Annotated in this window: 56 protein-coding genes, 1 other RNA gene, 1 pseudogene and 2 other annotated features (1 of these 60 only partly in view); of the genes and pseudogenes, 45 read left to right on the top strand and 13 right to left on the bottom strand. The window is 38.8% G+C overall.

Annotated features, from left to right (window positions below):
- The first annotated feature begins 386 nt into the window (after positions 1-386).
- The 10 genes and pseudogenes from secDF (at position 387) to UN64_RS00535 (ending at position 13,340) form a co-directional block, all read left to right on the top strand.
- Positions 387-2,601: pseudogene (gene secDF, locus UN64_RS00575) on the top strand (protein translocase subunit SecDF).
- 72 nt (positions 2,602-2,673) lie between these two features.
- Positions 2,674-5,025: a single-stranded-DNA-specific exonuclease RecJ gene (gene recJ, locus UN64_RS00570; protein ID WP_077359177.1), complete on the top strand. Its 2,352-nt coding sequence runs from the start codon at positions 2,674-2,676 to the stop codon at positions 5,023-5,025.
- Between the two features lie 20 nt (positions 5,026-5,045).
- Entirely contained in the window at positions 5,046-5,558 is a 513-nt protein-coding gene (locus UN64_RS00565) for an adenine phosphoribosyltransferase (protein ID WP_077359176.1), read from the top strand.
- Between the two features lie 153 nt (positions 5,559-5,711).
- Positions 5,712-7,895: a RelA/SpoT family protein gene (locus tag UN64_RS00560; RefSeq protein ID WP_077359175.1), complete on the top strand. Its 2,184-nt coding sequence runs from the start codon at positions 5,712-5,714 to the stop codon at positions 7,893-7,895.
- 20 nt (positions 7,896-7,915) lie between these two features.
- A complete protein-coding gene (dtd, locus tag UN64_RS00555; protein WP_077359174.1) occupies positions 7,916-8,359 on the top strand; it encodes a D-aminoacyl-tRNA deacylase in 444 nt (147 codons plus the stop codon).
- Positions 8,360-8,428: 69 nt separating this feature from the next.
- Positions 8,429-8,602, top strand: a complete 174-nt coding sequence (locus UN64_RS20715; RefSeq protein ID WP_171978763.1) for a hypothetical protein — start codon at positions 8,429-8,431, stop codon at positions 8,600-8,602.
- Between the two features lie 45 nt (positions 8,603-8,647).
- Positions 8,648-8,877, top strand: a binding site (T-box leader).
- Positions 8,878-9,120: 243 nt separating this feature from the next.
- A complete protein-coding gene (gene hisS / locus UN64_RS00550) occupies positions 9,121-10,389 on the top strand; it encodes a histidine--tRNA ligase (RefSeq protein ID WP_077359173.1) in 1,269 nt (422 codons plus the stop codon).
- 14 nt (positions 10,390-10,403) lie between these two features.
- Positions 10,404-12,182 carry an aspartate--tRNA ligase gene (gene aspS, locus UN64_RS00545; RefSeq protein ID WP_077359172.1) on the top strand — a complete coding sequence of 593 codons (1,779 nt, stop codon included), beginning with the start codon at positions 10,404-10,406 and terminating at the stop codon, positions 12,180-12,182.
- 90 nt (positions 12,183-12,272) lie between these two features.
- Positions 12,273-12,453: non-coding RNA, 6S RNA (gene ssrS, locus UN64_RS00540), on the top strand.
- Between the two features lie 119 nt (positions 12,454-12,572).
- Positions 12,573-13,340: a tRNA threonylcarbamoyladenosine dehydratase gene (locus UN64_RS00535; RefSeq protein WP_077359171.1), complete on the top strand. Its 768-nt coding sequence runs from the start codon at positions 12,573-12,575 to the stop codon at positions 13,338-13,340.
- Positions 13,341-13,604: 264 nt separating this feature from the next.
- On the opposite strand, the gene UN64_RS21340 is transcribed toward UN64_RS00535, so the two are convergent.
- Together UN64_RS21340 and UN64_RS00525 are read right to left on the bottom strand one after the other, a co-directional pair.
- Positions 13,605-14,411: an RsfA family transcriptional regulator gene (locus UN64_RS21340; protein WP_077359170.1), complete on the bottom strand. Its 807-nt coding sequence runs from the start codon at positions 14,409-14,411 to the stop codon at positions 13,605-13,607.
- A 128-nt stretch (positions 14,412-14,539) separates the two neighbouring features.
- On the bottom strand, positions 14,540-15,874 hold the full coding sequence (locus UN64_RS00525; RefSeq protein WP_077359169.1) for an AAA family ATPase: 1,335 nt from the start codon (positions 15,872-15,874) through the stop codon (positions 14,540-14,542).
- Positions 15,875-16,029: 155 nt separating this feature from the next.
- Between UN64_RS00525 and UN64_RS00520 the strand changes: the two genes are divergently transcribed.
- From UN64_RS00520 to UN64_RS00375, 29 genes are all read left to right on the top strand, one after another.
- Positions 16,030-16,740, top strand: coding sequence for a YczE/YyaS/YitT family protein (locus UN64_RS00520; RefSeq protein WP_077359168.1), 711 nt, complete (start codon positions 16,030-16,032; stop codon positions 16,738-16,740).
- Positions 16,673-17,092, top strand: a complete 420-nt coding sequence (cymR, locus tag UN64_RS00515) for a cysteine metabolism transcriptional regulator CymR (RefSeq protein WP_077359167.1) — start codon at positions 16,673-16,675, stop codon at positions 17,090-17,092. Before UN64_RS00520 ends, cymR begins: the two co-directional genes overlap by 68 nt.
- 14 nt (positions 17,093-17,106) lie before the next feature.
- Positions 17,107-18,246: a cysteine desulfurase family protein gene (locus UN64_RS00510; RefSeq protein ID WP_077361048.1), complete on the top strand. Its 1,140-nt coding sequence runs from the start codon at positions 17,107-17,109 to the stop codon at positions 18,244-18,246.
- A 39-nt stretch (positions 18,247-18,285) separates the two neighbouring features.
- Positions 18,286-19,413, top strand: a complete 1,128-nt coding sequence (gene mnmA / locus UN64_RS00505; protein ID WP_077359166.1) for a tRNA 2-thiouridine(34) synthase MnmA — start codon at positions 18,286-18,288, stop codon at positions 19,411-19,413.
- Positions 19,414-19,692: 279 nt separating this feature from the next.
- Positions 19,693-20,352, top strand: coding sequence for a tetratricopeptide repeat protein (locus UN64_RS00500; protein ID WP_077359165.1), 660 nt, complete (start codon positions 19,693-19,695; stop codon positions 20,350-20,352).
- Between the two features lie 13 nt (positions 20,353-20,365).
- Positions 20,366-22,696, top strand: a complete 2,331-nt coding sequence (gene recD2, locus UN64_RS00495) for an SF1B family DNA helicase RecD2 (RefSeq protein ID WP_077359164.1) — start codon at positions 20,366-20,368, stop codon at positions 22,694-22,696.
- Positions 22,697-22,798: 102 nt separating this feature from the next.
- Positions 22,799-23,044, top strand: a complete 246-nt coding sequence (locus UN64_RS00490; RefSeq protein WP_077359163.1) for a hypothetical protein — start codon at positions 22,799-22,801, stop codon at positions 23,042-23,044.
- Between the two features lie 34 nt (positions 23,045-23,078).
- Complete coding sequence (locus UN64_RS00485; RefSeq protein ID WP_066291262.1) at positions 23,079-23,258, top strand: YrzQ family protein; 180 nt, start codon at positions 23,079-23,081, stop codon at positions 23,256-23,258.
- Positions 23,259-23,310: 52 nt separating this feature from the next.
- Positions 23,311-24,393: an AI-2E family transporter gene (locus UN64_RS00480; RefSeq protein ID WP_077359162.1), complete on the top strand. Its 1,083-nt coding sequence runs from the start codon at positions 23,311-23,313 to the stop codon at positions 24,391-24,393.
- Between the two features lie 26 nt (positions 24,394-24,419).
- Positions 24,420-24,634: a binding site (T-box leader), on the top strand.
- Between the two features lie 286 nt (positions 24,635-24,920).
- Complete coding sequence (alaS, locus tag UN64_RS00470; RefSeq protein WP_077361046.1) at positions 24,921-27,557, top strand: alanine--tRNA ligase; 2,637 nt, start codon at positions 24,921-24,923, stop codon at positions 27,555-27,557.
- Positions 27,558-27,635: 78 nt separating this feature from the next.
- Positions 27,636-27,911, top strand: coding sequence for an IreB family regulatory phosphoprotein (locus UN64_RS00465; RefSeq protein ID WP_077359160.1), 276 nt, complete (start codon positions 27,636-27,638; stop codon positions 27,909-27,911).
- A complete protein-coding gene (gene ruvX, locus UN64_RS00460; RefSeq protein WP_077359159.1) occupies positions 27,911-28,339 on the top strand; it encodes a Holliday junction resolvase RuvX in 429 nt (142 codons plus the stop codon). The genes UN64_RS00465 and ruvX overlap by 1 nt, the downstream gene beginning before the upstream one ends.
- A 12-nt stretch (positions 28,340-28,351) precedes the next feature.
- Positions 28,352-28,654 carry a DUF1292 domain-containing protein gene (locus tag UN64_RS00455; RefSeq protein WP_077359158.1) on the top strand — a complete coding sequence of 101 codons (303 nt, stop codon included), beginning with the start codon at positions 28,352-28,354 and terminating at the stop codon, positions 28,652-28,654.
- 537 nt (positions 28,655-29,191) lie between these two features.
- Positions 29,192-30,319, top strand: coding sequence for an endolytic transglycosylase MltG (gene mltG, locus UN64_RS00450; RefSeq protein WP_171978762.1), 1,128 nt, complete (start codon positions 29,192-29,194; stop codon positions 30,317-30,319).
- Positions 30,320-30,473: 154 nt separating this feature from the next.
- On the top strand, positions 30,474-31,118 hold the full coding sequence (locus tag UN64_RS00445; protein ID WP_077359156.1) for an O-methyltransferase: 645 nt from the start codon (positions 30,474-30,476) through the stop codon (positions 31,116-31,118).
- Between the two features lie 29 nt (positions 31,119-31,147).
- Entirely contained in the window at positions 31,148-31,789 is a 642-nt protein-coding gene (udk, locus tag UN64_RS00440; protein ID WP_077359155.1) for a uridine kinase, read from the top strand.
- Positions 31,790-31,937: 148 nt separating this feature from the next.
- Positions 31,938-32,414 (top strand): transcription elongation factor GreA, encoded by a 477-nt coding sequence (greA, locus tag UN64_RS00435; RefSeq protein ID WP_066291237.1) that lies wholly within the window; start codon positions 31,938-31,940, stop codon positions 32,412-32,414.
- 382 nt (positions 32,415-32,796) lie between these two features.
- Positions 32,797-34,554, top strand: coding sequence for a peptidoglycan D,D-transpeptidase FtsI family protein (locus tag UN64_RS00430; protein WP_171978761.1), 1,758 nt, complete (start codon positions 32,797-32,799; stop codon positions 34,552-34,554).
- An 86-nt stretch (positions 34,555-34,640) separates the two neighbouring features.
- Positions 34,641-35,249: a YrrS family protein gene (locus tag UN64_RS00425; RefSeq protein WP_077359153.1), complete on the top strand. Its 609-nt coding sequence runs from the start codon at positions 34,641-34,643 to the stop codon at positions 35,247-35,249.
- Positions 35,250-35,347: 98 nt separating this feature from the next.
- Positions 35,348-36,100 (top strand): molybdate ABC transporter substrate-binding protein, encoded by a 753-nt coding sequence (modA, locus tag UN64_RS00420; RefSeq protein ID WP_077359152.1) that lies wholly within the window; start codon positions 35,348-35,350, stop codon positions 36,098-36,100.
- Complete coding sequence (gene modB / locus UN64_RS00415; RefSeq protein ID WP_077359151.1) at positions 36,097-36,729, top strand: molybdate ABC transporter permease subunit; 633 nt, start codon at positions 36,097-36,099, stop codon at positions 36,727-36,729. The genes modA and modB overlap by 4 nt, the downstream gene beginning before the upstream one ends.
- A 166-nt stretch (positions 36,730-36,895) precedes the next feature.
- Positions 36,896-37,534 (top strand): class I SAM-dependent DNA methyltransferase, encoded by a 639-nt coding sequence (locus tag UN64_RS00410; RefSeq protein WP_077359150.1) that lies wholly within the window; start codon positions 36,896-36,898, stop codon positions 37,532-37,534.
- Between the two features lie 16 nt (positions 37,535-37,550).
- Positions 37,551-38,252, top strand: coding sequence for a 5'-methylthioadenosine/S-adenosylhomocysteine nucleosidase (gene mtnN / locus UN64_RS00405; RefSeq protein WP_077359149.1), 702 nt, complete (start codon positions 37,551-37,553; stop codon positions 38,250-38,252).
- A complete protein-coding gene (locus UN64_RS00400; protein WP_077359148.1) occupies positions 38,252-38,719 on the top strand; it encodes an S-ribosylhomocysteine lyase in 468 nt (155 codons plus the stop codon). The genes mtnN and UN64_RS00400 overlap by 1 nt, the downstream gene beginning before the upstream one ends.
- Positions 38,720-38,731: 12 nt before the next feature.
- Positions 38,732-39,655, top strand: a complete 924-nt coding sequence (locus UN64_RS00395; protein ID WP_077359147.1) for a PLP-dependent cysteine synthase family protein — start codon at positions 38,732-38,734, stop codon at positions 39,653-39,655.
- 1 nt (position 39,656) lies between these two features.
- Entirely contained in the window at positions 39,657-40,793 is a 1,137-nt protein-coding gene (locus UN64_RS00390; RefSeq protein WP_077359146.1) for a bifunctional cystathionine gamma-lyase/homocysteine desulfhydrase, read from the top strand.
- Positions 40,794-41,205: 412 nt separating this feature from the next.
- Positions 41,206-41,445 (top strand): YrhC family protein, encoded by a 240-nt coding sequence (locus UN64_RS00385; RefSeq protein ID WP_077359145.1) that lies wholly within the window; start codon positions 41,206-41,208, stop codon positions 41,443-41,445.
- 147 nt (positions 41,446-41,592) lie between these two features.
- Complete coding sequence (locus UN64_RS00380) at positions 41,593-42,447, top strand: GRP family sugar transporter (protein ID WP_077359144.1); 855 nt, start codon at positions 41,593-41,595, stop codon at positions 42,445-42,447.
- Positions 42,448-42,464: 17 nt separating this feature from the next.
- Positions 42,465-43,256 carry a glucose 1-dehydrogenase gene (locus UN64_RS00375; protein ID WP_077359143.1) on the top strand — a complete coding sequence of 264 codons (792 nt, stop codon included), beginning with the start codon at positions 42,465-42,467 and terminating at the stop codon, positions 43,254-43,256.
- Positions 43,257-43,293: 37 nt separating this feature from the next.
- On the opposite strand, the gene menA is transcribed toward UN64_RS00375, so the two are convergent.
- Positions 43,294-44,184, bottom strand: a complete 891-nt coding sequence (menA, locus tag UN64_RS00370) for a 1,4-dihydroxy-2-naphthoate octaprenyltransferase (RefSeq protein WP_171978760.1) — start codon at positions 44,182-44,184, stop codon at positions 43,294-43,296.
- Between the two features lie 509 nt (positions 44,185-44,693).
- Here menA and UN64_RS20385 point away from each other — a divergent pair.
- Positions 44,694-44,846, top strand: coding sequence for a YrzI family small protein (locus UN64_RS20385; RefSeq protein ID WP_139342985.1), 153 nt, complete (start codon positions 44,694-44,696; stop codon positions 44,844-44,846).
- A 44-nt stretch (positions 44,847-44,890) separates the two neighbouring features.
- Here UN64_RS20385 and UN64_RS00365 read toward each other — a convergent pair whose 3' ends face one another.
- Positions 44,891-46,129: a glutathionylspermidine synthase family protein gene (locus UN64_RS00365; RefSeq protein ID WP_077359141.1), complete on the bottom strand. Its 1,239-nt coding sequence runs from the start codon at positions 46,127-46,129 to the stop codon at positions 44,891-44,893.
- 81 nt (positions 46,130-46,210) lie between these two features.
- Here UN64_RS00365 and UN64_RS00360 point away from each other — a divergent pair, with 81 nt between their 5' ends.
- On the top strand, positions 46,211-46,657 hold the full coding sequence (locus UN64_RS00360) for an RNA helicase (protein ID WP_245801933.1): 447 nt from the start codon (positions 46,211-46,213) through the stop codon (positions 46,655-46,657).
- A 28-nt stretch (positions 46,658-46,685) separates the two neighbouring features.
- On the opposite strand, the gene UN64_RS00355 is transcribed toward UN64_RS00360, so the two are convergent.
- Together UN64_RS00355 and UN64_RS00350 are read right to left on the bottom strand one after the other, a co-directional pair.
- Positions 46,686-47,081, bottom strand: coding sequence for a DUF350 domain-containing protein (locus UN64_RS00355; protein ID WP_077359139.1), 396 nt, complete (start codon positions 47,079-47,081; stop codon positions 46,686-46,688).
- Between the two features lie 19 nt (positions 47,082-47,100).
- Positions 47,101-47,424, bottom strand: coding sequence for an aminotransferase yhxA (locus UN64_RS00350; protein ID WP_077359138.1), 324 nt, complete (start codon positions 47,422-47,424; stop codon positions 47,101-47,103).
- Between the two features lie 167 nt (positions 47,425-47,591).
- On the opposite strand from UN64_RS00350, the gene sigK reads away from it, so the two are divergent.
- From sigK to UN64_RS00335, 3 genes are all read left to right on the top strand, one after another.
- Positions 47,592-48,299 (top strand): RNA polymerase sporulation sigma factor SigK, encoded by a 708-nt coding sequence (gene sigK, locus UN64_RS00345; RefSeq protein WP_066291196.1) that lies wholly within the window; start codon positions 47,592-47,594, stop codon positions 48,297-48,299.
- An 84-nt stretch (positions 48,300-48,383) separates the two neighbouring features.
- Positions 48,384-48,665 (top strand): alpha/beta-type small acid-soluble spore protein, encoded by a 282-nt coding sequence (locus UN64_RS00340; RefSeq protein ID WP_077359137.1) that lies wholly within the window; start codon positions 48,384-48,386, stop codon positions 48,663-48,665.
- 287 nt (positions 48,666-48,952) lie between these two features.
- The gene (locus UN64_RS00335) at positions 48,953-50,734 is read left to right on the top strand and encodes a M3 family oligoendopeptidase (protein WP_077359136.1); all 1,782 of its coding nucleotides are present in this window, start codon (positions 48,953-48,955) and stop codon (positions 50,732-50,734) included.
- 313 nt (positions 50,735-51,047) lie between these two features.
- Here the strand turns inward: UN64_RS00335 and pssA are convergent, their stop codons facing one another.
- The 7 genes from pssA to UN64_RS00300 all read right to left on the bottom strand — a co-directional run bounded on the left by pssA (position 51,048) and on the right by UN64_RS00300 (position 57,189).
- On the bottom strand, positions 51,048-51,593 hold the full coding sequence (pssA, locus tag UN64_RS00330) for a CDP-diacylglycerol--serine O-phosphatidyltransferase (protein ID WP_077359135.1): 546 nt from the start codon (positions 51,591-51,593) through the stop codon (positions 51,048-51,050).
- A gap of 354 nt (positions 51,594-51,947) precedes the next feature.
- Positions 51,948-52,301, bottom strand: a complete 354-nt coding sequence (mnhG, locus tag UN64_RS00325; protein WP_425590084.1) for a monovalent cation/H(+) antiporter subunit G — start codon at positions 52,299-52,301, stop codon at positions 51,948-51,950.
- A complete protein-coding gene (locus UN64_RS00320; RefSeq protein WP_066291186.1) occupies positions 52,273-52,563 on the bottom strand; it encodes a Na(+)/H(+) antiporter subunit F1 in 291 nt (96 codons plus the stop codon). The genes mnhG and UN64_RS00320 overlap by 29 nt, the downstream gene beginning before the upstream one ends.
- A complete protein-coding gene (locus UN64_RS00315; protein ID WP_077359133.1) occupies positions 52,560-53,036 on the bottom strand; it encodes a Na+/H+ antiporter subunit E in 477 nt (158 codons plus the stop codon). The genes UN64_RS00320 and UN64_RS00315 overlap by 4 nt, the downstream gene beginning before the upstream one ends.
- A gap of 4 nt (positions 53,037-53,040) precedes the next feature.
- A complete protein-coding gene (locus UN64_RS00310; protein ID WP_077359132.1) occupies positions 53,041-54,516 on the bottom strand; it encodes a Na+/H+ antiporter subunit D in 1,476 nt (491 codons plus the stop codon).
- Entirely contained in the window at positions 54,509-54,847 is a 339-nt protein-coding gene (locus tag UN64_RS00305) for a Na(+)/H(+) antiporter subunit C (RefSeq protein ID WP_066291178.1), read from the bottom strand. Before UN64_RS00305 ends, UN64_RS00310 begins: the two co-directional genes overlap by 8 nt.
- Entirely contained in the window at positions 54,847-57,189 is a 2,343-nt protein-coding gene (locus UN64_RS00300; RefSeq protein ID WP_216352784.1) for a Na+/H+ antiporter subunit A, read from the bottom strand. Before UN64_RS00300 ends, UN64_RS00305 begins: the two co-directional genes overlap by 1 nt.
- Before the next feature lie 181 nt (positions 57,190-57,370).
- Between UN64_RS00300 and UN64_RS00295 the strand changes: the two genes are divergently transcribed.
- On the top strand, positions 57,371-57,671 hold the 5' portion of the coding sequence (locus UN64_RS00295) for a hypothetical protein (RefSeq protein WP_077359131.1). Its footprint extends 116 nt past the window's final position; only the first 301 of its 417 coding nucleotides appear in the window; its start codon is at positions 57,371-57,373; its stop codon lies off the right edge, out of view.

The following is a 57,671-nucleotide window of genomic DNA, read 5'->3' as shown; positions in this document are numbered from 1 at the left end:
AAGTTGATTGGAGCGCAAGGTGCGAGACTCCGTCGGGATCAGTGTGCCAGCTACCTGACTATTCTTCTCGCAAGGCATGCGACGAGGAAGTTCGCTTCGGCAGGATTGTCTAGTAGACGCAGGAGCATCACTTTATATCATTCATCGAGGCTCACCGCACGCCCCGCGGAAAGCGAGTATCCTGGAGCGGAAATCAACTGCTTACTTGAGCAACAGAGGCATGACCTAAAAAGTGATGCTTCTAGCCATCCATTTTTTGTTTTATTTATGAATATTCCCAGGACAAATTGACAGAAAAAAACAACAATCGCTATAATGGGAAGGATTAGTATTCGTACTTATACATAGTGTTGTTTTTTGATGCAGCATGAAGGAGGTTTCTCGAAGTGGTAAAACGAAGTAAGATTGTTATCTTTTTTGTGGTGCTTCTCATGTTTGCCGCACTTATAGGGCTAACAACAGAAAAGATTGTAAAAGGTACAAAGCTCGGGCTTGACCTTCAAGGCGGGTTTGAAGTGCTTTATGAAGTAAAGCCAGTCAAAAAAGGTCAAAAGGTTACAGAAGATACGCTAAAGAGTACTGTTGAAGCATTAAACAGCCGTATCAATGTTCTTGGAGTATCAGAACCTGAGATCCAGATCGAAGGGGATAACCGTATCCGTGTACAGCTTGCTGGTGTTTCAGATCAGAACAAAGCCAGGGAACTATTGTCTACACAAGCTGAACTAACATTCCGCGATGTTGATGATAAAGTGCTCCTTGATGGTTCCGATCTGAAGGGGAACGGAGCAAAACAAACATTTGAACCGAACAGCAATAAACCAATCGTGTCTTTAAAGCTTAAAGATGCTGATAAATTTGCTGAAATAACAGAAGAGATCCTAAACCGCCAGCCCCAAGGAGAAAACCGTTTAGTCATCTGGCTGGATTATGAAAAAGGGGACTCATTTAAAGAAGAAGTTAAAAAAGAGATGGGTGGAAAAGAGCCAAAATATATTTCTGCTCCTTATGTTAATGAAGTACTGACTCAGGAAGATGTAACAATAACAGGTCAATTCTCAGTTGAAGAGGCACAAAGTCTGGCAAAAATTTTAAACGCTGGTGCACTCCCTGTTAAACTGGATGAGATCTATTCCACTTCTGTTGGTGCTAAATTTGGAGAAAAAGCCTTGGATGAAACAATCTTTGCAGGATTTATCGGTATAGCTGCAATATTCTTGTTCATGCTGATTTTCTATCGCGTACCAGGAATTATTGCAGTACTAACATTAACCATTTATATCTATTTAATTTTAGCTATCTTCTACTTGATGAATGGAGTATTAACTCTGCCGGGTATCGCTGCTCTTATCTTAGGTGTAGGTATGGCTGTAGATGCAAACATCATCACATATGAGCGAATTAAGGAAGAATTAAAAAGCGGTAAATCTGTTTTAAGTGCTTTTAAAGCTGGTAACCGCCGTTCGTTCACAACCATTTTTGATGCTAATATCACTACAATACTTGCAGCAGCTGTTCTATTTGCTTATGGAACAAGTTCAGTAAAAGGGTTTGCATTAGTGTTAATCATTTCTGTACTGGCAAGTTTTATCACTGCCGTATTCGGGACTAGATTGTTTCTGGGGTTATGGGTACAGTCCCGATTAATGGATAAGAAGCCAGGTTTGTTCGGTGTAAAGGAGAGTGACATCCGTGAGCTTTAATTACGACTTTGTAAAAAACAGAAACCTTTACTTTATTATCTCTGCTCTCCTGACAGCTGCAGGAATCATCTTTTTGTTAACCATTGGTCTTAAACTTGGTATTGACTTTGAAAGCGGATCACGTGTAAACATTCAAGCAAATGAGACGCTTACAAACGAAAGAGTAGAGGAAGAATTTAAGTCATTGGGTCTTGAACCTGAATCCGTTGTGCTTGCAGGAAATAACGATCAAGCAAACGTTGCTTTTAAAGGTGTTTTATCAAAAGAAGAAATCGCAAAATTGAACACACATTTTGAAGAAAAATATGGAGAGTCACCAAGTGTCAGTACCGTTACGCCGACAGTTGGCCGTGAACTTGCTCAAAATGCGCTAATCGCTGTGTTGATTGCATCAGTTGGAATTATCATTTATGTTGCTTTCCGATTTGAGTGGTCGATGGCAATTTCAGCTGTAACTGCATTGCTTCATGATGCATTCATGATAATAGCGGTATTCAGCATCCTTCGCCTTGAGGTGGATCTTCCGTTTATTGCAGCTGTATTAACAATCGTAGGTTATTCTATTAATGATACGATTGTAACGTTTGACAGGATACGTGAGAACATGAAGCTAGAAAAAGTTAAAACACAAGAAAAGCTAGCTGAGATCGTTAATAGAAGTATTCGAGAAACACTTACCCGTTCAATAAATACTGTTCTTACAGTTATTATTGCAGCGGTAGCTTTGTTAATATTCGGTGCTGATTCAATCCGTAACTTCTCAATTGCACTTTTAATCGGATTAGCGTTTGGTGCTTATTCTTCGATCTTTATAGCTTCACAGCTTTGGTATGTACTTAAGTCAAGGCAGATGAAGAGTAAAAAGTCGCGTCCTGTTGAATCAGAACCAGAAATCTAAATGAAATATCGATTCATAAATTGTCACCTCTTATCCTGTTTTGTATAATGAATAGGTTAAGAGGTGATTTTTATGCTGGAGCCAAGAACGAGGTGGAAGATTCAAGAAACTTCGGAAGAAAAGGCAAAATGGTTATCGCAAGAAATGGATATTCCACTGTTGATTGCAAATCTATTGACGATAAGAGGGATAGATTCTATAGAGAAAGCTCAAGCCTTTTTAAAAATAGATACAAATCAATTTCATGACCCATTTTTATTAGATGGGATGAAAGAGAGTGTTGATCGGATACATAAAGCGGTTGAATCGAACGAAAAGATCCTTATTTTTGGTGACTATGATGCAGACGGAGTAAGCAGTACAACTGTTATGTACTATGCACTGAAAGAATTAGGTGCAGATTTTGATTATTATATTCCAAATCGGTTTACCGAAGGCTATGGTCCAAATGAGCCTGCTTTAAGAAAAGCAAAGGATGACGGGTATACACTTGTCGTTACAGTGGATACCGGAATTTCAGCTGTTCATGAAGCAGCAGTCGCAAAAGAAATCGGGCTAGATTTCATTATAACTGATCATCATGAGGCTCCGCCTGTACTTCCAGATGCTTATAGCATTATTAACCCGAAAAAACCAGGATGTACATACCCATTTTCTGGTCTTGCTGGTGTTGGTGTCGCGTTTAAAGTAGCTCATGCCTTACACGGAAATCCGCCCATGCACTTGTTAGATTATGCCTGTATAGGAACCATTGCAGATCTTGTTCCTTTGGTAGATGAAAATAGAATCATAGCTAAGCTTGGAATTGAAGCTTTATCAAAAACAGACAAAATAGGCTTGCAGGAACTTTTAAAAGTTGCAGGACTTTATGAAAAAGAATTAACTGCAGAAGATGTTGGATTTGCTGTTGGTCCTCGAGTAAATGCTGCAGGGAGGCTTGGATCAGCTATGCCTGTAGTTGAACTGTTTACTTCAAAGGATCGTGACCAATCAGCTATGCTGGCTGAAGAAATTGATTCTGTTAATAAAGAACGTCAGGCGATAGTAAATGAAATAACAAAAGAAGCGATTGCCATGGTGGAAGAGAGTTTTCCTCCTGAAGAGAATGAAGTGCTAGTGCTAGCGAAAGAAGGCTGGAATCCCGGTGTAATCGGAATCGTTGCATCAAGACTTGTAGAGAAATTCTACCGCCCTACCATCGTGTTGTGTCTAGACCCTGAAAAAGGAACAGCAAAAGGGTCAGCAAGAAGCATACAAGGCTTTGATATGTTTGAAAATCTTTCTGAGTCCCGCGACATCCTTCCTCACTTTGGAGGACATCCGATGGCAGCAGGTATGACATTGGCTTTTGATGATGTCGGCATTCTCAGAGAGCGGTTAGTAAAACAAGCGAAAGAAATTCTAAAGCCAGAAGATTTCTTGCCGGTAACTATGATCGATCTAACAGCTTCTTTAGATGAGATTTCTTTAGATACAGTGGAGATGCTTAGTACGCTGGCTCCTTTTGGTATAGGTAATCCTTCACCAAGGGTGCTCATAGAACAAGTGCCTATCCGGGAGATGAAAAAAATAGGAAGTCAGTCTACCCATCTCAAATTACAAGTTGGAAATGGCGAGATGTCTGTCCTGGACTGTATTGGATTTCAAAAAGGGAATTTACTTGATGAGATAACGCCTTATTCTATGCTTTCTTTAGTTGGTCAAATACAGCTGAACGAATGGAATGGATACAGAAAACCTCAAATGCTGCTGGAAGACCTTTCAGTTTCACATTTCCAGCTGTTTGATTATCGAGGTTTAAAAGATGCAGGAAAAAGGCTGAAAGATTTGCCAAAAGCAAAAACACACTATGTAACATTCAATCATCATACATTGACAGAGTTGGGATTGGAGAGCTTGTCTACGCAAACTATAAATGGAGAAGAATTAGCAGGACTTCAAAATGACTTTTTTAATAATAAGTTCATTGTCTTCTTAGATGTTCCTCACTCACTTGCAAAGTTTGCCGAGATTCTTGAAACAAAAGGTGAGCCTGCTAGGATCTATGCTGTTTTTCACCAAAACACAGACCACTTTTTTACAACATTGCCTAAAAGAGAGCATTTTAAATGGTACTACGGTTTCTTGGCTAAAAGAAAAAAATTCGATGCTAAGAAGGATGGTACAGAACTGGCAAGATGGAAAGGCTGGTCTAAAGAAACAATAGATTTTATGTCACAGGTGTTTTTTGAGCTGGATTTTGTTACAATAGACAATGGTGTAATTACAATAAATAGTGAACCAGGTAAAAAAGAACTTGATAGTTCTGAAACTTATCAGAAAAAGTTTGAACAGGCAGACATAGAAAATCAGCTCGTTTATTCTTCTTATCATTCATTAAAAAGCTGGTTTGCAGAGCAAACTCGGCCAAGAGCGAGTTTGTAATTTTCAGGAGGCAAAGATTCATGGATTATAAGCCGTATATTTCAGTAGTAAATGATTTTCCGATCGAAGGTATCCGCTTTAAAGATATTACATCTCTTATGTCAGATGGTGCAGTATATAAAAAAGCGATGGATGATATTGCAGTATATGCTAAAGAAAAAGATGTTGATGTTATTGTCGGACCTGAAGCACGAGGGTTTATTGTAGGCTGTCCGGTTGCATACACGCTCGGATTAGGATTTGTTCCTGTGCGTAAAGAAGGCAAACTTCCGCGCGAAGTGATCAAAGTTGATTATGGTCTTGAATATGGCAAGGATGTGCTTACTATGCATAAAGATGCTATCAAGCCAGGACAAAAAGTGTTGATTACTGACGATTTGCTGGCAACTGGCGGAACGATCGAAGCAACGATCAAGCTTGTTGAAGAGCTTGGCGGAATTGTTGCTGGGATTGCATTTATGATTGAATTAACTTATTTAGATGGCCGCAGTAAGCTTAAAGGTTATGATATTTTCACATTAACCCAATACTAAGTTTAAAGAGAAAGAGCACTAGTTTTGTGCTCTTTTTTACATTCCTGTCACAAAAATTGCCCATTCATTCGACAAATTTCGTTTTTCGCTTTACATGAGGGTTCAATTTAACGATAATAGAAGCAATATACAATGACAACGTAAGGTGATTCCATGACGATTGAGCAAGTGTTGCAAAAAGCGGAAAGCTATCTGTCAAAAGACGATATCGCTTTTATAACAAAGGCTTATGAATACGCAAAAAGTGCGCACGAAGGACAATTCCGTAAATCCGGAGAGCCGTATATCCACCATCCTGTTGAAGTAGCAGGTATTCTGGTGAACCTGCAAATGGATCCTGTAACAGTAGCAGCAGGGTTTCTTCATGATGTTGTTGAGGATACGTCCATCACATTAAAGGACATTTCTAATCAATTTAACGAAGAAGTGGCTATGCTGGTTGATGGTGTTACAAAACTTAAAAAGATTAAGTTTAAGTCCAAAGAAGAACAGCAAGCAGAGAACCATAGGAAAATGTTTGTTGCGATGGCACAGGATATACGCTGTATTTTAATTAAGCTCGCCGACCGGCTTCATAATATGCGTACGCTAAAACATATGCCAAAAGAAAAACAGATACAAAAAGCGAACGAAACTTTGGAAATCTTCGCTCCGCTCGCTCATCGTCTTGGTATTTCGACGATTAAGTGGGAGCTAGAAGACGTTTCTTTGAGATACCTAAATCCTCAGCAATATTATAGGATCGTAAATTTGATGCAGCAAAAACGCGCTGAGCGTGAAGAATATGTTCAGCAAGTAATGGACGAGATGAAGTCCAAGCTGAAGGAAGTCCAGATTACTGTTGATATTTCTGGAAGACCAAAGCACATATATAGCATTTACCGGAAGATGGCGAAGCAAGGCAAACAGTTCAATGAGATCTATGATCTTCTTGCTGTTCGGATTATCGTCCAGAATATTAAAGACTGCTATGCGGCACTGGGTATTATTCATACGTGCTATAAACCTATGCCTGGCCGTTTTAAAGATTATATCGCTATGCCAAAAGCAAATATGTATCAGTCACTGCATACTACTGTAATCGGACCTAAAGGCGATCCGCTTGAAGTCCAGATCCGTACTTCAGATATGCACCGTGTAGCAGAATACGGGATTGCTGCACACTGGGCTTATAAAGAGGGAGCTACAAAAGCTCCTGTCAGCTCTTTTGAAAATAAATTGACTTGGTTTCGTGAAATATTAGAATGGCAGAACGATGTTGTTGATGCGGAAGAGTTTATGGAATCGTTAAAAGTGGACCTATTCTCAGACATGGTCTTTGTTTTCACTCCTAAAGGTGATGTTTATGAACTGCCGTCTGGATCTGTGCCAATTGACTTTGCTTACCGCATTCATACTGAAATCGGGAACAGGTGTATTGGTGCCAAAGTAAATGGAAAGATGGTTACACTGGATTACCGCTTGAAAACTGGAGATATTATTGAGATTTTAACGAGCAAACATTCTTATGGTCCCAGCCAGGATTGGCTTAAAATTACTCAAAGTTCTCATGCGAAGAATAAGATCCGCCAATGGTTTAAACGTGAGAAAAGAGAAGAGAACGTAGCTAAAGGGAAAGAGCTTGTTGAAAAAGAAATCAAGAACCGCGGCTATGATCTAAAAGAAATTTTCACATCTGAAAACCTGCAATATGTTGCTCAAAAATATAATTTTGCAGGCGAGGAAGATATGTACGCGGCTGTTGGCTATAATGGCATTACCGCAGCACAAATCGCTACTCGCTTAACCGATAAAGTCCGGCGTAAAAAAGAGCAGGATCCTGATAATTCAGAACTTCTGGATGCAATCAGGGATTCGGCAGATAAGCCTGAAGTAAAAAGAAGAACGGACTCGGGTATCGTGGTTAAAGGCATCGATAACATGCTTATTCGTTTATCTAAATGCTGTAACCCTGTACCTGGTGATGAAATTGTCGGATATATCACAAAAGGGCGCGGCGTTTCTGTCCATCGTGAAGATTGTGTCAATGTCCACAATGAAGATGCTCAAGTGCGATTGCTTCCGGTTGAATGGGAAGGCAATCTTGAACAGCCGAAGAATTATAATGTTGACATTGAGATCAATGGATTTGACAGAAGAGGTCTGCTTAATGAAGTCCTTCACGCTGTTGCGGAAACAAAAACAAACATTACGGCTGTAAGCGGGAAGTCAGACCGAAATAAGATGGCCACAATCAGTATGTCTATTTCCATTCACAATGTTAGTCATCTGCAAAAAGTTGTTGAACGTATTAAGCGGATTCCGGACATCTATGCTGTAAGACGTATCATGCAATAGGTATAGGAAGTGACTTCAATATGAAAATAGTGCTTCAGCGAACCAAAAATGCAGCTGTTTCTGTAGATTCTGAAGTAAAAGGGCATATAGACAGAGGTTTGATGCTTTTGGTAGGCGTCACACATGAAGATACAGAAAAAGACGCTGATTATTTAGCTGAAAAAATTATTAATTTACGCATCTTTGAAGATGAAAACGGCAAGATGAACCTATCATTAAAAGATACTGAAGGCAGTATCCTTTCGATTTCACAATTTACGTTATATGGGGATACGAAAAAGGGCAGAAGACCCAATTTCATGGAGGCAGCTAAGCCGGACCATGCTAAGCAAATTTATGATTATTTTAATGAAAAGATAAAAACTTTAGGAGTTCATGTCCAAACAGGTGTTTTTGGTGCGATGATGGATGTCGAATTCACGAATGATGGACCTGTGACATTGATCATGGATTCTAAAGTTTAAGAAAAACAAATGAATGAAACCTTCGCCCGAATGGACAGACTAACCAAAAAAGGCGGAGGAGTTTTTTTTATGAGACAGAATCGCAAAGGCATTGAAGGAGTATCGCAGTGGAAACAGGTTAGTTTTCATGATTTTATTTCTTTAGAAAAATCGGCGAACAACATGGAGCTTGCTGAAGAATTCGGATTGGATCTTTATCAGGTCAATCAGCTAAAGAAAAAAATAAAACGAGAAAACTATTGACATGAAGCACCTTTGAAAAGTATGATAATCTACAATTCCAAAATGATAAAACTGATGACGAAGAAAAGTATCTTTACCCCACAGGGTTAGAGAGGAAATGCCACGGCTGAAAGCATTTCTCCCTGATGATAAAGTGAAAGACACTTCATAGGTTTTAATTCGAACGGTTAGTTTAAACCTAAGTAGAGTTACACGTGGGCAATCGTTACTTGCATAATGAGGAAGCTTTTTTAGCTTCGAAGCAGGGTGGCACCGCGGGAACTCCCGTCCCTTATGAAATCGTTGATTTCATGAGGGATGGGAGTTTTTTTATTTGACTCTTATCTAATAGATTGTTTTTTTGGATATTTTTTATTTCTTCATTGACAAGTTGACTGGAGTGCAAGGTGTGAGACTACTGATGGCGCAAAGCGAGCATCCTGGAACGGAAGTCAACCACTTCCAAGAGCAACAAAGTTTGCGAAAACAGCCTTTTATTTTTAATTAATTTTAATTAACATTCGGGAGGATGAAACGAAATGAGTATTAATATTCCAAGGGGAACGAAAGATATTCTCCCAGGAGAAGTTGAAAAGTGGCAGATAATTGAAGAAAAAGCAAAAGAAGTTTCTGCAAGATTTAATTATAAAGAAATCCGCACACCTGTTTTTGAGCACACTGACTTGTTTCAAAGAGGAGTAGGGGATTCAACAGATATCGTCCAAAAAGAAATGTATACGTTCACGGACAGAGGAGACAGAAGCTTAACTTTACGTCCGGAAGGGACTGCACCAGTCACACGATCTTACGTTGAAAATAAAATGTTCGGACTTCCAGGCCAGCCTGTAAAGCTTTATTACATCCAGCCGATGTTCCGCTACGAAAGACCACAAGCCGGACGCTATCGCCAGTTCGTTCAATTTGGAATTGAGGCAATGGGTTCAGCCGACCCATCAATTGACGCAGAGGTTATTTCACTGGCTATGACAGTTTACCAAGAACTTGGATTGAAAAAACTTCGATTAGTATTAAATACACTTGGTGACGCAGATAGCAGAAAGGCTCATAAAGATGCATTGATCGCTCACTTCGAACCAAGAATTGAAGAGTTTTGTTCGGATTGTCAAAACCGTCTAACTAAAAATCCGCTTCGAATTCTTGATTGTAAAAAAGACCGCGATCACGATCTTATGAAGACGGCACCTTCTATTTTAGAGTATCTAAATGAAGAATCGAAAAACTACTTTGATCAAGTAAAAACATCACTTGATGATATGGACATTCAATATGTAATCGATCCTACACTAGTGAGAGGGCTAGATTACTATAATCACACAGCATTTGAAATTATGAGTGAAGCCGAGGGGTTTGGTGCAATTACAACCTTGAGCGGCGGCGGAAGATACAATGGTCTTGTTGAAGACTTAGGCGGTCCTGCAACGCCAAGCATCGGTTTTGCGATGAGTCTCGAACGCCTCCTATTAGCACTTGAAGCAGAAGGCATTACATTAGAAACGGAAGAAGACCTTGATTGTTATGTTGTTGCACTAGGAGACGAAGCAAAGAAAAAGTCAATCTCTATCTTAAATGACCTTCGCAATGCTGGTATAAAAAGTGATAAAGATTATTTAGATAAAAAAATGAAAGCACAGTTTAAAGCGGCGGATCGCTTAAAAGCAAGATTTGTTGCCATTTTAGGGGAAGAAGAACTCTCTAAAGGTATTATTAACGTGAAGAATATGGAATCTGGTGAACAAAAAGAGGTTCGTATAGAAGAATTGAGCACTTTTGTAAAGCAAGGAAAATAAGGAGGATACATCTTATGGAATATCGCACACATCAATGCGGAAAAATTACTGAAAAATATATAGGTGAAAAAGTAACAATAACAGGCTGGGTGCAAAAAAGACGTGATCTCGGAGGACTGATTTTTATAGACCTGCGTGACCGATCAGGCATCGTGCAAATCGTATTTTCACCTGAAGTTTCAGCTGAAGCTTTGGGGACAGCTGAGAAAGTAAGAAGTGAATATGTACTTACGGTTACTGGAACGGTTCTTGAAAGAGATCAAAGTACAGTTAACCCTGTAATGAATACAGGAAAGATCGAAATATCAGGAGAAAAAATTAAAATTCTAAATAGTGCGAAGACGCCTCCTTTTTCCATTAGTGAAGATATTGACATAAATGAAGATATCCGTTTGAAATACCGTTATTTAGACCTTCGCCGTCCAATAATGCAGGAAACTTTAAAAATGAGACACGAAGTTACCCGTTATATCCGTAACTTTTTAGAAACAGAAGAATTTATGGAAATGGAAACGCCAATGCTTACGAAAAGCACGCCTGAAGGAGCACGTGACTATCTTGTGCCGAGCCGCGTCCATCCTGGAGAATTTTATGCTTTACCGCAATCACCACAATTATTTAAGCAGCTTTTAATGGTTTCAGGGTTTGAAAAATATTATCAAATCGTTCGCTGTTTTAGAGATGAGGATCTGCGTGCAGACCGTCAGCCTGAATTTACTCAAGTCGATATCGAAACTTCATTCATGGGACAGGAAGCGCTTCTTTCCATGATGGAAGAAATGATGACAGGACTAGTTAAAAAAGTGAAAGGTGCGGATATTCCAAAACCTTTCCCAAGAATGACCTATAAAGAAGCGATGGACCGTTATGGTTCAGATAAGCCTGATACTCGTTTCGGACTTGAACTTATCAATGTTTCTGACATTGTAAAACAGTCTGGTTTCAAAGTATTTGCTGCTGCTGTAGAAAACGGCGGAGAAGTTAAAGCAATTAATGTAAAAGGAAAAGCGGCTGATTATTCCAGAAAAGACATTGATGGATTTACTGAATTTACGGCTCGTTACGGAGCAAAAGGTCTTGCATGGATGAAAGTGGAAGCAGAAGGTTTGAAGGGTCCTATCTCCAAGTTCTTTAACGAAGAAGATGCAGCTAATCTTGTAAATGCATTAAATGCTGAAGAAGGAGATTTACTTCTGTTTGTAGCGGATAAGTCTTCTGTTGTAGCAGATAGTCTCGGAGCCCTTCGACAAAAATTAGGAAAAGACTTGGGATTAATTGATCAGTCAAAATTCAACTTCTTATGGGTCGTTGACTTCCCGCTGGTAGAGTATGATGAGGATGCAGAGCGCTATGTGGCATTACATCATCCTTTTACAATGCCAAAGACTGAAGATCTTCATTTAATGGATTCAAATCCATCAGAAGTTAGAGCACAAGCATATGACCTAGTTCTTAATGGATATGAGTTAGGCGGAGGATCACAGCGTATTTATGAACGTGATGTACAGGAAAAAATGTTTAAAACATTAGGATTTAGTGAAGAAGGTGCTCGCGAGGAATTTGGTTTCCTTCTTGATGCTTTTGAATATGGTACTCCTCCACATGGCGGTATAGCACTCGGGTTAGACCGTATGGTGATGCTGCTTGCTGGAAGAACTAACTTAAGAGACACCATTGCTTTCCCTAAAACAGCATCCGCATCATGTCTACTGACAAATGCTCCTTCACCTGTTAATGAAAAGCAACTGGATGAGCTTCATTTAGGTTTAAAATTAAAGCAAGAGTCAAATTAATGAAAATTTAGAAAAATAAGAATTGTTTTTTACAAAGACACATTTTGTCTTGTAAGTTATGATTTCCTATGATAGTATTTATTTAAACGATGGGTCCTATGATGACCGTTAACAACCCGAAAGTTTTGAGCCAACATTATTTACGAGGGAGCTTGTGTTTTCTCACAGCGTCCACGCCCTGAAAGATAGGGGACGGACAAAATGCGAAACAGGGCACCCACCTGCGAGAGCAGGTTCAAAACTAAGGGAAGACGGCATTTTTGGGGCTCATTTTTTGTGCGTCTAAATTAAACCGAGTAAGCATATTGATTTTGTTTTGAAAAGTGGATATGCTGATAAAGATGCATTTTCTTTATTCATGTGCACTTTGAAAGGAGATTTCAATTAGTTATGCTTTATCAATTTTCAAGAAATGAACTTGCTATAGGAAAAGATGGAATTGATGTTCTAAAAAACACAACGGTGGCTGTACTGGGAATCGGAGGAGTGGGTTCCTTTTCAGCAGAAGCTCTTGCCCGATCAGGTGTCGGACGTTTAATCCTTATAGATAAAGACGATGTAGACATCACCAATGTTAATCGTCAAATACATGCTCTAGTTACTACAGTAGGACAGCCAAAAGTGGAATTAATGAAGGAAAGGATTGCCTTAATTAATCCTGAGTGCGAAGTTATCGCCCTAAAGATGTTCTATACAGAAGAAACGTATGAACAAATCTTTGAATATGGTTTGGATTTTGTAGTTGACGCATCTGATACGATTTCTTATAAAATACATCTTATGAAAGAATGTCTTAACCGTAAGATTCCGATTATCTCAAGCATGGGTGTAGCAAATAAGCTGGATCCGACAAAACTTCAGATTGCAGATATTTCTAAGACAAGCTACGATCCGATTGCGAAGGTTATTCGCCAGCGCTTAAGAAAAGAAGGAATTACAAAAGGTGTTCCGGTTGTATTTTCAGATGAAAAACCGATTCAGATTCGCGAGGAGATCAGGAAAGAGATCGTTCCTGAGAATGCACCAGGAATCCGCAAAGCGAAAATGCCGCCATCTTCCAACGCATTTGTTCCATCTGTATCTGGATTGTACATGGCTGGCTATGTAATCAATAAAATTATCGAGAAGAATAACATTAAAGTGGAAAGAATCCGATAAAATTAGAAAGCTGACCGAAGAGTACTTGATTGTACTTTTGCACGGCAGCTTTTTTGCTTTTTATGGATTTTAACTGCATTTTGCGTGGAACAGAAGCAGTAACGCGTGAAAGTCAAAGCGGTTAGCGTGGAAACCTAAAGATAATGAGCGAACGTGTAAAAGATCTAAGAACACGTACCGTAAAAGTTTATGCATAATCCAGAATCATTCAAATAAAAAAGGCTAAACTCAAAATTGTTTCAACTGAGTTTAGCCTTTGCTTTTTTATTTCGCCATCTTCTCTAAGTTTCCGTTTTTATCCATTCGGAAGCTTTGATTTGTTTCTTCATCCTGAAACAGAACCATCTTTCTTGCTCGATCCATAATCTGAATAAGAGCTTGATAATCTTCTTGAACTGTCTGATGTTCTTTCTCAAGGACAGCGAGCTGTTCTTTCATAACCTTATTCTGTTGAAGCAATTCGTTCATCTGCAAACGAAGCTCCATGTTTTCCTGTACAAGCTTTCCACTCGACATTCCGTTTCTTTTTAAGCCGCTGAGGAAGTCTATTACTTCATCCAATGTTAATTCTTCTTGTTTACTAGGTTGCGGCGCTTGATAAGTAGAATTGTCAGCTGCAGCCGGTATATTGTTTACTGCTGGTACAGCAGGTTTTGCGGCAGGCTGTGTGTCATATGCTTTTGAAGGTGAAGCTGTCCCTCTATTATACGTATAAGGAGTTTTAAAGAATTCCTCAGGATGATAGGTTTCATCATCATGCATCTGTGGTGATTGGACGGGCTGAATGGCAGGTTTCGGAACAGGTTTGGACTGCGGCTGCTGTTGTGACTTAGCTAGAGCGCGCTGCCTTTCTTTCCTTTGCTTTTTAGCAATCTTTAAAGCTTGTTCATATTTTTTCCTGACGATTGCATTCCACCTGAATCCAACTGCAGCACTCGTCCGTTCTAATTTATCTCCAACCTCTTCAAAGGCATGAAGCTGTGTACTTCCTTCACGGACATGGCGCAAAACCGTTTCGGCCAAGAGCAGATCGTCTTCTTCTGACCAAGCGTCCTGTCTGATTTTTGACACGTAAATCCTCTCCTTAGCTATTAAAAAATATCGTTTAATATTTTCATGTTTACCAAAGAGAGAAAATCCTATACACTTAGGAACAAAAATTTTGCTAGTTTGATAAGACAGTTAAAAGAATGATAGATTTACTCACCTTTTTTCTTACGGTCATTAAAATAATCCAATCTTTTTTTAATGTTTTTTTCATAGCCCCGTTCTGTCGGTTCATAAAATGACTTTCCAAGCATGTGCTGCGGTAAATATTCTTGCGGTACATAGCCATCCTCAAAATTATGAGGGTATTTATAGTCAGCGCCATGGTTCAATTCTTTAGCTCCTTTATAATGAGCATCACGAAGGTGGATGGGTACAAGACCTGTTTTTTCTTTTTTTACCGCTTCTAATGCTTTATCAATACCTAAAATAACTCTATTGCTTTTTGGAGCAGTTGCTAAATAAAGAGTTGCTTCTGCAAGTGGTATTCTTGCTTCGGGCATTCCAATAAAGTCTGCTGCATAACTGGCAGCCTGTGCAACAAGTAAAGCGTTAGGATCAGCAAGGCCAATATCCTCTGCTGCATGAACCATAAGACGGCGTGCAATAAAACGCGGATCTTCGCCTGCATAAATCATTTTGGCAAGCCAGTATAGGGCAGCGTCGGGATCTGAACCGCGGATGCTTTTAATAAATGCAGAGACTGTATCATAATGGTTGTCTCCTTTTTTATCATACTGAAGAACTCTTTGCTGTATGGATTCCTCTGCAATTTCGAGTGTGATTTTGATATCCCCGTTCTTATCAGGATTTGTAGTAAGCACAGCGAGTTCCACAGCATTAAGAGCAGTACGTGCATCACCGTTGGCTATAGAAACGATGTGATTCAATGCTTCTTTTCCCATCTTAACAGGGTGCTTTCCATAGCCTCTTTCTTTATCATTTAATGCTTGCTCAATAATTTTAGCGATATGGCGGTCTGTTAATGGCTCAAAACGGAATAGCCTTGATCTCGACAAGAGTGCTGGATTAATCTCAAACATTGGGCTTTCTGTTGTGGCGCCGATTAAGATTACTGTTCCATCTTCTACATATGGAAGCAGGGCATCTTGCTGATTCTTGTTAAACCGATGGATTTCATCAATAAAAAGTACTGTTTTTTTATCCTCTAATAAAAGCCGTTCTTTTGCTGCATTCATTACAGCTTTTAAGTCAGCAACTCCAGAAGTTACGGCATTTAATTGCTCAAACCATGCTGAAGTTGAATTGGCAATGATTCTGGCCAATGTAGTCTTTCCGGTACCAGGCGGACCAAAGAATATCATAGGAGTCAGCTGATCAGCTTCAATTGCCCTTCTTAAGAGCTTGCCTTCTCCTGCTATATGCTCCTGACCGATAAATTCTTGGATTTTCCGCGGACGCATTCTATTGGCAAGCGGTCGTTTCAATGAATGAGAATTTTCATCTTTATAGGAAAACAAGTCCATATATGTTCATCCTTCCGTACACTTGTTCTTAAATGTCATATGACAATACTATACATCAGTCCTTCATGCAAGGTGAAACTATTTCGTGCTATAATAAACTTTAGATTTTCATTTTGGGTTGCTTAGAAAGCTTCAGCCAGGAAGGATTTTGCAGAATGAAAGACCAAATGCAATTAAGGCCGGGCAAATTTTTGTTTGAATGGTCTGTTTTTTTTGTGGGCTTATTTATAATGGCCTTTGGAATTGCTCTCATGATTAAAGCAGAACTGGGCAGTGCCCCGTGGGATGTTCTTCACATTGGTCTGTTTTCACAGTTTGGATTAACGATAGGAACTTGGTCGATCATTATGGGCTTTTTCGTTATATTAGCAACTGCGATACTAACAAAGAAGTTTCCTCAAACAGGAGCATTTTTAAATATGATATTTGTCGGACTGTTTATCGATTTTTATCTATGGCTTCCTTTTTTCCATAACCCCATAACGATAGCAGGTAAATGGTTATATCTCTTAATTGGAATACTAATTTTAGGATTTGGGATCGGACTGTATATCTCTTCTAATCGAGGTGCAGGACCGCGAGATAGTCTGATGCTGGCTTTAACAGAAAAATCAGGAATGAAAGTTTCGAGAATCCGATTATTTATGGAGTTATTTGTTCTATTTTTTGGCTGGGTTCTGCATGGTCCTATTTCATATGGGACAATTCTATTTTGTGTCACGATAGGTGCAATCGTAGGCAGAACATTGCCTTTATGTCAAAAAGCAGTAAAGTTTGTTTTAGAACGGAGTGAACATTATGAAAATATCAACAAAGGGCAGATACGGGTTAACCATCATGATGGTATTAGCAAAGAGATCAGGTGAAGGTCCAATCGCTTTAAAACTGATTGCTAAAGAGCACAGTTTATCAGAGCATTATCTTGAGCAGCTTATCGCCCCGCTAAGAAACGCAGGTTTGGTAAAAAGTATAAGAGGTGCTTACGGGGGGTATATTTTAGCTAAAGAAGCTTCTACTATAACTGCAGGAGACATTATCCGTGTACTGGAAGGACCCATTTCACCTGTAGAAATGATGGATGATGAGGAACCAGCAAAGCGTAATCTATGGATAAAGATTCGTGATGCTGTAAAGGATGTGCTCGATTCTACAACATTAGAAGATTTAGCGAACTATGAAGACGAAGGCGCGCAGGACGCCTATATGTTTTATATTTAGGAAGGAATCTGATGATGAAAAACGTTTATTTGGATCACGCTGCAACATCACCTGTTCATCCTGAAGTGATCGAAGAGATGATCCCATATTTAACGGAGCATTTTGGAAATCCTTCTAGCATACATCAATTTGGCAGACGTGCGCGCAAAGTTCTTGATGATGCTCGTACTGCTATAGCCTCTTCTATTAATGCTACCAGGAACGAAATTATATTTACTAGCGGGGGGACAGAAAGTGATAACCTGGCAATTCTGGGTACAGCTTCGGCATTAATGGAAAAAGGAAAACATGTTATAACGACAAGAGTGGAGCATCATGCTGTTCTCCATACCTTTCATGAGCTTGAAAAGAGAGGCTTTGAGGTTACTTATTTATCAGTCGATAAGAACGGCAGGATCTCCCTTGATGAATTAAAAGCGTCTCTGAAAGAAGAAACTATTCTTGTTTCTATCATGTATTGCAACAATGAAACAGGAACAACACAAGACATTAAAGAGATCGGCAGCTTATTAAAAGAGAAGAATATTATCTTTCATACAGACGCAGTTCAGGCATATGGTCTGATACCTATTGATGTTAAAGGAATGAACATCGATTTGTTGAGTGCGTCCGGACATAAGATCAACAGTCCAAAAGGGACAGGCTTTCTATATGTAAAGGAAGGAGTACCTTTTCTTCCCCAAGGCTTCGGCGGTGAGCAAGAACGTAAACGCCGTGCCGGCACAGAGAACGTCGCGGGAATCGCCGCATTGAATAAAGCAGCCGCGTTAGCACTGAAAGAGCGGGATGAACGCTTCGAACAATACATGAATTATCGGGATACGATGAAAAAAATATGGGATGAAGAGAACATACATTATTTAGAGAATGGCAGTAACGAATACTTTCTGCCGCATATTTTAAATGTCAGTTTTCCTGGAGTAAAGACAGAAGTGCTTTTAGTTAACCTGGATATAGCAGGTATCGCAGCTTCAAGCGGATCCGCGTGTACAGCTGGTTCACATGAGCCTTCGCACGTATTGGCTGCCATGTTTGGAGAAGATGAACGGACGAAATCATCCGTTCGTTTTAGTTTTGGATTAGGCAATGAATTGGAAAATATTGAATATGCAGCCCGTGAGACAGCAAAAATCGTGAAACGTTTAGCAAAATAAGTTACAATGTTTGTCATATGAAGAAATGAGGTGGACAGCATGCAAACTGAATCAAACAAAAAGGCACCTCAAGATACACGAGTAGTTATTGGAATGAGTGGCGGTGTGGATTCTTCAGTTGCCGCACTTTTACTAAAAGAGCAAGGCTATGACGTTATCGGAATCTTTATGAAAAACTGGGATGATACCGATGAAAATGGCGTCTGCACAGCAACAGAAGATTACAACGATGTGATAGCGGTCTGCAACCAGATCGGCATTCCATATTACGCTGTGAATTTTGAAAAAGAATACTGGGATAAAGTATTCACGTACTTTTTGGAAGAATATAAAGCAGGAAGAACACCTAATCCTGATGTGATGTGCAACAAGGAGATCAAATTCAAGGCCTTCTTAGAGCATGCCATGAACTTAGGTGCAGATTACGTAGCTACAGGCCACTATGCACGAGTGGCTGAAATAGATGGTGAAGTTAAAATGCTTCGCGGTGTGGATGAAAATAAGGATCAAACTTATTTTCTTAACCAGCTTTCACAAGAGCAGCTTAAAAGAGTCTTATTCCCAATCGGTGAATTAAAGAAGCCTGAGATTCGTAAGATTGCTGAAGAAGCAGGTCTTGCTACTGCCAAGAAAAAAGATTCCACTGGCATTTGTTTTATTGGTGAAAAAGACTTTAAAGTGTTCTTAAGCCAATACTTGCCTGCAAAACCTGGTGAGATGCAAACACTGGACGGGGAAATCAAAGGAAAGCATGACGGATTAATGTATCATACGATCGGTCAGCGGCATGGTCTAGGAATCGGCGGAAGCGGAGATCCCTGGTTCGTTGTCGGGAAGAATTTGAAAGACAACGTGCTGTACGTTGAACAAGGATTCCATAATGACAAGCTTTATTCAGACAGCTTGAAGGCAGTAAAACCGAGTTTTGTTTCAGATAAGGCTGTACCTTCTGAATTCAAATGTACAGCAAAGTTCAGATACCGCCAACCTGACATGGGGGTAACCGTTCATGTGCTGGATGACGAAACGCTTAACGTTGTCTTTGATGAACCACAAAGAGCAACCACTCCGGGACAAGCTGTTGTATTTTATGATGGCGATGTTTGCTTAGGCGGAGCAACGATTGGTACTGTCTATAAAAATGGAGAAGCGATCACATATCTATAATAAAACAAGCGAAAAAGCTGGCGAATCGGTTGGAATAACACCGAACGCCAGCTTTTTTTGCTATAAAAAGATCATACAGCGCCATTTATGCTCGCTGGATGATCGCCATCAGAGATTTATGATCGCCATCAGAGATTTATGATCGTCATCCGAGATTTATGATCGTCATCCGAGATTTATGATCGCCATCCGAGATTTACAAATCGATGCATAAAACTCTGTGCGGTTTTCAGCCTGATTTGATATACTTTGGTAGGAAATAAAGATGGGGGTATAGAAATGGAGCCTTCAAAAGGACTTGAATACTTAAAAAAAGGAAAGTTTGAAGAAGCGGCAAAGAGTCTTGAAGTTATGATTGAAGCCGATCCTCAAAATCCGGTTCATTATATTAATTTTGGAAATCTGCTTTCTGCGGTACATGAACATGAAAAAGCAATACATTTTTTTGACAAGGCATTATCGCTGGATAAGGATGCTGCGGCTGCTCAATATGGTGCAGGGATTGCATGCTATCATCTTGAACAGTTTACGAAAGCAGCTAAGCTCTTCCAAGAAGCAATAAAAGGCGGACTGCAAGACTCAGACACATATTTTATGACAGGAATGTCGTTTGTATCACTTGGTGAAAACAAGCTAGCATTTCCTTACTTAATGAGAACGACTGAATTGAACGCAGATGACAATGAGGCACTTTTCCAATTTGGACTGTGCCAGGGAAGAATCGGTGATGTTAAATCTGCTCTAAGGACATTTGAAATGGTAACAAAGCGAGATGAAAAGCATGCAGATGCCTGGTATAACTTTGGTGTTTGTTTGAGCTTTTTTGATCGTAACGATGAGGCTCTTTCAGCATTTGAAAAAGCTTTAGATATTCAGCCAGACCATTATCTGGCAGGAAATGGGAAAAGGAATATCGAAAATAAGAATACAAAACATTAAAAGGGGATGCTTTATGGCACAGCAGCCTTCCTTTAACTTAGAGGATGAAACGTCTCAGACAGCCCGTTATATAAAAGGGACATTGATTTCCACCGTATATCATCAATCTGAAAGTCTTTATACTGTGGCACGGGTTAGAATCAAGGAGACAAATGAAAATTATGATGAAAAAGAAGTCATGATCACTGGCATACTTCCTCCATTAAGGGAGGATGAACTCTACCTGTTTTATGGGAGATTTAAAGATCACCCTAAATATGGGAAGCAGTATGAGGTTGAGTATTTTAAAAAAGAAATGCCTCAATCCAGGGAAGCGATGGTTCAATATTTATCGAGCGACTTGTTTAAAGGAATAGGCAAGAAAACAGCTGAACATATCGTAGAAGTTATGGGTGATGATGCGATCACGAAACTCTTAGAATCTCCAGAATACATCAGCCAAATTCCGAAGTTAACAGAAGAGCAAGCAAAAAATCTGCATGAAGCATTGCTGGAGAACAGAGGGTTGGATCAGGTGATGATGGCTGTCCAGCCATATGGAATCGGCCCTCAGCTTGCAATGAAGATCTTTCAAACGTACCAGGATGAAGCAATATCTGTTGTAAAGAATGAACCGTACCGGCTTATTGAAGATGTACCGGGTATTGGATTTCATAGAGCAGATGAAATCGCAAAAGGCAATGGCATGCAAGTGAACCATCCTGATCGTATTCAGGCTGCCTGTCAATTTCTTTTAAGAGATCAAGGTACTGATCTGGGTCATTCCTTTCTGCCGGTTGAAGAACTTCTGGCAGGAGTCAGAAAGCTTTTGGCTGACGGAAAAGATACTGTAGATGAGATGAGCATTTTCAGAGAAATTCAAGACATGGAAGCTGAAAAACGGCTGATCTTAAAAGAAAATGTGGTGTATTTACCTTCTCTTTATTTTGCTGAACGAGGATTCGCTCAAAAAATCAATCATCTTTTGCAAAGCCAAAAAACGGATTATGATATCCCTGTTGAGCAAATTGAGACCGAACTGGAAAATTTAGAAAAACGGCTGAATATCAAATACGCTAACAGTCAAAAGGAAGCCATTAAAAAAGCGCTGACTTCTTCGGTAATGGTGCTCACTGGCGGTCCCGGAACAGGTAAAACAACCGTTATTAAGGGAATCGTAGAACTTTATAGTGAGATACATGGAGTAAGTTTAAACATAGAAGATTACCGCGGAAAAAAAGAACCATTTCCTGTCTTGCTTGTTGCGCCTACAGGACGTGCTGCAAAACGCATGACTGAATCCACAGGTATTCCAGCTCATACCATTCACCGTCTATTGGGATGGAGAGGCGCAGGACACTTTGAAAAAAATGAAGATGAGCAAATAGAAGGAAAGCTGTTGATCGTAGATGAAATGTCGATGGTCGATATTTGGCTTGCATACTCACTTTCAAAGGCGCTTCCTGAGCATATTCAAATTATCTTTGTAGGAGATGAGGATCAGCTTCCTTCCGTAGGACCTGGTCTAGTGTTAAAGGATCTGCTCGAATCAGATCATATTCCGCAAACCAAATTAATAGATATCTACAGACAATCTGAAGGTTCTTCCATTATTCGTTTAGCACATGAGATGAAAAAAGGGAATCTTCCACAAGACTTGCTGATTCCTCAAAAAGACAGGCGTTTTTTTTCTTGTTCAGGAGAGCAGGTTTTCCAAGCCATCATTCAAGTATGTAAAAATGCCATAAAAAAAGGCTATACATCAAGAGACATTCAAGTGCTAGCTCCAATGTATAAAGGTCCAATAGGCATCGACCGGTTAAACACAGAACTGCAGCGTCTGTTTAATCCCGAAAAACAAAAACAGCGGCAGCTGCAAGTTGCTGATGTTTTTTACAGAAAAGGGGATAAGGTGCTCCAGCTTGTCAATCAGCCTGAAGATAACGTTTTTAACGGGGATATAGGAGAAATTGTAGCCGTTATTTATGCAAGGGAAAATACAGACAAAGAAGATCAGATTGTCATCAGCTTTGATGAAATTGAAGTGATGTATAAAAGAAGTGAGTTTAACCATTTTACACACGCTTTTTGCTGCTCCATACATAAGTCTCAAGGCAGTGAGTATCCGATTGTCATTCTTCCCATTGTGAAAAGCTATTATAGAATGCTTAAACGAAACCTAATTTATACTGCTATTACGAGAAGCAAAGAATATCTGATTTTATGCGGAGAACAAGAAGCATTCTCTTGGGCAGTGCAGCGCTCTGATGAATCAGAAAGATATTCTGGTCTTAAACTTCGGCTGCAAGAAACCTTACTGGAAAAAGATTTTATGAATGATACACTCTTTAACGAAACAAACTAGAAATGTTCGGAGGATGACGAAAAAGCATCTTATCGGACATTTCTTTTTTCATATCTATAGGCAGGTAAATACTTCAAAACCACTTCTGGCGTATATTTTGCAATGTTTCAGGACACCCTTGTAAAAGTAAATTCAAAGGAGAGAAAGCAAGTGGAATGTCCGAACTGCAGCCGAAAAGATATTGGGAAAATCGGGGTGAACCAGTATTATTGCTGGAACTGTTTTATTGAGCTTTCCATTGTAAAAGGAAGACTGTCCCTTCATCAAGTGGAAGAAGACGGCTCATTAACATCACTCGACGACTTATTTGAAGATCATGACCTGACTTATAGAGAAAGTACTTCATAAGTTTTTTATTACTCTGATGTCGAGGTGATAAAGCATGAATAGGACGATGAGTTCTCTTTTCGCACTTGGTATTGGAGCGGCAACATATGCGATGAGAAACAGAAGGATGTCTAGAATGTCCAGAATGAATATGAATTTTTCGGATATCGGTGATCTATGGACATCGAGACGTGCAAAAAAAATCCGAAAAAGAATCGCAAAAGCCATTTATTAAATGTATTCCCCGTCTATTTAAGACGGGGTTTTTTAAAAAAAGGGTGAAAACAATGACAAAGGAAAATCGAATGAAGTGGATTTACCGGCTGACGCTTCTTTTATTGCTGTTTTTATGTTTATTCCTTCTCATGAAGTTAAATCCTTTGTATCAACCATTAATAACAGCACTTAAAGGGGTATTTTTGCCTTTCTTTTTGGCCGCTCTTATTACATACCTGCTTCACCCTCTAGTAGAATATGTGCATGAGAAAGGTGTACCTCGGTTTGTAGCAATTTTAACGATATACCTTCTGTTTTTTGGAGGATTAGGCTATACCATCGCTAAGGGTTTTCCCTATTTTGTCGTTCAATTGAAACAGCTGTTAGAAAATGTGCCTGCTCTTGCAAAAGATTATAAAGAGCTTTTATCCAAAGTCGATAAAGGAACTTCAGCACTGCCATACTCCGTTCATTCTAAAATTGAACAATATATTGTTAAAATGGAAATAAGCGCACAGAACATTTTAACGAATGCCATTTTTTCTTTAAGAAAAATTGTAGATTATTTTTTCGTCATTATCGTAGTTCCTTTTTTAGTTTTTTACTTTCTGAACGATTTTGAAAAAATTAAAAAAGCTGCCTGGTATATTACACCACGCAGGTTCCGCCATGAAGGCAAACATCTGATAGAAGATGTAGATAAATCGCTCGGCGGGTATATCAGAGGACAGCTTTTTGTTGGAGCTATTCTTGGAGCTGCAGCCATGATAGCCCTTTGGATTGTTGGAATGCCGTATCCGATTCTTTTGGGCATCGTAATTGCTATTACAGACATCATTCCTTATTTCGGACCCATTTTGGGGGCTATTCCTGTTATTTTGATTGCACTGACAATATCTTGGAAAATGGTTTGGATCACCATAGGAATCATGCTTGTTCTTCAATTTATTGAAGGCAATATTCTCGGACCATTTATTGTCGGCAGAAACCTGCACATCCACCCTGTTTTTATCATTTTTTCGCTTCTTCTAGGAAGTGAACTCGCCGGAGTACCTGGAATGATCTTAGCTGTTCCGGTATTTAGTGTAATAAAAGTTATTGTTATTCACATTAGGGAACACCGATTAAGACATCCGATTGACAAGTCCGAATAAATAAACGTATACTAACGCTAGAAGAACAAAAATCGTTGAAAGAGATAAGTACGTTTTAGTCCTTTCTATAGAGAGAAACATCCACCGGCTGAAAGGTGTTTCAGAAAGAAGAAAACGGAAAGCTACTCTGGAGTGCAGAATGAAAATCTGCCGTTAAGCCGCGTTAAGGCTTTAATCAAGGTGACATGTAATTACATGTAACCAGGGTGGTACCGCGTGAATTCAAACTCTCGTCCCTGTTTTTTGGGATGGGAGTTTTTTATTTTATCTAAAGGCTGTTTTCGCAAACTATGTTGCTCTTGAAAGTGGTTGATTTCCGCTCCAGGTACTCGCTTTCCGCGGGGCGGGCGGTGAGCCTCCTGGCGCTTTGCGCCTTTAGGAGTCTCACCTGTCCCACTCGTCCCGCAGGAGTCTCGCACCTTGGACTCCAATCAACATGGCAAAGAAGAGAATAAAAAAATATGAACCAAAAGCAACAATCTTTTAGAGAAGAGCCTATCAAAAAAAGTAAAAAGGAGAATGAAACCATGAAAACTTTGACTTCAGCTCAAGTCAGACAAATGTTCCTCGATTTTTTCCAAGAGAAAGGCCATCGTGTAGAGCAGAGTGCTTCTCTTGTTCCGCACGAAGATCCGACTTTGCTTTGGATCAACAGTGGGGTAGCTACGCTAAAAAAGTATTTTGACGGCCGTGTGATTCCAGAGAATCCGCGTATTACGAATGCTCAAAAATCTATCCGTACGAACGATATCGAGAATGTTGGAATTACTGCAAGACACCATACTTTCTTTGAAATGCTAGGCAATTTCTCGATTGGTGATTATTTTAAAGTGGAAGCAATTCTCTGGGCTTGGGAGTTTTTAACGAGTGAAGAATGGATCGGATTTGACCCAGAAAAACTTTCTGTTACGATCCATCCTGAAGATGATGAAGCATTTGATATTTGGACGAAGCAAGTAGGACTTCCTGAAGAGCGCATCATTCGCTTAGAGGGTAACTTCTGGGATATTGGGGAAGGCCCAAGCGGACCAAATACTGAGATTTTCTATGATCGCGGAGAGTCTTATGGAAACGATCCTGCAGATCCTGAATTGTATCCTGGCGGTGAGAATGAAAGATACCTTGAAGTATGGAATCTAGTGTTTTCTCAGTTCAACCATAATCCAGACGGCACATACACACCGCTGCCTAAGAAAAATATCGATACAGGCATGGGGCTTGAAAGAATGGTATCTGTAATTCAAGATACGAAGACGAATTTTGAAACTGATCTTTTCCTTCCAATCATTAGGGAAACCGAGAAACTTTCAAATACTTCCTATGGTAGCACCCCTGAAAGTGATACAGCTTTCAAAGTTATCGCAGACCATATTCGTACAGTGAGCTTCGCTATTGGAGACAATGCGCTGCCTTCAAATGAGGGAAGAGGTTATATCTTAAGACGCTTGATTAGAAGAGCGATTCGTTTTGCTAAAAAGATTAGCATAAATAAGCCTTTCATGTATGAATTAGTACCAACCGTAGCTGATATAATGGTTGATTTTTATCCAGAAGTGAAAGAAAAAGTGCCTTTTATCCAGAAAGTTGTTAAGACAGAAGAAGAACGGTTCCATGAAACAATCAACGAAGGCTTAGCTATCCTAGAAGATGTAATCAAAAAAGAAAAATCAGAAAACAATAAAATAATTTCTGGTAAAGATGCATTTAAATTGTATGATACATTTGGATTCCCTTTTGAATTAACACAAGAATATGCAGCAGAGAATGGAATGGAAGTTGACCTGGAAGGCTTTGAATCCGAGATGAAAGCTCAGCGTGAACGTGCGCGTGCTGCAAGACAAGAAGTCGACAGCATGCAGGTTCAAGGCGGCGTTCTTTCAGACATCACGGTAAAAAGTGAGTTTTCAGGTTATGAGTCCTTAAGCGGGGAAGCAAGAATCCTTGAAGTTCTGCAAAATGGTGAGCGTGTCTCCATGGTATCAGAAGGTGATGAGGCACAGGTTATTCTTGATGAAACGCCATTTTATGCTGAAAGCGGAGGTCAGATTGCTGACCAAGGCACAATTACAGGAAATAACCTTCAACTTCGAGTAAAAGATGTACAAAAAGCTCCGAATGGACAAAATCTGCATACGGTACTCGTAGAAAAAGGTGTTCTGGAAAATAACACGCAAGTCTCCGTGCAAGTTGACAAAGAAACACGTGCAAAAGTAGTAAAAAATCATACAGCAACTCATTTGCTTCATCAGGCTTTGAAAGATGTACTAGGCACACACGTTAATCAGGCAGGTTCACTTGTACAGGAAGGCAGACTGCGATTTGACTTTACGCATTTTGGAAGCATCTCTTCAGAAGAGCTTGAGAAGATTGAAGAAATCGTAAACGAAAAAGTTTGGGCAAACATCCCTGTTGAAAAAATGGTAAAAAATATTGCTGAAGCAAAAGCTATGGGAGCTATGGCCCTTTTTGGCGAAAAATATGGTGAGACAGTACGTGTAGTTAAAGTTGGAGAGTACAGCCTGGAACTATGCGGAGGATGTCATGTGAACAATACGGCTGAGATCGGATTGTTTAAAATCGTATCAGAATCAGGAATTGGTGCGGGTACAAGACGTATTGAAGCTGTTACTGGTGAAGCAGCTTACCGATTAATGAATGGTCAAGTTCAGCTGTTAAAAGATTCAGCTTCAAAGTTAAAAACAAACCTTAAGGATGTGCCTCAGCGTATTGATGCATTGAACGATCAAATTCGCGAGCTGCAGAAAGAAAAAGAATCATTAGCTTCAAAACTCGGAAACCTGGAAGCGGGAAGTCTTGTTGACGAAGTACAAACGATTAACGGAGTATCAGTTATCGCTAAAAAAGTAAATGCTTCTGATATGAACGGACTGCGTTCAATCGTTGACGACTTAAAGAACAAGCTTAAGAGCGGGATTGTTATTTTAGGTGCTGAAAGCCAAGGGAAAGTAAATATTGTTGCTGGGGTTACAAAGGATTTAGTGTCAAAAGGATACCATGCAGGAAACCTTGTTAAAGAAGTTGCGGTTCGCTGCGGCGGAGGCGGCGGAGGCCGTCCGGACATGGCTCAAGCTGGCGGAAAAGACCCTGAAAAGTTGGAAGAAGGCATAGATTCTGCAGTTGAATTGATTAAAACGGTTTCCTAAGCGTTCATCTATCATGTACAATAGAGAAAATAACTAATTTGTCCCTTAAGGGAGATCTTCAGAAAGAGGTGTTCGCAAGTGAGTTCAATGGACAAGACGATGAAGTTTAATTTCAACGAGGATGATGCTTATAAGACGAATGTTGAAACTGTCCTGTTTTCTGTTTATGACGCCCTGCAGGATAAAGGCTACAATCCGATCAACCAGATTGTTGGTTATTTGCTCTCAGGTGACCCGGCATATATTCCTCGCCATAATGATGCGAGAAGTATGATTCGTAAGCTTGAGCGGGACGAGCTTATCGAAGAGCTCGTAAAATCATACCTTTTAAATCAAAAAGAAGGAAACCGTTAATGACAAGAATACTCGGATTGGACGTCGGTACTAAAACGATTGGTGTTGCCGTATCAGATTTACTTGGCTGGACAGCACAAGGCGTAGAAACAATTAGACGGCGTCCTAACCATCCTGAACAAGATTTAAACAGAATTAAAGAGCTGATTTCCCAATATGAAATCGGCGAGGTTGTTGTCGGCCTGCCAAAGAATATGAACGGGTCGATCGGCCCTAGCGGTGAGGCTTGTCAAAACTTTGCGAAAGAACTTGAAAGTCTTACTGGTCTTTCGGTTATCCTATGGGATGAGAGGCTGACTACAATGGCAGCTGAACGTACACTTATATCCGCCGATGTAAGCAGAAAAAAACGTAAACAGGTTATTGATAAACTTGCTGCTGTAATTATTCTGCAAGGGTATATGGACAGCCAAAAAAATAAAAATTGAGGTGAGCCTATTATGGCAAAAGAAGAACGCGAGCGCATTATTATTCCAGATGAGAACGGTGACGAAAATCTATTTGAAGTTTTATTCAAATTTGATGTTGATCAGACTGGGAAATCATACATGGTAACAATACCTGTAGCTGATTCTGAAGATGATGACGATACAGATGAAGTAGAAGTATTCCCTTTCCGCTATGAAGAAAAGGGAGAAGCAGATGATGACCTTGCTTTGTTCCCTCTTGAAACAGATGAAGAGTGGGATATGATCGAGGAAATGTTAAATACTTTCCAAGATGATGAGTATGAAACAGAATAATCTTAATGGGGCTGCCTTACTTTAGGCAGCCTCTTTTTTTTAAAAGGCTCTTTTCTAAAAGATTGTTGCTTTTAAGTAATTTAGTTCATTTCCTTCACTGACAAGTTGATTGGAGTGGAAGGTGCGAGACTCCTGCGGGACGAGCGGTCAGGTGAGACCACTCAAAGGCGCAAAGCGGCGAGGGGCTCACCGCACGCCCCGCGGAAAGCGAAGCAACCTGGAATGGAAATCAACTACTTTCAAGAATATCCTCTAATGTCGAACCATGTCTGTAAATGCAAACTTGTGGATAAAAGGGCAAAACTTTTTGATTACGGTACAAATCTTGTGGAATCAACCCTCTATTTTGTGGATTCACGACCAAAACTTTTGGATTGGATCTCGGAACACTGCCAAAAACGGCTGCACTAAGACTAGAAACTGGTAAAAAAAGTAAGGGGGACTCTTCGACGATTCATCCTTTTTTTGTTATTACTGCTAATCTCGACAATTTCTGCTAGCAAAAGTATAATTAAACAGATGGAAGGGGGAAAAAGGATGATACAGCTCCAGTCTTCTGGGAATTACATAGAAAATAAGAAAAAGAAACGCACAAAATCCATCATATTAACGATAATTGCTTTGTTTTTAGCAGTGATTGTACTTGTTGCAGGCATTCTATATTTTTATTTTAATAAAAATATCGGGGCATTTGATTCAGCAAATCAAGAAAATTTTACTGTTGAGATTCCGATCGGCTCTTCAACAGCGAATATCGGAAAAGAGCTTGAAGATAAAGGGATCATTAACAGCGGTCAATTCTTTAAACTTTATACGCGTGTTAAAGGAGAAGGAGATTTTCAGGCAGGGGTTTATCAATTATCTCCATCCATGAACCTAACTGAAATTATCGCTGCTCTTAAAGAGGGGAAATTATTTAAAAAACCTGAGCTTACTTTAACAATTCCAGAAGGGTTTAATGTTCCTCAAATTGCTGGAGAAATCAGTGCGAGAACTGGTTATGAAAAAGAAGAAATATTAAAAGTGATGACCGATAAGGTATTTCTTAAAGAACTGCAAACCAAATATAAGTATATACCTGATGAAATTTACAAAGAAGGTCTTTATTATCCGCTTGAAGGATTTTTATTTCCGGCGACATATGAATTTGATAAAAAGAAGCCTGAGCTGAAAGAGATTGTGGGGAAAATGGTAGAACAGTCCTCAACTGTAATTGCAAAATATGAGAATGACATAAAAAAGAGCGGATATACAATGTTCGAGATGATCACCTTAGCCTCTCTGATTGAAGAAGAGTCTCAGCGTGAAGAGGATAGAAAAAAAATCTCTGGCGTTTTTTATAATAGACTTGAACAAGACATGAAATTGGATTCAGATCCAACTGTTAAATATGCTAGAAAAGATTTTGATGTACAAGTGTTATATGAGCATTTAGAAGTTGATTCTCCTTATAATACGTATCGCTACAAAGGTATCCCTATTGGTCCTATCGCATCTCCAGGGGAAAAATCTATTGAAGCTGCACTAAAACCGGTTAAGATGGAAGAACTATTCTTCTATGCAAGACCGAACGGAGAAGTAATATATACGAAGACACTGCAAGAACATAATGCCGTATACAGAAAATACAGAGATGAATGGAAAGTATGGCAAGAGCAGCAATAATATTTTCTGAGGATACTATCTTATAGTATCCTTTTTTTAATAACAATCCGCACAACGAATAAAAATTCATAATAGGTTGAAATATAGAGGACTCTCGCCTTCATAAAAAGATTATGTTACAATATACCGGTTAGTGTGAAGGAGGCGTGTTACTTTGGTCTCAAATAGAGTAAACCAATATATTGAAAATTTAATTCCTGCACGCTCTGAATCTATTTTGAAAATGGAGCAGTATGCTAAGCAGCATGATGTACCAATCATGGAATTATCGGGTATGGAGACCCTTTTGACTTATGTCAGATTAAAAAGCCCTAAACGGATTTTAGAAGTTGGTACAGCCATCGGGTACTCTGCAATAAGAATGGCTCTCACGAATGAGACAACCGAAATTGTAAGTATTGAAAGAGATGAAGAACGGTACAATATAGCAAAAGAAAATGTTAATGCACTAGACCTCAACGATAGAATAACACTATTGCTTGGCGATGCGAATGAATTACAGAGTCAAGTAGAACAATATGCCCCATACGACTTTATTTTTATCGATGCAGCTAAAGGACAATATCAAAACTTTTTTGATCATTATTCAGCAATGCTGTCACAAGACGGCATGATCATTACAGATAATGTGCTCTTTAGAGGCTATGTCGCTGATGAAAGCGGCTTAGAGAGCAGAAGGCTGCGTTCTCTTGTTAAAAAAATTAGAAGTTTTAATGAATATATCATGCAGCATCCTGATTATTATTCTTCAATCTTGCCGGTAGGAGATGGTATGATGGTGAGCATTCGAAAAACCTAAAGGTACAGCAGTTTGGAGGAGTAATAGAAATGGCACAAAAACCTATCGTAATTGGGGTTGCAGGAGGATCCGGATCGGGTAAAACGACGGTAGCTAAGGAAATTTACAGGCAGTTTGCAAATCAGTCGATTCTTATTATTGAGCAGGATGCTTATTATAAAGATCAATCTGAAAAATCAATGGAAGAGCGTTTGAAAACAAACTATGATCATCCTCTTGCTTTTGATAATGATCTGCTGATTCAGCATATCATGTCACTTCAAGCATATGAATCCGTTGAAAAACCAGTGTACGACTATACAGCGCATACAAGAAGTGATAAAATTATCCCAGTTGATGCTAAAGATGTCATTATATTGGAAGGTATTCTTATACTCGAAGATGAACGTTTACGTGATTTAATGGATATTAAGTTATTTGTCGACACTGATGCTGATGTGCGAATCATCAGAAGGATGGTTCGTGATATACGTGACCGCGGCAGAACTTTAGAATCTGTAATCGATCAATATACTTCAGTGGTGCGTCCTATGCATAATCAGTTTATCGAACCTACAAAAAGGTACGCTGATATTATTATCCCAGAAGGCGGTCAAAATCGCGTTGCTATTGATTTAATGGTGACTAAAGTTAAGACCATTTTAGAAGACAAAGCATTATTGAAAAAATGAGGAACACTCCTCATTTTTTCGGTATACTTGGACAATATTATCTTTAAAACGGCATGGCATTCAACTATTGTCCTATTTTTTATACATACCCTGCCGGAATTATCATATAACGTAACAAGGGTACTGATTATTGAAGGAGTGAATAAACATGGCAGACGAGAAAAAACACTATATGACCCTAGAGGGTAAGCAAAAGTTAGAAAACGAATTAGAATTTTTAAAAACAGAACGCAGAAAAGAAGTTGTAGAAAGAATTAAAGTAGCACGAAGCTTTGGAGATCTTTCTGAGAACTCTGAGTATGATGCTGCAAAGGACGAGCAGGCGTTTGTTGAAGCGCGTATCGTTCAATTAGAAAAAATGATTCGTGATTCAGTGATCATTGAAGACAATAAAGATCAATCTGATAACGTTTCCATTGGGAAAACTGTTAAATTCCAGGAGCTTCCTGATGGTGATGAAGAAACATATGTAATCGTTGGAAGTGCGGAAGCAGATCCATTTGAAGGTAAAATTTCCAATGATTCTCCAATGGCTAAAAGTTTATTAGGTAAGAAACCTGGAGACAAAGTTTCTGTTCAAACACCAGGCGGAGAAATTAGCGTTGTAATTTTAGAAGTAAAATAAGTTAAGATCATCAGAAAGAAGGCTTGCTCCGGCAAGTCTTTTTTTTGATTGGCCTGTTCTAAAAAAATGTTGCTTTTAAGAAATTTTGTTCATTCCCTTCACTGACAAGTTGATTGGAGTGCAAGGTGCGTGCCTGCCACCTGAGAAGCTTCTCGCTAGGCATGCGACGAGGAAGCACACATCCGTAGCATTTACTTGTAGACGCAGGAGCAAGGATACTTCCATGAAGAGGTAAGATAAGACCATTCAAAGGTGCAAAGCAGGGCTCACCGCACGCCCCGCGGAAAGCGAAGTAACCTGAGCGGAAATCAACTACTTACAAGAACAACTTTGTTTAAGAAAATTAAGATGAGGCGAAAATGTGGTTAGGGAGGTGACCGCATTGTTATCTCGGAAAAGAACAATAGCAGCAGGAGTTATCATTTTATTATTTATCTTTGGTCTAATATATCGTTTAGCAGATATACAGCTCATTTCAACAAAATCTTTTTCAAAAAATAACGTTAATTTAATCGAAGAGAGTGTTAACCAGCGAACTCATCGTTTCACAATTAATGACGGGAGAGGTTATTTTCTGGACCGCAACGGTGAGCTGCTTTCTACAGATGTAAAACCTCAAATTGTTGTGTTTCCCAATCTCTATACACGGGATTGGCCAGTAGACGCCATTTCAGAAATCCTTCAGCTTCCATCACAAAGAATAGAAAATATGATCTTTAGTATGGAAAAACCTGCAGCTCTTTTATTGCTTAAAGAGCTCACACTTCAGCAGATGAATCAGATCAATGAATTGGAAATCCCCGGTCTGTACGCCCAGCTTGTGACCAAAAGAAAACCTCTTCCATTTGCAAATCATATTATCGGGGCAGTTGGAGAAGACCCGGATTTAATAAAGCAAAAGTATAAAGACAAATTAGAAAAGGGAACCGTAAGCACTTCAACCAAAACCGGAAAAAATGGAATGCAGTATACGTTTGACCCTTTTTTAATCTCTGAAGGAGAGACTCAGTTTATTTATCATGTGGACAGGCAAGGCAATCCCTTATTTGGGCTTGATGTAAAATATCGTGCCCAGACGAATCCCCTATATCCTTTGCATGTTAAGACCACTATCGATAAAAGAATGCAGGAAGCTGTTGAGAAATATTTAAGTAATCACCAGGTTGAAGCGGGAGGCGCTGTCTTACTTGACATAGAATCAAATGAACTTCTTGCATTGGCTAGCCGACCTGTTTTTAATAGTGAGACGATCTATGAACATGAAAACAAGATGACCACCCATCAAATTCCTGGTTCAATCTTTAAAATTGTAACAGCCGCAGCCGCAATTGAGAAAAACAAAATCCAGAATGATAAACTTTACGACTGTAATTTAAATATATATGGAAAAGAAGATGAGAGAAAATTAGGCATGCTTAATTTTGAGCAAAGCTTCTCTCAAAGCTGTAATAAAACGTTTGGAGACCTCGCGAACGAAATGGCAGCAGAGGATAATAATTTTATTGAAGAATATGCTTCCAAACTAGGTCTCCTTGATTTAAACGGGTGGAGAGGACAAGTATATCATTTTGATAACTTTTCACATTTCTATCAGGAAGAACGAGGACAAATAAGAAACCCAAATAAAAAGATTCGGGATTATCAATCACGTCTCGCCATTTCACAAACTGCAATCGGACAGCTGGATGTGAAAATGACTCCGCTGGCAGCGGCCAATATGATGGCAACCATTGCGAGAGGCGGCACTTGGTCAGAAGTAAAAGCTGCTAAATCAGTGAATTTTGCCAATGGAACGGAATTGGTAGAATTTAAAGAACATAAAGGCAAAAAAGAATCGTTATCTCCATATACAATAATGAGGCTGCAATCCTTGCTGGTAAACACTGTAAAGGATGAAAATGGAACAGGACATACTTTGCAATCCCTTCCTTTTCAGGTAGCTGGCAAGACAGGTACAGCTCAAAAAGGGGAAGGAGCGAATGTTTATAATAAATGGTTTGCAGGATATTTTCCCGCGGACAACCCCAAATTCGCTTTAGTTGTAGTTGATATGAAATACGATACAGAAAACAGGACAACTTCAGTTTATGCCGATATTGCAAAAGCTGTTATGGAGATATCTGACAGTCAACAAGAGTAATAATGGAATAATAAGAAGGAAAAAGTGTTCCCGAACACTGTGCTCATGGTAAAATGAATTGAGCATTATTTACTGGGGAGGATAACATGAAACGAAATCAGCGTTATGAAACGAGATTGGAAAAGCGAAAACAAAATCGTTTTTTGAACATAGCAATCGGCTTGGTATTTTTGCTGATTGTTGTGGTTGCGTTTAATCTTTTCTCTGGTGATGAAAACGAGACGGCATCAACATCAGAAAATGAACAAACAGAGAGCAATAATGTAACGAAAGACGATTCTTCCATTGAAATGGAATCAGATAAGGAAGATCAAAATAATGATCGTTCTTCTGACGAATCCGAGAATCAGTCAGATGATACAGAAACAAAAACAGATGAAGAAACACAGTCTGAAAATCCTGAAGGCGGAGGTCCTGAAGGTCCTTGGGAACCAATCGGAACTTCTCAAGCAGAGCCTCATCAGAAATCGTACGACGACCAGTCTCAAGACTGGAAAGAGATGATTCAAGCACTTTCGTACGCGACAAACATTCCAGAAGATCAAATGACAATTTTCTGGCTCGGTAATGGTGGTGGTCCTGATTTATCTAAAGGTACCATACAATCCAAGACTGAAAAGATTAAGTACGATGTCGTTCTGCAGTGGATTCCTGAAAAAGGATGGCAGCCGATAAGTGTAACACAAGTACAATAATGAATAACTAGACAATCTGCTCATATGCTGATTGTCTTTTTTCTTTTAATTCTTTATTGTTAATGCTTCAATAAAGGTATAAACAACTAGGAGAAGTTATGAAAAGAATAAATTATATTATTGGAATCTTATTACTTACAGTCTTAATGACATCTTGTAGCGAAAACAGCCATCAAAAGACGGTTCTGTACATTTCTGCTGCCTCTAGTCTGAAAAAACCTGTGACCGAGTGGAAGGAAAGGTTTGAAAAAACACATAAGAACATCGATATTAAAACGAACTTTGGTGCATCAGGAGTTTTAATCAATCAAATAAAAAATGGAGCACCAGCTGATTTAATGTTTTCAGCACAGTCGCTTCAGAGGTTTATTTCTGCCGATGATAAAATGAATATTAAAAAAGAAGGAATTATTGCATCAAACGAGCTTGTGTTCGTTTCTGGAACAAAGGTCAGTACACCGGTTGACTCGATCGAAGATATACCTTCGGATGCCAAACTCGGAATCGGTAATCCTGATTTAGTGCCCGCAGGATATTATGCCAAACAAGCACTGCAAAATATTGATCATAAACAATTTAAAACCATATATAGTCAAAATGCAGTACACTTAAAGGGATTAGTTGAAACGGGAGCTGTTGAGTATGCCATCATGTATCGAACAGATGCACTTGAAAATAAAAGGATTAACATTATAAAAGGTATACCGATTGACTGGTATCCAGCCATTCAGTATCCTGTATACTTGATTACCGAAAAGAAAGAGGCTAAAAAATTTTTAAAATACGCAAGTTCAAAAGAAGGACAGAAAATTTTAAAGAAATATAATTTTAGAGAGAGTGTTAAAAATTGATTCATCCATTGGTACTATCTTTAGAAACTGCGTTAATTGCTACAATTTTTGTAGTGGCAACAGGGTTGCCGCTATCCTATTTGTTTGCGCGTTTGTCTTTTAGAGGAAAAACAATCATTGAAACAATCTTTAGCCTTCCATTAATTTTGCCTCCTTCCGTAGTTGGCTATATATTATTGCTGCTGTTAGGAAATGATGGTTTAGGCAGGTTAGGCTTACAATGGGTATTCACTTGGAAAGCTGCTGTTCTAGCGGCAGCAATCGTTGCTTTTCCTTTGTTTTTTCGTACAGCCAAAGCTTCTTTTGAAAATTTAGATGACAACATCATTGATGCTGCACGACTGGATGGATCGGGTTGGAATATTTTTCATAGAGTAAGCATTCCTCTAGCGAAACATGGAGTGATTGCCGCTGTTATGCTTTCTTTCTTAAGAGCGATTGGAGAGTTCGGTGCAACTCTTATGATAGCGGGGAATATTCCGGGTATCACCCAAACCGCTCCACTTGCTATATATGATTATGTCCTTTTAGGAGATGAACAAAAAGCTCTGATTTTATCGTTGTTCCTCACACTGTTTTCATTTGTTATGTTAGCGATTAGTTCAATTTTTGCAAAAAAATCAGTTTAACCATAACTCTGAATGTATTTCAGAGTTTTTTTGCATTTGTTTTCATCATTTAACAGGTTCATACATTTGAAAAACACATGAATTTATGGTAATTTGGAACCTGTAAACAATTAATTCATAGTATATTGATAGGAATAATATATTTTAATAATTTGGAGTGACAAAAATGGGACGAGAGTTTATTGAACTATTTGATGAATGGTCTTCTTCTTATGATGAAACTGTGGCTGGGGAGACACAAGAATATAAGGAAGTTTTTCATAACTATGATCATATTCTAGAAACTGTGGTAAATAAATCAGGTCATGCAGTTTTAGAATTTGGGGTAGGAACAGGTAATTTGAGTGAAAAGCTGCTTTCAAAAGGTAAAACCGTTATTGGAATCGAACCTTCAAAAGGAATGCGAGAAAAAGCTTTAAAAAGAAATCCAAAACTAGTGCTGCATGATGGGGACTTTTTATCTTTTCCCGAATTAGACGTAGAGATCGATACGATTGTCAGTACGTATGCTTTTCATCACCTGACAGATGAAGAAAAAGACGCTGCTGTTGGACACTATAGCCAGCTGCTCAAAAAAGATGGTAAAATTGTTTTTGCAGATACCGCATTCCTTCACGAATCAGATAAAAAAGAACGTCATGAAAAAGTCAAAAAACAAGGGTACCTGAATCTATTAAAAGATTTGCAGACTGAATATTATACAACTCTTGGTGTACTCGAAGACATTTTCAAAAAACACGAGTTTGATATCACATTTGAAAAGCTAAATGAGTATGTCTGGCTTATGGAAGCGGTAAAAAAATAGATAATGGAGATTTAACATGAAGAGAATTGGAATTATTGGTGCAATGGAAGAAGAGGTTGTTCTATTAAGAGAGCAACTGTCAGACCTTCAGGAAAAAAAGCTTGCAGGATGTGAATTCTATCAAGGATTTTTAAACGATCAGGAAGTTGTTCTGTTGAAATGCGGGATCGGTAAAGTAAACGCAGCGATTGGTACTACACTCATGATTCAGATGTATGAACCAGATGTAATTTTAAATACGGGATCTGCAGGCGGTTTTCATACTGATCTGAATGTAGGTGATGTTGTGATATCCACTGAAGTGCGACATCATGATGTAGATGCAACGATTTTCGGATACGAATTTGGGCAAGTACCTCAAATGCCTGCAAATTATAAGCCTGACCAAACACTTGTAGAAGCAGCAGTAAAAGCAGGCGCACGTGTTGAAAATATTCAAATTGCCAAAGGTTTAATCGCATCCGGCGATTCGTTTATGAGTGATCATGAGAGGGTAGAAGACATACGCAAGAAATTTCCGGCATTGTATGCTGCCGAGATGGAAGCTGCAGCAATTGCACAAACATGCTATCAGTTTAATGTACCTTTTGTTATTATCCGGTCATTATCAGACATTGCCGGGAAAGATGCCCGAGTATCTTATGACCAGTTTTTGGAGACAGCATCAAAGAATTCCGCAGAACTAGTTCAACAAATCGTAGAGGAGCTGAAATCATAATGACAAAAAAAATGAATGTTGAAAGCTTTAATCTTGATCATACAAAAGTTGTTGCACCATATATCCGTTTAGCAGGTACGACTTCTGGAGCTAACGGTGACGTCATTCATAAGTACGACATCCGCTTTTGCCAGCCGAACAAAGACCACATGCCAATGGAAGGTCTTCACTCAATCGAGCACTTGATGGCAGAGAATATCCGCAACCACCATTCTACTGTTGTAGATATCAGCCCGATGGGTTGCCAAACAGGCTTCTATTTATCTGTTATTAACCATGATAACTATGATGAAATTCTAGAAGTTTTAGAAAAAACACTTAACGATGTATTAGAAGCCACTGAAGTACCTGCTTGTAATGAGGTACAGTGCGGATGGGCAGCAAATCATAGCCTTGAAGGCGCTAAAGAAATTGCACGCAAGATGCTTTCTAAAAAAGATGAGTGGCACGTTGTTTTCGCTGAATAGAGGGCTGAAAGAATGAACTATTATAAAAATGTGCATGATATGATCGGCAATACTCCTCTCATGGAGATTACGCAGTTTTCTCTTCCAGAAGGAGTACGCCTTTTTGCAAAACTAGAGTTCATGAACCCAGGGGGCAGTGTAAAAGACAGATTAGGTATGGAACTTTTAGAATGTGCCCTCTCTTCTGGACAGCTTAAACCTGGCGGAACAGTTATAGAACCAACTGCGGGCAACACAGGAATTGGCCTGGCACTTGCTGCGATTAACAAAGGAATCAATGTTTGTTTTGTTATCCCTGAAAAGTTCAGTATTGAAAAACAGGAGCTAATGAAAGCTCTTGGTGCAAAAATTGTTCATACTCCAACTTCAGAAGGAATAAAAGGTGCCATAATGAAAACGAAGGAACTCTTAAATGAGGTGCCAAACTCTTTTTCACCTGCTCAATTCTCAAACCCAGATAATCCTAACACGTACTACAAGACGCTTGGTCCAGAAATTTGGAGAGATCTTGATGGAAAAGTGGATGTTTTTGTTGCTGGAGCAGGTACAGGCGGAACATTTATGGGAACGGCCCGTTATTTGAAAGAAAAAAATCCTGATGTTAAAACGGTTATAGTTGAACCAGAGGGGTCTATATTGAACGGAGGAGAATCTGGTCCTCATAAAACTGAAGGGATCGGAATGGAGTTTCTTCCCGAGTATATGGATTCATCCTATTTTAACAGCATACACACAGTAACAGATGAAGATGCTTTTAGACGCGTAGCAGAGCTTGCGAAAAAAGAAGGACTGCTGGTTGGCAGCTCTTCAGGTGCGGCTCTGCATGCATCTTTACTAGAAGCGCAGTCAGCAAAACAAGGTGACATCATCGTAACCATTTTCGCGGACAGCTCAGAGAGATATTTAAGCAAGAAAATTTATGAAGGAGGCATCTGATTTGAAAAGAAAAACACAATTAATCCACGGAGGCATTCCTTCTGATAAAAATACAGGAGCGGTTGTCTATCCGATCTATCAGGTAAGCACATATAAGCAAGATGATGTTGGGGTTCATAAAGGATTTGAGTATTCCAGGACGGGAAACCCTACACGCCATGCACTTGAAGAATTAATTAAAGATCTTGAAGGCGGAAAGCGCGGTTTTGCTTTTGGTTCAGGTATGGCAGCTATTACTGCAGTTATGATGCTGTTTGATTCGGGGGACCACGTCATCTTGACGGATGATGTATACGGTGGAACTTACCGTGTTATGTCAAAAGTATTAAATCGTCTTGGTATTGAGTCAACTTTCGTAGATACAACGGATATTAATCAGATAGAAGCTGCTTTAAAGCCAAATACAAAGGCTCTTTATGTTGAAACACCAACAAACCCATTATTAAAAGTTACAGACATTGAAGCAGCAGCTAAATGGGCTAGATCTAAAAATCTTCTCTTTATGGTAGATAATACGTTTAATACGCCTTACTGGCAAAATCCAATCGAACTTGGTGCTGACATCGTGCTGCATTCAGCTACAAAGTATATCGGCGGCCATAGTGACGTAGTAGCAGGTCTGGTTGTTGTTAACGATGATAAGCTGGGCGAAGACTTGCATTTTGTACAGAACTCTACTGGAGGCGTTTTAGGACCTCAGGATTCTTGGTTATTAATCCGAGGGATCAAAACATTAGGTTTAAGAATGGAAGCTCATGAAAGCAACACGAAGAAAATTGTTGAGTTTTTAAAAGGGCATCCTTCCGTTGAAAAAATATACTACCCGGGTCTTGAAGATCATCCTCAGCATGATATCGCAAAAAAACAATCTGGCGGCTTTGGCGGAATGGTTTCGTTTGATGTCGGCAGCGAAAAAAATGCAGATGCACTCCTGAAAAAAGTGAAGTACTTTACTTTAGCTGAAAGTTTAGGAGCGGTTGAAAGCTTAATCTCAGTTCCTGCAAGAATGACGCATGCATCAATTCCAGCAGATCGCAGAGCAGAACTTGGAATCACAGACGGATTAGTTCGTATCTCTGTAGGGATTGAAGATGCAGAGGACCTGATCGAGGACTTAAAGAATGCATTAAACAACTAGTTACAAAGAGCAAGCGCTGATGCGTTTGCTCTTTTTTTTTGAAGAAGGCGTCTTTTTCAGGCGGACATTTTTCTGTGGTAAAACTGTTTTTGTGCGGTTAATAAGAAAATTTGTTCGGTTGCTCCAATTTTTTGTACGGTCAGCTTGAATTATTGTTAAGTTAACCGCTATTTTGTTCAGTCAAATTTTATTTGTTTATTCCAGAGAGAAAATCTAGAATCAACATGCAAAAATTAAGAAAAAGATTGTGCTAGCACCAAAAGCTACTAACGAAGTGCGGAAGCTTGTTTCACAACATATGATTTCATCACTATTTAGCCATAGTTTTTTCACTAGATTGTCAAAAAGTGCTTGGCAGGTAGCTGACTTACCTATGTTATTCTGTTAATAGAGGTTAGGAGGTAGAAGCTGCATGACAAACAAAATTGAGAAAGAATTAAAAAAAAAGATGGCTGACTACCAGCGCTTTGGCTTTATTTTGTTGGCAGTAAGCACATTCTTCTATTTAGGATTAGTACTTCCAGTAGAAGATAAAAACTTTATCCAATCGATTACTCTAGGTATCGCTTCACTAACATGTTTAGGCTTTACCGCACTTATGTACAATGTGGTTAGAAAGTGCAAAGTGGAAATACAGGAAATTACAAAATAAAAAACTAATCATTAATTTCACGTACCGTTCCTTAAAAAGGGGCGGTATTTTTGTTTTTATGAACTGAAATTAGGGGTATGAATACTGAATAACCGTAAAAGGTCATACTAAGTTTTAACAATTTCAAGAAAAGAGAGAAGTGGTTTTTTGGGTATCATATGGGCACTTATCACAGCGGTTTGCTGGGGAAGTATTGTATTAGTCAGTGAAAAACTCGGAGGTGACTTTCATAGCCAAACCTTTGGAATGACACTTGGAGCATTGCTGTTTTCCCTTGTAGCATTTTTTATTGTTCAGCCTGACCTTAATATGGCTGTGTTTGCCATCGGTGTGGTTTCGGGAATTTTTTGGGTAATAGGACAGCGAAATCAATTTGCGAGTGTTGATTATTTAGGAGTATCAAAAATTGTTCCATTATCTACAGGAATGCAATTGTTTGGAACAACCCTCTTTGGAGTACTGGTATTTCATGAATGGAAAACAACAACGGAAATTATGATCGGACTTGCTGCGATCTGCGCGATTGTGGCTGGGGCATTGCTAACTTCCCGCCGCAGCAAGAAAGGAAACGATAAAGATAATCAAAATTTTAAAAAAGGAATTACAATCCTTTTAATTTCAACTGTTGGGTATGTTACATATGTCGTAATAATCAGATGGTTTGAAGTAAACGGGTGGCAGGCAATTCTCCCTCAGGCTATAGGAATGTTTTTGGGAGCACTAGTGATGTCACTTAAACACAAACCCTTTAATAAATATTCAATGAGAAACATTTTGACAGGTTTGATCTGGAGTACGGGTAACTTGACTCTGCTTCTGGCATTGCCTCTGATTGGAATTGCAACAAGTTTTTCATTATCACAAACAGGTATTATTATTTCAACTCTTGGCGGAATTTTTATACTAGGTGAAAAACGCAGTAAAAAAGAAATCATATGGGTTATTTCAGGATGTGTACTAATCATTCTTGGCGGTGTGATGTTAGGATTTACAAAATCGTAGAAAGAGGAGTGAATTGGATGTATCCAGATCTTGAAGGAAAAACGGTAATCATCACAGGAGCAGCTACGGGAATTGGGAAAGCTTGTGCCATACGTTTTGGACAAGAGCAAGCAAATGTAGTCATTAACTATCATTCTGATAAGCAAGTTAAGGAAACGGATGCAATTATTGAAGAAATTAAGCAGAATGGCGGAAATGCAATTGCCGTTCAAGGAGACGTAACAAAAGAAGAGGATATCAAGAACTTAATAAAAAAAGCGGTAGAAGAATTCGGTTCGCTTGATGTGATGATTAATAATGCAGGAATCGAAAACGAAGTTCCATCTCATGAACTTACTTTAGAAGATTGGAACAAAGTCATCTCAACCAATTTAACCGGTCAATTTTTAGGATGCCGAGAAGCGCTTGATTATTTTCTTGAAAATGATATTCAGGGTTCCATCGTAAATATGTCTAGTGTTCATGAAATTATCCCGTGGCCGCATTTCGTTCATTATGCTGCAAGTAAGGGCGGTATTAAATTGATGACGCAAACTCTTGCTTTAGAATATGCGCCAAAAAAGATTAGAATTAACAGCATAGCTCCAGGTGCAATAAATACACCGATCAACGCGGAAAAATTTTCAGATCCAAAGCTTAAAGAAGGGGTTTTGAAGCTAATTCCCATGGGATACATAGGAGAACCCGAAGAGATTGCAGCAACTGCTGTCTGGCTCGCATCAAAACAGGCGAGTTATGTAACAGGATTAACATTAATTGCTGATGGCGGAATGACGCTGTACCCGGGATTTCAAGCAGGAAAAGGCTAAAAAAACACGTCCTCCGATTCAGGAGGACGTGTTTTTGTTATAACAGAATACCTGTTAATGTTCCAATACATAATAGAATACCAAAAGCCATGTGAAGCATGGCAGTTAATCCTAGAGCCTTGTTAAGCTGCTTGGCTTCCCATGTGGATACTGCAATCTGCAGCCCTTTTAATGCGATAGGGAGCGTAATAGCAGCAATCAGACTCCAAGCAGGTAAAATATTTAAAAGCACCAAAGAAATTAAACTAACGTACGTTCCAAGCATTAGAATATAGTACTCGATACGGGAGGCCTTCCTGCCGATCAAGCCTGCAATAGTCGTTTTCCCAATCTGTTTATCCGTATCAAAGTCTCTTAAATTATTGGCATGAAGAATGGCCATTACAAGAAGAGCATTTGGTATGGCTGCCAAAAAGACTTCCAAATTCAAATTAAGTGTTTGGGTATAAAAAGATCCAACAACCGCTAAAATTCCCAAAGTACTTCCTGAAGCTACCTCACCTAATCCGTTATAAGCTAATGCATAACGTGTTGCTGTGTAAAAATAGCCTACCAATAATGATGGAATACCGATATAAAGAACAACTGGTCCGGTTAATGCTGTTAAAATCAATCCTAAAATGATACTTAGGCTAAAGAAAATTAGTCCTGTAATATATACTTGTCGAGGTGTCATTTCTTTTCGGTCGATAACACCAGACGGGCTTAAAGAGCCAGGAATATCAGCTCCTTTTACATGATCAAAATAATCATTTACAAGGTTTGTGCCGCATTGCAAAAATACAGCTCCAAAAAGCGTGAGTAAGAATGTAGTCCAGTTGATGCTTGTCCATTGCAAAGCTAAAATCGTTCCAAATATTACAGGAATGACTGAAGCCGTTAGTGAAAAAGGTCTTGTAGAAGCGAAAATGACCTTAGGATGTATCATTTGTGTTTCCCCCTTTACGATTATTATTATAATAAAAGTTTGTGAAAGTGTACACATAAATAACTTTAATAAATAATACCCAATTTTTAAAAAAGCAGGAAACTTTCTGAGCAAAATGAATATCCTTTTAAAGGCAAAAAAAAACTTTACAACAATTGGTAAATTGTGTATGATTTACTAAGGAAAGTAAAATTACAAAAAGGAGGTTGAACAAAATGAACTTAAAAGTACGCACAACTATTAAACTAAATAATAAATTACGTTCGACCGCCAACAGGAGCAGTATGTCTATTTAATCTATTTAAAAGACACCGCAGTTCGAATGCCTGCGGTTTTTATATGACCATTTTTGCACCGCAGGGATTTCCTGCGGTGTTTTTTATATAAAAATTTTAAGGAGGAGATTGCAATGATAATGGTAGGAATTACACTGCTTACATGGCTGTTAACGGAGAAAGACTCGACCTAAACTAAAAAATAAAAATCACAAATTAGGAGTGACTAACAATATGTTTACATTACATTTGTTTTTTGTAACGATTACCTTTTCAATTAAAAGAACCCATAGATCAGAAGAACAATACATGATTGATAAGAGAGTAAAATCTCTATATGACCGGGCTAAAGAAAAGGCAGCTTATAATATATCTTCATTGCTTTAAAAATAAATCAGCGCCCTCCACGAAATAAAGTGGAAAGGCGCTTTTTATTTTATACAAGAAGGAAGAAAGTAAGAAAGGTTATCTGTAATACGGTTTCCTACACGGTACCCGAAAGCACTTGGTCTGCCGTTTATGATAAATGTACCTGTCATACGGTGTCCTTCAATCGTTCCATTTTGTGATTCGAAGCTCATTTTTGGAAGAGGAGCGTACTTCTGATAAACACTTACATAATGTTCATATGTTGTATGTTTGTCTTGATCGAGCAGCTTGCCTTCTCCATTAAATATTCGGACCGTATCACCTTCACGGCCGAATACAGGTTTTTGCACAAACATTTCTTTATTTTTTAGGAATAGATCAGGTTCTAAATAAGTGGGTAAAAAATATTGGCCGATCCATTCGTGTTCCTCTTCGGTAAAAAAAGTTGCGTGTTCTTCATGCATACCCCAGATGACAGCAAGTACAGCTTTGCTCTGTAATAAAAATGCAGAAGGAGGATTAACAATCGCAAGCTTCTTTTGTATAACAAGATCAGTCAGCTGCAGACCAATCTTCTCATCTGTCGCTATGTCTTTATCCTGAATAAGCAATTCGATCGGAAATGTCTGGCGGTACAAGACATCAATCTTTTTTCCTTCTGTATCATAAAGCCCTTCATTCTTTTTGATAACAAGCTGATCTAAAGGAATGTATTGAGATGGGAAACCACATAGCTTCTTCAAATAAAGGACGGTTTGTTTATCTTCTATATTGTCATCATGAGATGTAAATACTATGTTTGGTGAATGCGAAGTTTTTAATCCTCGATAGGAAGTAAGAATCGCTGATCGAACTGCAAGTTTTAGTTCCTCTTCCGAACCTGCGTTGGGATCATTACCCCCGAAATGTTGCGAAATCAGCCCGTTTATTTTGAAGCACTCATAGATAAATGTAGGTGTATCACTGTTAAACTCCATCACTTTGTGACCATCCTGGGTTTCAATAGAATCAATCCGGCCGATCACTGTTTTTGGGAGAGCTGTAGGAAAGCGGAGGAACGAAAACAATGAATCCGGAAAACCTAAAAGTCTTAAAATATCATCTTTCAAACTTTGGGATTGAAGAAGTACAGCTGTTTTAAAAAAAATTTGACTTACCCTGGATCCAAACTCCTTAACCGAATCTGCTTCTTCTTTTTCAATAAAGTGGGGTGTATACAACGCATACTCTTGTCCATACATATCTGCCCAAAACTCTGGTATATTCTCATAGAATTTTTTTCTTTGTTCAATATAGCTCATATATTAAAAAACCTCCGGCGATACATACTTTCATGAAAACTGATATCATAAACATAACAAATAATAAAAGGGATGAGAATAATGGAATTAACTTATTACATAGAAAAATTAGATGGATATGAACCTTTCTTAACTTATAAAATACCTGAAAATATGCACAATGATGAAAAATATGCCAGGCAGTTATGTGAGTTTTTTGTTACGGGACAAAAAGAATATGAGCTTCAGTCAAATGAAATGAAAGGGAGCGAAGAGATTTTAATCGTTAAAGAAATAGGTCCTGCCAAACGTTTCTTAGATGAAGCAAGCTACAAAGGAAGAGGAATCTTTTTAGAGTTCAGGCAATATCAAAGTACAGGTAATATGCCCCTTTTACATGTACAGGCATTAAACAGCCATTGGGATGTTATGAGGTATCTTTTAAAAGACGTAGTAGAGATACCAAGGCAAGGTCAATTTTTAAGAGATTCAGCAGAACTGGATGAAGACCGAGCTGTTTATGTCATGTATGTAGGAGAAAAAATATAAGCATGCAGCAAAAGCTGCATGCTTTTTTTTAATATGTAAGACATTGTGCGATTACCCAGCCGACAGAGAGGCTTAGAAACAGGACGAGCAATCCGACCGCTTTGTTATCTGCATCGATCGCTTTTGAAATACTTGAACGGATAGCTAGATGTTCTGCAACGAAAAGCGCTGCAATCTGAGCAACGATCCCTACTGCTCCCCAAATAAGCAGATCGATAATGCTGAGTGAGTTAGCGATCGAAGAGCCGATTACAAAAGCAAGACCAAACAGTCTTCCGCCAAGCGATAAAGCGGCTGCTGTATTTCCTTTAGATATCAACTGAAGTTCCTTTGTTTTTGTTGATAATTCAAAGATAATAAATCCTGCAAACAAAAGACCGAGGCCTGCAGCAGCATATAACGCAAAATTAATAAATAAGTTCATCTTTACAACTCCTTAATTTTTATCCTCCAAAGCCTTTACTGCTTCCGAATCCAGTACTTCCGCCTTTAAAGCTTGAGCTGTTCTTGTAAGCCTTGTACTTGGAGTTCTTCAATAAACTGCTCGTTCCGCTGAAATATCTTCCCCCAAAGAAGTAATAGCCGAAATAACGAGAATTAGTATCGTCACATTCATAGACGCCGTCATCTTCATCCCATTCCCAATCCTGGCATTCTGTATCAGTAGGTTCTGGCGGAAGCTCCTGTGCTTGATCATTACAGCCGGAAAGCATAACTGCTACAGAAGCAGATGAAACACCTGCAATAAGTTTCTTTGTTTTATTCATGTTTTCACCCCATTCAAGCCTAATTATAGATGTATTACCAATTATTGAAAACCATTTATTTCTATTACGTCAATGAAATAAAAAGGTTCCATTTTAGATGTACAGACACACCCAAGCCCAGCTTCGCATAAAGATAAAGGAGTAAGAATTGTCTTGGAGGTGCTGTTATGTCATTAGTAGGTGTGTTGGCTTATTTTTTTAAAGAAGTCATGCTCTTTGTGTCATATGTTAAAAACAATGCTTTTCCCCAGCCACTGTCTGAGAATGAAGAGAAGCAGTACTTAAAAGATATGGCAAATGGTGATGAACATGCTAGAGGATTGCTGATCGAGCACAATTTGAGGCTTGTTGCTCATATCGTAAAAAAATTTGAAAATACAGGAGAGGATACGGAAGATCTAATCTCCATCGGTACCATCGGACTTATCAAAGCAATCGAAAGCTACTCAAGAGGAAAAGGAACAAAACTTGCTACGTATGCTGCAAGGTGTATAGAGAACGAAATTTTAATGCACCTCCGTGCATTAAAGAAAACGAAAAAAGACGTATCCCTGCACGACCCAATTGGAACGGACAAAGAAGGAAATGAGATTACACTCATTGATGTTTTGAAAGCTGAAACTGAGGATGTAGTTGATGCGATTCAATTAAAAATGCAAAAAAAGAAAATTTACGATTATATTCATGTGCTGGATGACCGGGAAAAAGAAGTGATCGTTGGACGTTTTGGCTTGGATCTGCAAAAAGAAAAAACACAAAGAGAAATCGCCAAGCAACTTGGTATATCAAGAAGCTATGTTTCGCGGATAGAAAAAAGAGCGCTGATGAAGCTGTTTCATGAATTCTATAGAAGCCGTCAGCAATCTGAACGGTAATAGATCAAAACAAGAGGCTGGTAACATTTACAGCCTTTTTATTTTTTGCTTCGGGCAAACTAAAGAAAAAAAGGAGTTTTTTAAATGGCGAGAAGAAAAAGACAGCCTGTCGTGCCTGAAGCACGTGAAGCATTGGATAAATTAAAAGCAAAAGTAATGAAAGAAGCAGGGTACAACGTTTCTGAAAAATCTCCAGATGATGTGAAGTATGAAGTTGCTAAAGATATGGGAGTTCAGCTTGGCAAGGGCTATAATGGTACAATTACTTCAAAAGACGCAGGGCGTGTAGGGGGACAAATTGGCGGCAGGATGGTTAAAGAACTAATTCAGCAGGCAAAAGCAAATCTAGGTAAACAAGCTCGTTAAGAATAAAAAGGATAACTGTGTTTAAATCATAAAAACAGGGAATAGAATAGGTAAAAAACAGGAGGCGTTGATATGCAGGAAGCTGTTTTATATGGATCATTCGTAGTGATGTTAGCCTATTTTATTTATGCAGCAATCGCAGAATAATAAAAAATCTCTCCAAATAGGGGAGTTTTTTTATGCAAAAAAATAAAATTCAATAAAAATAAACTTCATAGTCGATTTTTGTTTGAATATTTTTTATAATAAGAAAAGAGTGTAAATACGTACATATTAGGGGGAAGAATATGGTATTACAAGATTTAAGGCAAACATGGGAACTTGATTCTGTTTTTCCTGGCGGCAGCGAGTCAAAAGAGTTAATAGCAGAAATAAAATGGGCGGAAGAGGAAGTTAAAGTCCTCGCAAAAAAATCGGAAGAATTTAATTTTACTAACGAAAGCTTCTTAAAGTTAATCTCGGAAATGCAAAGTTTTTCCGAAAGACTGTCAACTACAGGTGCTTTTGTTGGCTGTTTGATCGCGCAAGATGTTAAGGATAAAAAAGCGATGGGACTGCGTGGTCGATTAGAATCTGTATATGCCGCGTTTTCTAATGTAGGATCAGCACTTGATAAGCAGTTAATGGAAATCTCCGAAGATACATGGAAAGACGTAGTGAGTATGCCAGAGTTTAAAGATATTGCATTCACACTTAACGAGAGAAGAACACAAGCCAAAGAAAAACTGGGTATTTCCGAAGAATCTTTAATCAATGATCTTGCTGTAGATGGTTACCATGCATGGTCCACACTTTACGATTTAGTCGTAGGCAAAATTAATATTAAAGTTGAAATCGACGGAAAAGAAGAAGAATTATCAGTAGGCCAGGCAGAAAACAAATTTTCTAATCCTGATCGTAAAGTAAGAAAGGATACATTCGAAAAGTTCGTTGAAGCATGGGATAACGAAGGAGAATTTTGCGCAGCATCTCTTAATCACATTGCTGGATTTAGAAATGAGATCTATAAACATAGAGGATGGAAAGAAACATTAAAAGAACCTCTGGCGATCAACCGTATGAAAGAAGAAACACTGACGGCCATGTGGGATGCTATTTCATCACAAAAAGATATTTTTGTGAAATATCTAGATCGTAAAGCAGAATTACTCGGTTTAGAAAAGCTAAGCTGGTACGACGTTGATGCACCGCTTTCTTCTGCAAACAGCAAAATGAGCTATGATGAATCAGCGCAGTTTATTGTTGAACATTTCCGTTCGCTTGCTCCTAAAATGGCTGATTTTTCAGAGAAAGCTTTTCTTAAAGGATGGGTTGAAGCAGAAGACCGTGCTGGAAAAAGACCAGGAGGATTCTGTACAGGTTTCCCGACTAAGAAAGAAACTCGTATTTTCATGACGTTCTCTGGGACACCAAGCAATGTTTCTACATTAGCACATGAGCTTGGTCACGCTTTCCATTCAGATGTATTAAAAGAATTACCTTATTATGCAACGAATTATGCGATGAACGTTGCTGAAACGGCATCTACTTTTGCTGAGATGATTGTAGCAGATGCTGCTGTTACAAATGCAAAAACAAAAGAAGAAAAAATTGCTCTTTTAGAAGATAAAGCTCAGCGTTCTGTAGCATTCTTCATGAATATCCATGCACGTTTCTTATTTGAAACAAGAATGTATGAAGAAAGAAAGGACGGTCAATTATCAGTTGAGCGTCTGTGTGAATTGATGGAAGAAGCTCAAAAAGAAGCATTTAACGGAGCTCTAGCTGAGTATCATCCTTATTTCTGGGCATCTAAACTTCACTTCTATATTACAGATGTACCGTTTTATAACTTCCCGTATACATTCGGATACTTGTTCTCAGCTGGTATCTACGCAAAAGCGAAAGAAGAAGGACCTTCATTCGAAGAGAAATATATCGCGCTCTTACAAGACACTGGAAAGATGGAAGTAGAAGAATTAGCACAAAAACATTTAGGAATTGATATTACGAAGCAAGATTTCTGGTTAAAAGGAATCGAATTAGCAGCTGCAGATGTAGAGGAATTCCTTGTATTGACTCAAAAATAATTTTTGGAAGTAGTTGATTTCCGTTCCAGGTTGCTCGCTTTCCGGGGGACGTGCGGTGAGCCTCCTCTGCGCTTTGCGCCGTTAGGAGTCTCACCTGTCCCGCTTCATGGAAGTATCCTTGCTCCTGCGTCTACAAGAAAATTGCTACCGAAGTGTGCTTCCTCGTTGCATGCCTAGCGAGAAGCTTCTCAGGTGGTAGGCACGCACCTTGCACTCCTATCAACTTGTCAATGAAGTGAAAGAAAAGAATAAGCAACAATTTTAGAAATAAGCCTAATAAAAAAACCGCTGATCAAATTCTGCGGTTTATTTTTTATCTTTTTTCAATTGATATGGTACTGATCATTAATATTGCTAAACCGATTGTCAGGAACATATAGAAGAATCCCGGTAAAAAGTTAATTGCCAGATAAGCGGCAGCCATTAAACATCCAGCAACTGTAATCGGCACTCCAACAAATGACCCCGTAAACTCTGTAATGTTAAATCGTGCTAGGCGAATTGCTCCGCATACAATAAATATGATCGTGAATATCATGCCGGGAACGCCAAACTGATGAAGTACAGCTTGATAAATCAAAAATGCCGGTGCGATACCAAAAGAAATTAAATCACAAAGTGAATCCAGCTGCTTACCAAACTCGGATTCAATATTCAGTTTTCTCGCAACCATTCCGTCAAAACGATCAAACAAACCAGCTAAAAAAATTAAAATTAATCCGATTTTTAAATCACCATTCATCATAAATAACAAAGCTAAGGCGCCAAGTGATAAGTTGATCAATGTTAAGAAATTTGCAGTTTGTCCCTTCACTTTCTTAACAGTTGAATCAATGCGCTCTCTTTCAATCATAAACATTCAATCACTCCTCAAATGGAACACAAAGCAGGATATAAATATATCCTGCTACGGTTAGTTGCTTAAAAGTATATAACCATTTTATTCATTATATGCCAATTAGAAACTGTTTGAAAGAGCTAATTATTTATGTTGTTATCGCAAAAGCTTGTTGTTTTTGAAAGTAGTTGATTTCCGTTTCAGGTTGCTCGCTTTCCGCGGGGCGGGCGGTGAGCCTCCTGACGCTTTACGCCTTTAGGAGTCTCACCTGTCCCACTCGTCCCGCAGGAGTCTCGCACCTTACACTCCAATCAACTTTTCAATGATGTGAAAGAAAAAACGCCATAAGCAACAATATTAGAAATAAGCGATTAGTTATGATTCCTTGATGTTGTGTTTTTCTGCCAGGTGATTATATACGGTCTTTTCTGATAATGGCACTCCTGTCCGGTAGGCAGCTCTAGAAATCATATGTCCTGCAACTGGTGCTGTCAGAAGGACAAACAGAATCCCTAAGATTAGTTTTCCGCTGAATACATTCATATCAGAATAGACGTAAATAGCAGAGCCGATAAGGACGCCAGACACACCTAATGTTGAACTTTTAGTTGCAGCATGAAGTCTTGAATAAACATCTGGAAAACGAAGTACCCCTAACGTTCCTGATAATATAAAAAAGGTGCCAATGATAAGGAAAAAACTAATCACGATCTTGATCAATGATAACACCCTTTTCCAAGAATTTTGCAACAGCTACAGTTGCAATAAAAGTCAATATTCCGATAAGCAGTATAATATCGTTTAACTGAACCGTATCTAATAGGATCGCCATTAACCCGGTAATCGCAATCAAATTAATACCAATCGTATCAAGTGCCACAACACGGTCAGGGTTCGAAGGGCCGACAACTGCTCTATATAAAAGAAGTAGAATAGAGATAGTTATCACGAATAAACAAATATAGACAACCATAGAGAACCAATCTGTCATCGTGTTACCTCCCTTATTGCTTTTTCAAAAGTATCTTTAATCCCAACGATCGTTTGATTTACGTCAGGCAGGTCTATAGCGTGAATATAAATATAACGCTGGTCCCTTGAAACATCTACAGAAAGTGTTCCTGGAGTTAGGGTAATTAAGTTAGCGAGCAAAGTGATTTCCCAGTTCTTTTTAACATCAATCGGCAATGCGATAATGCCTGGCTGGAAATCGAGTCTGGGTTTGTATACCCACTTTAATACTTCAATGTTGGCTAAGATTAACTCTTTTAAAAAAAGAAAGATTAAATATCCGATCGCTTTAACATGTTTAAAGTAATAGGAATCAGGTATGAAACGATTAAGCAGAAACAGCAGCGCCGCCCCAATCACAAATCCTACCAAAAAACTTGCGAATGAGTAGCTCTCAGATAAAAACATCCAAATGACGCCGATCAGCAAATTTAAGATAAGTTGAAATGTCATCGAACTACTCCTTTAAAACAAAATCAATATAGATTTGAGGATCGATAAGGCTATCAGCTGCAGATTGGATATACGGATAGAACCATTCAGCTCCAACACCGAGCAGAATTGAGATAGCGATTAATAAACCAGAAGCGGCAAGCCCGGAACGCCTAACTTTTTCCTTAGGCTTTTCCTTAATCTCACCCCAGAATGCTCCAATAAAAATTCTGATTACTGAAAACAAGATTAACAGACTAGACAAAAGACCGATCCCCGCCGCAAAATAATGTTCTTCGTCAAAAGCACCTCTTAAGAGAAGGTACTTGCCAATAAAGCCGCTAAAAGGAGGAATTCCTGCAAGTACGAGGGCAGCGATGAAAAACATCCAGCCTAAAAGAGGTGATGTTTTAATATATCCGCCCATCTTATTTAAATTAGAAGTGCCTGCATGCCATACAAGCAAACCTGCAAGAAAAAACAATGCAGCTTTTATTGCCATATCATGAACAAGATAATAAATCGTACCGGCAAGGGATTCAGCCGAAAATGTTCCGATCCCAAGAAGCATGAAACCAATTGCCGGCATAATATTGTAGGCGATTATAAGCTTAACATTTGAAGTAGATAAAGCGCCTATTACGCCGATCAGCATCGTAATCGAAGCAACCCAAATGAAGAAGGTATGCGTCAGCTCGAGTTTGTGAGAGAAAATAAGTGTATAAACTCTAAGCATTGAATATACGCCAACCTTTGTCAGGAGCGCTCCGAATAAAGCCGAAACAACAGGAGATGGAACGATATATGACTTCGGCAGCCAAAAGTACAAAGGAAACAAAGCCCCTTTGGTTGCAAATACAACAAATAACAATATGCCTATTCCGGTTAAGATACCTTGCTGCTCAACCTCTGCTACACGTTCACCGAGCTGCGCCATGTTAACAGTACCCGTTACTGAGTAAAGGAAAGCGACAGTAGTAACAAATAGAATGGAAGAAAATAAGTTTAACAATATATATTTTACAGATTCGCGAAATTGATGCTTTGATCCCCCGATAATGATTAACCCATATGAAGCCATCAAAAGAACTTCAAAAAATACAAACAGGTTGAATAGGTCACCTGTCAAGAAAGCACCGCTCACCCCAGCGATCAATAGTAAGAAAAGGGGATAAAAATAATGCTGCACCATCTTGCTGGTAACAGAAGAGGATGCAAAGATTACTGCAGCTAATGCAATAACATTTACAGAAAGTATCATAATAACTGAAAGCTTATCTGCTACAAGGATGATTCCATAAGGTGCTTTCCATCCTCCTGTTTCAAGAATCAGCGGATTATTTTTAAAAACATAATAGCTTAAGTAAATAGATACCCCTAAATTTAGAAATACGGTCAAATATGAAATTTTCATTGTCAGCTGGTGCTTTTTATTAAAGAAAACGAGAAGAGCACCAACGAACAATGGAATAAAGATTGGCAAAAATACTAAATTACTCATCATCCGTTCCCCTTAGCTGATCCATCATGTCGGTCTTATTGCTCTGGTATGTTCGGTATGCAAGCACCAGCAAGAAGCTGGTCACACCGAAACTGATTACGATTGAAGTCAATATTAGCGCTTGAGGAAGAGGATCCGTATACTCGGTGATTCCTTTTTCCAAAATAGGCGGAGCACCTCGGTTTAATTTCCCCATAGTCAATATAAAGAGATGTGCACCGTGAGAAAGCAGCGCTGTTCCCAGAACAATTTTTAAAAGCTGTTTTTGAAGCAAAAGGTATACGCCGGCCGCAAATAAAGTTCCGGCAAGTATAGACATTACAATTTCCATTATTGATTCATGTCTCCTTTATCCCGGTATTTTATCATGGCAAAAATGCCAAGCGCAGCTAGTCCAAGAACCGCAATTTCAAACAAAGTATCCAAGCCGCGGAAGTCAACTAGTATTACATTTACGATGTTATCTCCGCCGCCAAGCTTATATGAATTATCAACAAAATACTTTGCGATGCTATCGAACGACTTTGAGCTATGCGAAGCAATCGCTACTATTGTAAGTAATGCACCTGTTGAAACGGCAATCATTAAATCGATAAGTTTTTCAGATTTACTTTTATCTGATTTTTTAAGTTTTGGTAAATGAGCAAAACATAATAAGAATAAGGCTACAGTGATCGTCTCAACGATAAGCTGTGTTAATGCGAGATCAGGTGCTCTGAAGAATACGAATAACAGGGAAAGACCGTAACCTACTACTCCTATTACGATAATTGCAGCAATGCGCTGATTCATCCAAATGGTTGCAATTGCGGCTGCGGCCATCACAAAACCAACGAGTACTTCTGGCCATGTAACGGGTGCCAGATCATCAAACGAAATTGTAAATCCGTCTGTGAAGTACATGAAAATTGAAGTCGATACAACCAAAAATACTAAAATGATAGAAAGATACAGACGTAATGACCCAGTCATATAAAACCCAGTTATAGATTTAGAAGTTCTTAATAATCCGTTAACCATTGTCTGATACCAATGGTCAGATGAAAATTTCCCTGGAATCTTATTATAGACAGGCTGCCATCTCTTTAACGTATATGCCAGCAAAGCACCAACACCTATCACTATTAACGACATATAGAACGGTGTGTTCAAACCGTGCCAGAAAGCCAGGTGTGTATGTGGCAGATCTCCTGTTACTGCAGCAACTGCCGGAGCAAGTAATGGCTCATTAATAAGATTTGGAAGCAAACCAACAGCTATAACAAAAATAATTAGAATGATTGGTGATAAAAGCATACCAATCGGTGCCTCATGGGGTTTTTTCTCTAATTGATCTATTTTTTGTTTACCGAGGAATGTTCCAAATACTAAATACATCGAATATACAAACGTAAAGATGCTTCCTAAAACAGCAAAGATGGGTATCCATTCAGCAAACGTCCCAGCAAGTCCAGCGGATTGTTCCAATTTCAATGAAGAATCAAAGAACATTTCTTTACTTAAGAACCCATTAAAGATCGGCAGGGGTACACCGGCCATTGAAAAGGCTCCAATAAAAGCAAGCGTAGCTGAAATTGGCATAAAGGTATATAATCCGCCTAGTCTTCTTATATCTCTCGTTCCTGTTTCATGATCTACAATACCTGCAATCATAAAAAGACTGCCTTTGAATGTAGCATGATTAAAAATATGAAAGATAGCGGCAAGAATAGCCACACCAGTTCCAAAACCAAGCATGGCCATAATCATTCCCAGCTGACTGATTGTGGAGTACGCCAATATTCCTTTTAAGTCTGTTTGTCTGGATGCCAGAAACGATCCTAGACAAAGCGTAATCAGACCAATACCTGAAACGATAATAAAAAACTCATCCGTTCCGCTGAAGATTAACGAAAAACGTGCTACTAAATATAATCCAGCTTTAACCATTGTCGCAGAATGCAAATAAGCACTGACAGGTGTAGGAGCTTCCATCGCATCAGGGAGCCAGCTATGGAATGGGAATTGTGCGGATTTAGTAAATGCCCCAAGCAATAACAAAATTAAAATGGGTATGAACAGGTCACTTTCTAAAATATCTGACCGGTTAGCGATCATCATCCGAATGCTGTTTGTCTCTGCTGTAATTGATAGCAGGATAAGAGCACCAAGCATCGATAATCCGCCAAACACAGTTACAAGCATTGATTTTAATGCACCGTATGTTGAACGTTCACGGTAGAACCAAAATCCGATTAATAAAAATGATGATATACTCGTAAATTCCCAAAATGTATATAGAACAAATACATTATCTGACAATACAACGCCAAGCATTGAACCCATGAATAAAAGCAAGTAAACATAAAAATGTACAAGCTGCTCTTTTCGCGATAAATAAAAAATGGAATAGAGTACAACGAGTGAACCAATTCCAGTAATTAATAGCGAGAACAACATGCTTAGTCCGTCCAAATAAAAACTTAACTGGATATCCAAAGATGGAATCCAATCCGCAGTACTTTGTACGATTTTTCCTTTCGCTAAAACAGGTAATTTAGAACAAAAAATAATAAATAGAACAACTGGAACAGGCAACACGAGCCATCCAGTATGTATCCGGTTCACTTTTTTTGCAGACAAGCCTATCAGAAGAGCTGCCAAAAAAGGAAGCAGTATGTAGTAATGCAGCATAAAAACCGGTAAACCTCCTTAAAACCTAAAAATAATCGTCATTTGTCCATTACATTGTAAGCAAAACCTTTCCGGTTTAGCAAATCATTTACTGTAAAAAACACTCTCAAAATACGGTTTTATTTGAACTCTTGAATATCCTTCCCAAAAAATACCTAACCTATTTGAGAGGTGATTGTAAATGAGACTACTAATTACTTACGGATTACTTATTATTATGTTTCAATTAACAGGCTGTTTTAATGATTCTGTCTACAAAAAAGACAAAGACAGTCCTGTTTTTCAGCCGAGAGAGTATTACAGAAAACATATCAGTTTCTCTGAAACAGGTGTTTTTACTGCTTCCTCCCTAGCTGAAGAAATGAAAAAAGAGATAACAAAAGAGGATTTAGTAAAACATGCAATAGTGGTAAAGCAAGACAAAAAGTATGTAGTAGCAATAAAAATAAAAGCTTATCATCAGAAGAAGGCAGAGGTATTAA

Source organism: Fictibacillus arsenicus, from assembly GCF_001999465.1.
Lineage (GTDB): Bacteria > Bacillota > Bacilli > Bacillales > Fictibacillaceae > Fictibacillus > Fictibacillus arsenicus.
This window is presented reverse-complemented; position numbering and strand designations above follow the sequence as displayed.

What these genes read in the sequence shown, in the direction of transcription:
- UN64_RS00335 (WP_077359136.1), top strand. Translation starts at nt 48,953, where the DNA reads ATGGTATTACAAGATTTAAGGCAAACATGGGAACTTGATTCTGTTTTT.
- UN64_RS00395 (WP_077359147.1), top strand. Translation starts at nt 38,732, where the DNA reads ATGAACTATTATAAAAATGTGCATGATATGATCGGCAATACTCCTCTC.
- UN64_RS20385 (WP_139342985.1), top strand. Translation starts at nt 44,694, where the DNA reads ATGTTTACATTACATTTGTTTTTTGTAACGATTACCTTTTCAATTAAA.
- UN64_RS00350 (WP_077359138.1), bottom strand. Translation starts at nt 47,424, where the DNA reads ATGAATAAAACAAAGAAACTTATTGCAGGTGTTTCATCTGCTTCTGTA.
- sigK (WP_066291196.1), top strand. Translation starts at nt 47,592, where the DNA reads ATGTCATTAGTAGGTGTGTTGGCTTATTTTTTTAAAGAAGTCATGCTC.
- aspS (WP_077359172.1), top strand. Translation starts at nt 10,404, where the DNA reads ATGGAATATCGCACACATCAATGCGGAAAAATTACTGAAAAATATATA.
- UN64_RS00375 (WP_077359143.1), top strand. Translation starts at nt 42,465, where the DNA reads ATGTATCCAGATCTTGAAGGAAAAACGGTAATCATCACAGGAGCAGCT.
- UN64_RS00410 (WP_077359150.1), top strand. Translation starts at nt 36,896, where the DNA reads ATGGGACGAGAGTTTATTGAACTATTTGATGAATGGTCTTCTTCTTAT.
- udk (WP_077359155.1), top strand. Translation starts at nt 31,148, where the DNA reads ATGGCACAAAAACCTATCGTAATTGGGGTTGCAGGAGGATCCGGATCG.
- UN64_RS00385 (WP_077359145.1), top strand. Translation starts at nt 41,206, where the DNA reads ATGACAAACAAAATTGAGAAAGAATTAAAAAAAAAGATGGCTGACTAC.
- UN64_RS00340 (WP_077359137.1), top strand. Translation starts at nt 48,384, where the DNA reads ATGGCGAGAAGAAAAAGACAGCCTGTCGTGCCTGAAGCACGTGAAGCA.
- UN64_RS00565 (WP_077359176.1), top strand. Translation starts at nt 5,046, where the DNA reads ATGGATTATAAGCCGTATATTTCAGTAGTAAATGATTTTCCGATCGAA.
- UN64_RS00535 (WP_077359171.1), top strand. Translation starts at nt 12,573, where the DNA reads ATGCTTTATCAATTTTCAAGAAATGAACTTGCTATAGGAAAAGATGGA.
- UN64_RS00400 (WP_077359148.1), top strand. Translation starts at nt 38,252, where the DNA reads ATGACAAAAAAAATGAATGTTGAAAGCTTTAATCTTGATCATACAAAA.
- hisS (WP_077359173.1), top strand. Translation starts at nt 9,121, where the DNA reads ATGAGTATTAATATTCCAAGGGGAACGAAAGATATTCTCCCAGGAGAA.
- greA (WP_066291237.1), top strand. Translation starts at nt 31,938, where the DNA reads ATGGCAGACGAGAAAAAACACTATATGACCCTAGAGGGTAAGCAAAAG.
- alaS (WP_077361046.1), top strand. Translation starts at nt 24,921, where the DNA reads ATGAAAACTTTGACTTCAGCTCAAGTCAGACAAATGTTCCTCGATTTT.
- mnmA (WP_077359166.1), top strand. Translation starts at nt 18,286, where the DNA reads ATGCAAACTGAATCAAACAAAAAGGCACCTCAAGATACACGAGTAGTT.
- UN64_RS00525 (WP_077359169.1), bottom strand. Translation starts at nt 15,874, where the DNA reads ATGGACTTGTTTTCCTATAAAGATGAAAATTCTCATTCATTGAAACGA.
- UN64_RS00485 (WP_066291262.1), top strand. Translation starts at nt 23,079, where the DNA reads ATGAATAGGACGATGAGTTCTCTTTTCGCACTTGGTATTGGAGCGGCA.
- UN64_RS00500 (WP_077359165.1), top strand. Translation starts at nt 19,693, where the DNA reads ATGGAGCCTTCAAAAGGACTTGAATACTTAAAAAAAGGAAAGTTTGAA.
- recD2 (WP_077359164.1), top strand. Translation starts at nt 20,366, where the DNA reads ATGGCACAGCAGCCTTCCTTTAACTTAGAGGATGAAACGTCTCAGACA.
- UN64_RS00520 (WP_077359168.1), top strand. Translation starts at nt 16,030, where the DNA reads ATGAAAGACCAAATGCAATTAAGGCCGGGCAAATTTTTGTTTGAATGG.
- UN64_RS00425 (WP_077359153.1), top strand. Translation starts at nt 34,641, where the DNA reads ATGAAACGAAATCAGCGTTATGAAACGAGATTGGAAAAGCGAAAACAA.
- UN64_RS00365 (WP_077359141.1), bottom strand. Translation starts at nt 46,129, where the DNA reads ATGAGCTATATTGAACAAAGAAAAAAATTCTATGAGAATATACCAGAG.
- modA (WP_077359152.1), top strand. Translation starts at nt 35,348, where the DNA reads ATGAAAAGAATAAATTATATTATTGGAATCTTATTACTTACAGTCTTA.
- UN64_RS00305 (WP_066291178.1), bottom strand. Translation starts at nt 54,847, where the DNA reads ATGGAAATTGTAATGTCTATACTTGCCGGAACTTTATTTGCGGCCGGC.
- UN64_RS20715 (WP_171978763.1), top strand. Translation starts at nt 8,429, where the DNA reads ATGAGACAGAATCGCAAAGGCATTGAAGGAGTATCGCAGTGGAAACAG.
- UN64_RS00490 (WP_077359163.1), top strand. Translation starts at nt 22,799, where the DNA reads ATGTTTCAGGACACCCTTGTAAAAGTAAATTCAAAGGAGAGAAAGCAA.
- pssA (WP_077359135.1), bottom strand. Translation starts at nt 51,593, where the DNA reads ATGTTTATGATTGAAAGAGAGCGCATTGATTCAACTGTTAAGAAAGTG.
- ruvX (WP_077359159.1), top strand. Translation starts at nt 27,911, where the DNA reads ATGACAAGAATACTCGGATTGGACGTCGGTACTAAAACGATTGGTGTT.
- cymR (WP_077359167.1), top strand. Translation starts at nt 16,673, where the DNA reads ATGAAAATATCAACAAAGGGCAGATACGGGTTAACCATCATGATGGTA.
- UN64_RS00560 (WP_077359175.1), top strand. Translation starts at nt 5,712, where the DNA reads ATGACGATTGAGCAAGTGTTGCAAAAAGCGGAAAGCTATCTGTCAAAA.
- mltG (WP_171978762.1), top strand. Translation starts at nt 29,192, where the DNA reads ATGATACAGCTCCAGTCTTCTGGGAATTACATAGAAAATAAGAAAAAG.
- recJ (WP_077359177.1), top strand. Translation starts at nt 2,674, where the DNA reads ATGCTGGAGCCAAGAACGAGGTGGAAGATTCAAGAAACTTCGGAAGAA.
- UN64_RS00360 (WP_245801933.1), top strand. Translation starts at nt 46,211, where the DNA reads ATGGAATTAACTTATTACATAGAAAAATTAGATGGATATGAACCTTTC.
- menA (WP_171978760.1), bottom strand. Translation starts at nt 44,184, where the DNA reads ATGATACATCCTAAGGTCATTTTCGCTTCTACAAGACCTTTTTCACTA.
- UN64_RS00315 (WP_077359133.1), bottom strand. Translation starts at nt 53,036, where the DNA reads ATGACATTTCAACTTATCTTAAATTTGCTGATCGGCGTCATTTGGATG.
- UN64_RS00300 (WP_216352784.1), bottom strand. Translation starts at nt 57,189, where the DNA reads ATGCTGCATTACTACATACTGCTTCCTTTTTTGGCAGCTCTTCTGATA.
- UN64_RS00310 (WP_077359132.1), bottom strand. Translation starts at nt 54,516, where the DNA reads ATGAGTAATTTAGTATTTTTGCCAATCTTTATTCCATTGTTCGTTGGT.
- mtnN (WP_077359149.1), top strand. Translation starts at nt 37,551, where the DNA reads ATGAAGAGAATTGGAATTATTGGTGCAATGGAAGAAGAGGTTGTTCTA.
- UN64_RS00455 (WP_077359158.1), top strand. Translation starts at nt 28,352, where the DNA reads ATGGCAAAAGAAGAACGCGAGCGCATTATTATTCCAGATGAGAACGGT.
- UN64_RS00320 (WP_066291186.1), bottom strand. Translation starts at nt 52,563, where the DNA reads ATGACAGATTGGTTCTCTATGGTTGTCTATATTTGTTTATTCGTGATA.
- UN64_RS00510 (WP_077361048.1), top strand. Translation starts at nt 17,107, where the DNA reads ATGAAAAACGTTTATTTGGATCACGCTGCAACATCACCTGTTCATCCT.
- UN64_RS00355 (WP_077359139.1), bottom strand. Translation starts at nt 47,081, where the DNA reads ATGAACTTATTTATTAATTTTGCGTTATATGCTGCTGCAGGCCTCGGT.
- UN64_RS00480 (WP_077359162.1), top strand. Translation starts at nt 23,311, where the DNA reads ATGACAAAGGAAAATCGAATGAAGTGGATTTACCGGCTGACGCTTCTT.
- dtd (WP_077359174.1), top strand. Translation starts at nt 7,916, where the DNA reads ATGAAAATAGTGCTTCAGCGAACCAAAAATGCAGCTGTTTCTGTAGAT.